The following is a 56,114-nucleotide window of genomic DNA, read 5'->3' as shown; positions in this document are numbered from 1 at the left end:
GCAGACTGCACCCTTGTAATGCTGCCAACATCAGCCCTAGCGCAATTATTTTTTTCATGTCCATCGCTCCCCGGAACCGTCATCCCGTCATGGGTTGAGGCCGTTCACCTGAATTTCGGAAACTTCGCCGCTCGCACGGTCGGTCACTTCAATCGTCAGTGCCCCCGAGTCATCAACGACGTTGACGATAAAAGCGTCGGTGGACAGGCTCCCCGTGTTGCCGGTGGAGATGTTGTCCAGCAGTTGCCCCAGCAACCGTGACTGCAATTGACTGGTGAAGCGCTCCAGCGCCGAAGTGCCGGCCACCGCCGTGCGGCTTTTCAGGTCCGGATCGTCGTGGTCGTTTTGCGCCTGGGCATTGTTGAGCAGCCAGGTGCCGTTGAGCGGGTTGCCGCCGAACGACGGATTGACCGGTGTGTAGACCAGTTCGGTGGCCTGGACAGCCGCGGCGCTGGCAAGCCCGATCAACAACCCCGAGATCCAGAATCCGCTGCGCCGTGAGAACGTTGTCGTGTTCATAGTTCGTCCTTCTCAAGGTCGGTGGTGTCCTGCAACAAGGCTTCCAGCTTGCGCCGGACGACCTCCAGTCGAACCGAATCGGCGGCCGCGTAGGCCTCGTCCTTCAGTTCCACGATGTTCGGCGGCAGGAAGCGCCGATACACCAGGCGTTGTTGATATTCGACGGTCACAAGGCTCCCCCAGCGCGCGTCGGGACGCTCGCGCACCACCAGGTTGAAATCCATGCGGCTGGTGTCGCGCAGGCGCTCGCTGAACGAGTAGTAAAAGTCGTGGCCGATGTGCGAGATCGTGTCGTCGACGATGAAGCCCATCATTTCGTCTTCCTCGCCGGCGCTGGCGAAAGACGCCACGACCGCGAGGATCAACGCGCACCACCCTTGCCGGCTCATGGCTGCAACGCCTGCGGCAGCGCTGACTGGCCTTTGGCCGGGCCGTTGGTGCCATCGAGGAAGGCTTTCTCGGCCACGAACTGCCAGTCCGAATACCGCTGCATACCTTCAAAGTCCGACCATTGCGCCGGGAAGTCCGCCTGCTTCAACGGCACCTCGGTAGACGGGCTGTTGATGCCGGTGATGCGTCCGTCGAAACCCCGTTGCAGCGCCCATTCGCCGCCACCGATCGGGTCCGGATAGAGCTGGCGCAGATGGTGCCGAGCTTGCGGAAAACGTTCGTCCTGCAGCAGGTCGGCCAGTTCTTTCGGGTACTGCGCCAGCCCCGGCGAACTGCGGTAGTAGCTGCGCAGCGCCTGGGCATACTGGGTACCGACCCACAGCAGTTGCTTCTCGCGGTCGCGGCGCGACACGGTCGACCACAACTCGCCGGCACTGGCCAGGCCCATGCCCATGATCACGATCAGGAACAGCACGCCCAGGTAGGTGAACCCACCCTGCTCCGCGTGCTTACCACTCGGAATACTGGCTGCCATCACGCGCCCTCCCGGTCGCTCCGCTCTTGATATCGGCAACGCCGCCCGCCACACCGTCCGGGGGCGCGATCAGCACCCATTGGTCATTGCGTTCGGTGATCGGGTCTACCGGCGCGTTGCGCAGGTAACGCATTTCCACCAGTTGTTCGATGGAGTCGGGATAGCGCCCGGTGTCGCCGTAGTAGTGATCCAGCGCCTCGCGCATGGCCGACAGGCTCTGGTGCAACGTGGTCTCTTTCGAGGCCTCAAGGCTGTTGAAGTAGCGCGGCAGGGCGATGGTCATCAGGGTCGCGATGATCGCCATCACCACCATCAGCTCGAGCAAGGTAAACCCCTTTTCCCGGCGCATGAGAATCACCACTCGCGGTACGCGATGCCGTTGAGGCCACGGCCCCTGGCGAGGGAGTAGACGTCGAACACGTCCTCGCCATCGCGCGGGTTCTGGGCCGAACTGTTGTAGGCCCGCAGGCCCCAACCGCCGTTGTCGTCACGTTTGGCCGGCACCAGCGGATCCCGCGGTATCCGGCGCAGAAAGTAGAACTTCGCACCCTTGGCACTGCGCACGTCGCGCACGCCTTCGACCAGCACTTTCAGGTTCGGCGGATAGCCGCTGCTGTTCAGGGATTTCTCGATGTAGCCGGCATCGAAGGCACGCTTGTAGGCGTCGATGCCATCGCGAATCTGATACAGCGCGGTGCGCAGTTCCTGCTCCTTGCCACGCCGTACCAGGGTCTCGGTCAGCGGCGCGGCCATGCCGGCCAGCAGGCCGATCAGGGCCAGCGTCACCACGACTTCGATCAAGGTAAAACCGCGCTGGGAGGCGTTCATGATCAAGGCTTCTCGACAGTGACACGGGTGGTGGCCACGGCCGCGTCACCGACTGCACGAGGCTGCGCGGCAGGCGCCGGCATCGAGTAGCTTTGCGAACGGTCCGGCGCCTGGATGTGCATGCTGGTTTCAGTGCCGGTGGAAAACTCCATGTCCGACGGGCTCTGGTACGGCAGGTTGCGCACGATCCGTGGCGTGATCGAGAGCACCAGTTCCGATTTGCCGATGGTGTCCTTGTTGCTGCCGAACAGCCGGCCCAGACCCGGAATGTCGCCGAGGCCCGGAATCTTGTTGCCGGTGGCGCCGTGGTCGTTGCGCATCAGGCCGGCGAGGATCTGGGTCTCACCGTCATGCAGGCGCAGCGAGGTCTGGGCGTTGCGGGTGTCGACCTGCACCGGAATCGTCCCCTGGCGGGTCGGCTCCAGTGGCGTGGCGTTACTCACTTCCAGCGCGACCTTGATCGCCACTTCGTTGTTCAGGTGCACGGTCGGCTGCACTTCGAGCTTCAGACCGACGTCGAGGTAAGTCACGCTTTCCGTGATCACCGGACCTTGAGTGGAAGGCACCGACGTGGCGCTGATGATCGGCACTCGCTGACCGATGTGGATGCGCGCCTGTTCGCGGTTGCTGACGCGGATCACCGGGCTGGCCAGGGTGTTGATGTCGTTGTCCTGGGCATTGATCTTGGCCTGTGGCGACGGCGAGATGGAAATCCGGCTGGAGTTGATGCCTTTGAGTTGATCGAGAATGGTCACCGCCGAACCGTCGCTGTTGACCACACCGAAGGTGTTTGGCCATTGCAGGCCGAGGTCGAGAATGCGCTGGGTAGCGACTTCCATCACCTCCACTTCCAGCACCACTTCCGGATTGGACTGGTCTTGCGATTGCAGCAGTTTCTCGGCCATGCGCACGGCGTCTTCGGTGTCGCGCATGGTCAGGGTGTTCAGGCGTTCGTCGACGAACACGTCGCGGGTCTTGAGCATGGTCTTGATCATGTTCAGCGCAGTGTTGGCGTCGATGCTGGTCAGGTAGAAGGTGCGCATCACCAGCTCCTGGTAATCCTTCAGCTTCTGCGGCGAGTCCGGGTAGATCAGCAAGGTGTTTTCATTCACCACTTTCTGGTGCAGCTGGTTCTGTTGCAGCAGCAGTTGCACGGCGTCTTCGATGCGCACGTCACGCACGAAGATCGTGGCTTTCATGTCCGGGCGCAGGTCCTTGTCGAAGATGAAATTGAGGCCGGCGACCTGCGACAGCACTTCGAAAATGGTCTTGAGGTTGGCGTCGCGAAACTCCAGAGTCACCGGGCGATCGAGCCGGGTGCGCAGTTGCGGGTACTGGATCACGTTGCGGCTCTGCACCAGACGGATGTTGCCTTGCAGTTCCAGCGCGCCGTCGTTTTTCGGGTCAAGTTCGAGGATCTGTTTGACCTGGCGGTCGGCGCCGTAGATGTCGCCACGGCGCAGGTCGCCACGGGCCAGTTCGAGTTTCTCGTCCATGCTGCGCAGGTAGTCGAGCTGACGCAGGGCATCCTGGGCGCGGCGGTTGTTCGGCTCGATGGTCAGCACCCGGCTATAGGCGGTGCGGGCCGAAGCGAAATCGCGACGGGCGCGGTCGGTGTCACCGGAGGTCAGCAGCGCGGTGATCGCCTTGGCGCGGCCGCTGTTGAGCAGCAGGTGCAGCTCGGTGTCGCGCGGATTTTCCCGCAAGCCTTCCTCGATCCGGGCCAGGCCCGCCTCGTACTGCCCCTGATCGATCAGGTCGGCGGCTTCCTTGTTGGCGACCTGCGCGGAACTGCACGCGGCCAGCCCGGCACACAGGCCGAGGCTCATCAGCAAACGGGATCTGTTCATTGCGTACTCCCCACAGACAAGGTCTGCGACAAATGCAAAGGCAGGTAGACCAGGCTCAGTTCCACATCGGAAATCGCCGCAATCTTCCAGGTGTCGTCGATCACATCCCCGCTGCGCACGACGTAAATTTTCTCGCCGTCCTGCAAGAACACCTGCAGGTCGCTGCGGTCATGCAGCCTGCCGACGAACTGAAACGGCACCGGTGGCAGGCTCGGGGCTTGCACCACCGGGGTCGGGTTGATCGCTTGTTCGGTGACCGTCGCCAGGATCGGCGCGGCCTTCCAGGATTTGCTCGCAAACAGGTCGCCGGCCGGGCTCAGGTCCTTGATCGGCGCCGCATTGGCCTTGGCACTGCTGGCGGGCAAGGCGCCACGGGCGGTGGCTTTTGCCGGGCTGGCCACGGCGACTTCGATCGAATCCGCCTCGTCGCTCGGCGAGAAATAGTCCGGCAACCAGGCCAGCGCCGCCGCCACGCCGAAGAACGCCACCCAGCCGCTTATGCGTTTGCTGTCCATCACGACCTCGACAGGTAGAGGGTCATACGGATCCGGCCGCTGAGGTCGGTGTCGGCAATCTTCTTGCGTTGAAACTCGACGTCTTCCACCACCACTGCCGGCAATTGGCCGAGCAAGGCGTGCAGGAAGCGGCGCAGTTGCGGGTAGCTGCCGCGCACCGGCAACAGGATCTGGTAGCGCGCCAGATGGGTCTTGGGATCGACGCCGAGGGCGTATTCGCCGCGCGCCAGGGTGATGTGCTCCTGCGCAGCCAACGCATAGATGCGGTCGATGGCGACAGTGGCTTGCGGCTGGGCCGGCAGCTTGTTGCGAAAATCATCGAGCTGACGCTGCGGCACCACCGGCGGCGCGATGCTGCCGTCCTCGACCCTGGCCAGGTATTCGGTGGCTTCCTGGGTTTGCTGGCTGAGCTGTTGCAGCGACTGCCAGCCCGGCAGCAAACCGCCGAGTGCCCAGGCAATCGTGACCAGCAGCAGCGCCAGACCGGCCAAGCCCGGAACGCCGAGGCCTTGCAGGTATTCGTGAACGATCAGTCTAGGGATTCGCATCGCCCATCTCCCAGGTCGCCGACAGGTTGAATTGCACCGGTTGCTCCGGCGATTTGACGACGATTTCGTGGCTCAGCAGCGACACGTCGGACAGCTCGTCACTGGCCTCCAGCCGTTTGTGGAAATCCAGCATCGCTTGCAGATCCCGCGCTTCGGCGCTGATCCGTACCTGGCCCTTGCGAGCATCCGGGGTCAGGGTCAGCAAGGCGATGTCGTCGCGCGGCATGGCTTCGAGCATGGCGAACAGGCGTTCCCAGGGGCGGCGCAGTTGCTGCGAGACCTTGCGCATTTCGGCGAGGTTTTGCGCCTGCTCGCGGGTTTCCGCCGGGCTCAGCGTTGTCTTGCTGCCGCTGTCGCCAGTGAGCTGGCGCTGGGTGTGCTGCAAGTGACCTTGCTGTTGTTCGGCCTGATCGCCGAGGTGCTGCTGCACGCTGAAGCACACCAGCGCGAGGATCACGCCACCGCCGAGCAGGCTCCAGCCCAACGGGCCGGAACGCGGACGAGGCTGGAAGTCGAGGTTCAAGGCGCGCATGTCAGGCCACCGCCCGGGACATGACGTACAAGGCGTCATGCACGGTCATCGAGTTGTCTTCGAGGGTGCGCAGGTGCACTCCCGCCACCTCCGGTTGCGCATCAAGGCGCGCCGGGGCGTGCAGATAAACGTTGAAGGCGCGTTCGCTGGTGGAGGCTTGCAGTTGCCGCTCGCGACCGATCAAGGCGCTGAGCGCCGCGTCGCTGTCGCTGCCGCCCACCGAACGCACCGACGACCAGCGCCCTTCCCTTGCCAGCAGCAACACGCTGCGTTGCGGTTCGGCAACGATGAACAGGAAGTCGCCGGCGTCGAGGCTTTTGTCGAAACGGTTGAACGCGGTCATCAGGTACGGCTGCACCGAACGCAGGCGCAGGCCGCGCTCCGTGACCAGTGTGCGCAGGCGTTCCAGCAAATCCTGCGGCAAGGCGCTGGCGATCCGGTCATGCCCGGCGGGCTCGGCCGACAGCACCAGGCTCCACGGTTGGGTCGGGGCGCCGAACAGGTCCTCGAAGCACAGTTGGGCGAAACCGCGCAGTTCGTCAGGACTGCTGATCTGCTCGCTCCAGGGCACCAGGCAGAAACGGCTGAAGTGACCGGAGATGACCACGCTCAGCTCGGCACCGGCGCGGGTGTGTTCGCCAAGCAGACGGTCGAGGGTGTCCAGCGCCACCGCGTAGCTCTGGAAGCCTTCGTCGATGTAGCCGACGCTGCCCAGCCACAGGGTATCGTTGCCCCGGCGCTGGCCGAGGCCGACACCGCTGGCGCCGAGCACGGCGATAAAGTGATCACGCGATAAAAGTGACACGATTGATCTCCTCCAGCGTGGTCCGACCGTGCTCCACCAGCTCCAGCGCCGATTCGCGCAACAGGCGCAAACCACGGGCGCAGGCCAGGGCTTTGATCTGGGTGATGGGTTGGCGCTCGACGATCATTTGCCGCAGTTCGTCGTCCAGGTGCAGCAGTTCGGCAATCGCCGTGCGTCCGCGATAGCCGCTGCCCCGGCAGTGGCCGCAGCCCTTGCCGTGGACGAAGTGGTAGTGATCGACTTTCAGTGGGTCGAGGCCCGAGGCGCGCAGTTCTTCATCGCTCGGGTTGACCGGCGTGCTGCAGCTGCTGCACACCAGCCGGATCAGGCGCTGGGCGAGGATCGCGTTGAGCGCCGAGACCAGGCTGTAAGGGTCGATTTCCATCTGGGTGAAGCGGCCGATCACGTCGAACACGTTGTTGGCGTGGATGGTGGTGAATACGAGGTGACCGGTGAGCGCCGATTGCACGGCGATCTGCGCGGTGTCCGGGTCGCGGATCTCGCCGACCATGATCTTGTCCGGGTCGTGGCGCAGGATCGAACGCAGGCCCCGGGCGAAGGTCAGGCCTTTTTTCTCGTTGACCGGGATTTGCAGCACGCCCGGCAGCTGATATTCCACCGGGTCTTCGATGGTGATGATCTTGTCCACGCCGTGGTTGATCTCGGTGATCATCGCGTACAGCGTGGTGGTCTTGCCGCTGCCGGTGGGGCCGGTCACCAGCACCATGCCATAGGGTTCGGCGGCGAGGCGACGCAACTGGCGCAGGGTTTCGTCTTCAAAGCCCAGTGCTTGCAGTTGCACGCCGCAGACCTTGTCGGCCAGGTCCTGTTTGTCCAGCACCCGCAGCACCGCGTCTTCGCCGAAGATGCTCGGCATGATCGACACCCGGAAGTCGATCTGCCGGCCGCTGATGCCGATCTTGAAGCGACCGTCCTGGGGCACGCGTTTTTCGCCGATGTCCAGTTCGGCCATGACCTTCACCCGCGAAATCACCTGCTCGGCGAACTCGCTGCCCTGGATCTTGCCGATGTTGTTCAGCACGCCGTCGATCCGGTACTTGATCACCAGGCCCTGGCCGGTGGTGCCGAGGTGGATGTCGCTGGCGTGCATTTTCAGCGCGTCGTACAGGGTCGAGTTGACCAGTTTCACCACCACGCTCGAATCTTCGCTGATGCTGGTCAGGGACAGGCTTTGCAGGGTGTCGGTCTCGCTGCCGGCATCGGCCTGGGCGTTGAGCGACTCCACCGCGTGGAAGCTTTCTTCGTGGCGGGCCAGATAGGCCTTCAGGTCATCGGCGTGCACCAGGTACAACGGCGCGCCGTGCAGGCATTCGTCGATCCAGGCCAGGCGCGCGGTGTCGAAGGGGTCGGCGAACACGCCGATGACTTCGTCGTTGTGGCGCAGCAGGATGAATTCGCGCTTGAGGCATTGCGCGAGGGTGACCCGGTCGAACACCGGCGCCGCCAGAAACAGCGTGTCGGTGTCGAGCACCGGGTAATGCAGGGTGGCGCCGAGGCTGGCAATGAACGGCATCGGCGCCAGCTCACAGAGCACGGCCAGCGCATCGAGCACCCGCTCCCCGGAAGTGCTGGCCCGTGCCCGGGCCTGGGCCAGTTGCTCACTGGAAAAGCGCGGCGGGGTCTGTGCCTCCTGGGGAGGGGTGACCGACAGCGGTTCGACGACAACGGACAGACGATCCATGGCTTGCTCTCCAACACCCGGGGCTTGAGGCCCTGACGGCGCGGGAGGCGAGTTCGGCGAGTGCCGGAACGTCTATCGCGCCATTACTCCCCGGTGAGCATTTGATCGTCGTCCGGTGCCATGGCCTCCGACCGGTTTCGTCGGCGGTCCGCCAGCACCCAACTGCCATCGTACAACTGCAACGGGAAGCTCTCGGTCCTGCTCTGGCGTCGTTCGACGAAGCCTTCGGATGGGCTCGCACCGGGTTTCGCTTCGCGCTGGATCCCCAGAAGGTCGCAGACAGCTCGGGCCAGTTCCGCCAAAGGAAACGGTTTGAACAGGATGTGACTGACCCCCAGTTGCCGCGCCCGCTCACAGACTTCAGCGGTCGGGTGACCCGTTATCAGCACGAAATGACACGTCCTGTTCTGGCGGACCGCGTCGAGCACCTCGAACCCTTCCATATCGGGCAAGCGGTAATCGAACACCAGCACGTCGGGAGCGAAAGTCTCGGCCAGGCCGATTCCCTCTGCGCCGTCATGTGCAATCCGGACGTCCAGCCCTTGCGCCGACAGATAATCCTGAAGGTTCTGTGCAAGCAGCTGTTCGTCTTCGACAACCAGTACTTTGTTAACCAAGGTGGACTCCTTGAAACCCGCAAGTCCGAAAACTGAACCTGCTGGAGTGCGCCTCACAGGAGGTAACGCACACTTCATGCCAGGCTGAGTGCCGGTATTTTCTTGTCTTCATGTCCTTGAATTGAATGGAAATGCCCGCTCGTCCCGGTACCCCGTTCCCCAGAAACGGGGAAGCACCTGAATGGGCATCGAAGCCATTCCCCACTATTGGGGGGGAACCTTCAGTCGTCGTCAATTCGTTCGATCCTGTTCTGCGCCCGCAACTGCGCGAGCACCTGACGACGAGCCTGGGTCTGTTGCTGTCGGGCGAGGTACGCCCTGACTGTTTCCAGCCCTTGCTCCTCTGGGACATCGGCCGCCTCCTTGTGGTTCTCGACAAAAATCAAATGCCAGCCGAACGGCGTACGCACCGCTTCGCTGACTTCACCAGGCTTGAGGGCAAACGCCGCCGCTTCGAAGGCCGGCACCATTTGCCCACGGGCGAAATACCCCAGGTCCCCGCCCTGGCTGGCGGTGACATCTTGCGAACCCGATTGGGCGACGCTAGCAAAGGTTTGCCCCCCTGCGATAGTCGCACGCAACTCCTCCAAGCGTAGCCGCGCTGCTTCAACCGTGGCGGCATCGGCATCGCCGGCGACCTTGATCAGAATGTGCCGGGCCTGCACCTGCTCCGGCGCGCCCATTTCAGCGCGGTGTTGCTCGAAAAACGCCCGCACCGTTTGCTCGTCCGGGGCCTGGACCTGGGTCAGTTCGGCAAACATCCGCTGCGCCGCCAATTCGCGGTGGGTGTACTCGGTGAATGAAGCCTCGTCGAAACCGGCGTCCTGCAAACGCTGGAGGAATTTATCGGTGCCGCCAATGGCGGTGCGGGTCCGTTCGACCTGTTCGCGCACCGTTTGCTCATCGATCGTTACCCCGCGCTTGCGCGATTCCTGCCAGAGCAATTCCTTGTCGATCAGCGTATCCAGTGCGGCCTGACGCAGTTGTTTATAGGCCGTGGGGTTGCGGATGCTCGCCACGGCGCGCCCCTGATCCTCCAGGTACTCGGCGAAATAGCGTTCCAGGCGAAACTCGGAAATCGCCTCGCCATTGACCCGGGCGGCCACCGGTTCATTGTTCGCCAGCGCCACCGACAACCAGCCTGTCAGCAGCCAACACAGGGTTTTGAGCTTCATGATCAGGGCCTCCGGTCATGGCGTGGCAAGAATCGGTTTGTAGGGAGCGACCAGATAAAAACGCTGGTCAGGCAAATCAATGGTCACCACATGCGCCCCGCTCAGGCCCAATCGTCGCCCGGGGCCGAAGCTCAGGCGCGGGGTCAGGCCGGTGTCGAAGTCGTGCAGGCCTTCGAGGGCCGCCACCAGTTTTTCGCGGCTGGCGTCGCGACCGGCCTGCTTCATGCCTTCGCTGAACAACTGCATCGAGGCGTAGGCGCCGACTTGCAGCACCGCATGCTGGGCGCCGAGACCTTGATGCTCGCGCAACAGCGTCAGCGCCATGCGCCCGGCCTGGGTCCAGTCGCTGGGCACGAACGGATACGCCAGAAACACCCGCCGGGAAAACCCTTCCGGCATTTGCAGCAGATCCCCCCCCACTTGGCTGGACGCCGCAAACAGGTACGGCACCTGCCCGGCATTCTGCAATCCGGCTGCCAGCCGGCTGAAACCAACGCCGCTGCCCAGGTAGAACACCGAGCGTGAGCCCAGCGGCAAGCTGTCCGCCGCCGGGTCGTAGGCCTGTACTTGGACCTTTTGCCAACCATGCTCCTGCAGATAGCGGCCAAGGGTCTGCGCCGCCAGCGCCTGGGCCGGGTCATCGGGATAGGCAATCAGCGTCGGCCCTTGCAGCACCCGCAGACTGGCGGTGGCGTAGTCGGCCAGCGCGATCAGTTGCTCGCGCAGGCCCGGCAAGGGTTCGAAAATCTGCGGGCTGGCCTGTACCGGGCCGAGCAGCGACAGGGCCCCGATCAGCGGCACGCCCGACTGCTCCAGACGCGGCGCCAGTTCGCTGTCCAGTGCCGGGGCCAGCGGTGCGATCAGGGCGAAGACTTGCTCTTCCTCGATCAGCCGTTGCAGGGCCTGTTCGGCGCTGGCGCGATCCGGGCCGGGGTCGGCCACGGTCAAGCGCAACTGCCGGCCGTGAATGCCACCGGCCTGATTGATCCGCGCCACACTGCCGTTGAGCACCGCCGCGATGGTGGCGCCCTCCTCGGCCAACGGCCCCTGGCTGGGCAGCAAGGTGCCCAGGTGCAAGGTCTGGTCATCGAGCCCCGGATCGCGGTCATCGGCCAGGCGTTTGAGGTACGCGGTGAGGTTGCGCTGATCCTTCATCGACAGCAGGAAGCGCGGCATGCTCGGGTCGAGGCGATTGTTGCCGGGATCGCGGCCCTGCTGGATGACCCGCGCCAGGCTGCTGTCGGTGTAGGCCGGGTAGTTGCGGCCGTTGACCTGTTGCTGACCGTGAGTGCTGGTCAGCCGCGACCAGTTGAGCTCCGGCGGACGCACCCCGCCTTCGGGCCGGCCAAGGCCGTCGGCGCCGTGGCAGTTGGCGCACGGCAGGCTGGTGGCCGGCAGCAACACATCCGCCGCGCCGACCCGCGCCATGATCGGCTCGCCGCTGGCGGACAGGCCTTCGCGGTACAGGCGCCTGCCAGCGCTTTCTTCATCGGTCAGCGGCAACGCGGCCGCGCCAAGGCTGACGCCAGCGAGCAGGATCAGGGTGAGGACGCGGCCAAGGTTCATGGCGCGGACTCAGCGGCCGGCCACGGGCATTGTCAGCAGCTGCAAGCGCTGGGCAATGGCGGCGGCCGGGGCGTCGGGACGGATTTTGCTCCAGCGTTTGTTGGCCACGTCGCCGACGATCAACTGGGTCGAGTGCTGCTCGGGCGTCGGCACGATCTGGCCGATGCGGCCCAGCACCAGATCCATCTGCGCCTTGTCGCCGGTAAGGAAAAGCCAGTGAGGGTCATCGGCGCCCTGCTTCAAGGTGTAAGCCTTGAGCACCGCCGGCGTGTCGCGCAGCGGATCACTGGTAAGGGAAATGAAGGTGATGCCGTCGGCCTTGTCGCCCAGCAGCTCACGGACTTCCTTAAGCTTGCGGGTGATCAGCGGGCAGGCGTCATTGCAGCTGGTGAAGATCACGTTGAGCAGCACCACGCGGTTGTGCAGTGCATCGCTGTAGAAACGCTGGACGTCGCCGTTCTGATCCAGCAGCGGCGTGTCGGTGAACCAGGTTTTCGCGTCGTGGGTGCCTTTCGCCGGCGCCGCAGCAGCGCTGGCCGTTGCCGGTGCGGCCTGGGCATGATCTTCATGGGCCCACGCCATCGCGCTGAAAATCCAGAAACACACCGTCAGGGTGATCCAGTCCAGGGTTCTCATGGTTGTTGCTCCATGGCAATCGCGGTGTGTTTGGCGTGGGTGCGCAGGCCGCTGAGTTTCTCGACTTCCTTGGCCAGCATTGCCGGGTCGGTGAAGCCGTAGTAGCGCGTCCAGTGGCGACTGTTGCCGTCACCGACGAGGATCAGCGGCTGATGATTCTTGAAGTCGCCGCTGAAACTGCCGAGGCCCTTGAGGGTGGCGGTGATCGATTGCGGTGAACCGGTGAGCCAGCTCCAGCCGGGGCCTTTCTGGAAGGTGTGGGCGTAATCCTGCAGACGTTTGGGGTCGTCGCGCTGCGGGTCGATGCTGATCGACACCAGCTGCACTTCGGTGCCGACCCTGGCTCCGAGCTGTTTCTGCACCTTGCCCATGATCGACGAAACCACCGGACAGACCGTGGTGCAACTGGTGTAGATGAAGCTCATGACGACGATCTTGTTGTGCACCAGATCCTGCTCCAGGTGCACGGTCTTGCCGTTCTGGTCGAGCAGCGGCACGTTGGCGAACTTAACCTGGGCGTGCTCCTGGCTGTTGGTGGCCGGTGGGGTGTGCCCGGCATGCTCGTCCGCCGAGTGAGCGCTGGCCTGCTGAATGCCGACGGCCAACAGGCACAGGGTCAGCAGGCCACGGGATGCAAATCGGTTCATGGTCGTTTCCTCGTCACTGGGTCTGGCCGGGCAGCACCCGGACACTGGCAAAGGTCTTGTCGTCGAAAGCGGCGCCCAGCGAGGCCGCGCGCACATGCAGGTACCAGGCGCCGCTGCGGTCGAGGGTCACCGGCGCTTCGTACACGCCGTCGGCGACTTCCAGCGCGGCCACTTCACGGGGCCGGGAAGTCGGCGCGAGGAAGTAGCGCAACTGCACGTCTTTCACGCCGCTGCGCTGGATCTTCTGTTTGCCCTGGACGATGCGAAAGCGCACCACGTACGGGTCGTTGAGGGCCACGGCAGTCTTGTCCAGCAGGAACTCGACTTTCGCCGCGCCCAGGTGTTTTTCAGGCGCGCCGTCGGACGCCACCTGGGCGGTGAAGCAATGAATGATGTTCGGCTGGTTGAGCAGGAACGCCACGTCGAAACGCCCCGCCGCCGGCAGTTTCACCCGTGCGCTGTAGAGGCCCGGCGAGACCTCGCGCAGGCTGCGGTCGATCACCAGCGCGGCGCGTGCGATCTGCCCCCGGTTGGGGTAACCGGACATCGGCGCGTTCATGCCTTCGGCGTAGAAATAGGTGGTGTTGTCCACCGGGTTGACCACGAACACCGCGTTGTCATCGCGTGAAACGGCAAGGCTCGATGCCAGCGGCAGATCCCCGGCCAGCCGTGGCGGCTGCGGCCCGGCTTCAAAACCCTGGGTAATCGGCTGGCGCCCTTCGCCCAGCGAAGACAGGTTGATCATGGTGACTTTCGGCGAGGCCAGCCCGCGCACGTAGGCGTAAGCCTGAGTGAACACCACTTGATAGGGTTCGGCTGAAACCTCCAGGTCATGGATCGCCGAATCGTTGGCCGCGTCGATCACCGTGGCGCGGTTTTCCACCGTGTTCAGCACCACGCCAAAACGACCGTCGGCGCTGAAGCCCATCGGGCCGAGGCCCTGTTGCAGCTTGATCACTCGGCGTACGGCGCGGCTGTTGCTGTCGATCACGGTGACAGTGCCGTCCTTGCCATCGGCCACGTACACCGCGCCGGACAGCGGCGAGTACGCCACCGACAACGGGCTGGAACCGGTCTTGACCTGTTGCAGCAGGCTCAGGCTGGCGATGTCGATCACGCTGAGGGTGCCGTCGTCGCGGTTGCTGACGAAGGCGAAACGGCTGTCCTTGCTGAAACTGATTTCGTGGTGGCCGCGACCGGTCGCCAGGTGCTTCAGCGGTTTGAGGCTCTGGGTGTCGATCACCGTGACCCCGGACTCTTCAACCTTGCTCGCGTTGTTGCCGACCCACAGCAGGCGCTCGTCCGGTTGCAGGGCGACCCGCACCGGTTGGCTGCCGGTAGCCACCGAGTCGATGACCTTGAATTGCTCGCTGTCGATCACCGCCACTTCCCCCGCCGTCGGCATCGACACGAAGACCTTTTTGTTGTCCTTGGGCGTGACCCAGTCCATCGGCGACTGCTTGAGTTCGATCCGCGCCAGCGTGCTGGTGATGCCGCCGACCGAGACTGACGGATCGACCACCGAAACGCTGGCATCGCGGTTCATCACCAGCAGGAAATAGCTGTTGAGGTCGAGCAGCGGCCGCGCGCCGATGCTGGATTTGAGGAACGTGCCGACCCGCGACTTGCAGCTCTGGTCGCGGCCCTGGGCCTGATCGGCGGCCAGGGTTTGCGGATCGATCCAGGCCCCCGGCGCCACACCGGACAACGGCTGGCCTGACGCGCCGTCGGTGACCCGGAACTGCACGTCAGCGAACTCGCCCTCGCGCAACTGGCCGTCGCTGGCCAGCGGCTTCAGGTTGAAGGTGATCGACACGCCGTCGCGGGTCAGCACCTGCCCGGCATCGGTCTGCGCCAGGGCAATCTCGCTCAGCGTGAGCAGCGCGCCGGCCATCGCCAGCAGGCAGACGCCGATGATGTTGATGATCCTGTTCATACATCCCTCCCCTACACACCTTTCCCCACCTGTGGGAGCGGGTTCACCGGCTCCCACAGGTCGCGCATTGGCACCTACTGAGCAGGCGGCGCCGGCTCCGGCTCATTGGTCACCCGCAGCAATCCCCACAGTCCCGAGGTGTTGCCATAGGCGCCGTAATCGCGGAACAGGTAGTCACCCGGTATCGCGTTGCTACCCCCGGCGCTCGGGATCATGAAGCTGAAGTGCGCTGCCGGCAGGATGCTCTCGTGAGCGCCGATGTACATCGACATCGGGTTGTAGCCGAAGCGCACCGAACCCACGCCCGGCGTGCCCATCGGGTAGCCGCCGGTGTCGCTCTTCTCGGCCTGGAACGGGTTGAGCGACCAGACGTGCCCGTCGAGCTGGAACGTCGTGCCGCGACTGCCGCCGCTCGGCATCAGGATGTGCGTACGCAACGGTTGACCGGGTTTGGCATACAGCACCGGCGTCTGCGGATCGCCGCCCACCAGCGCATTGCTGTAGGCCATGTGCGCATGGGTCATGTCGCCGTAACCCGCGCCATCGGCATGGCCAAACGGCGCATCCGGGGCGAGGCCGAAGCGATACCACAAAGGTTCAGTCTTGTAGTTGATGGCCATGCTCGAGTTGTCCTGCGGATCGGTCGGCACACCGAAGCCCTCGGCAGCGATGCCTTCGACCGGCCGGCCATTGGCCCAGCGAGTATTCAGCGCCTTGTGCCAGACCATCGCGAAGTCACGGTAAGTCGTCTGCCCCGGTGCGGTGACCGTGGCGTTGACCTTGCGCGCATCCTCGACCCAGGTCGCGCCGATCGGCAGGATGCTCATCGCACCACCCAGGCCTTTTTGTGGTTGCTTGATCACATCCGCCGGGGTGATGTTCAGGCCACCGAACTCCACGGCCGTGGCGTTGATGTTGTCGACACTGCGCCCCAGTTGGGTGACCGGTTTGCCTTCACGCTCCAGGTGCCCGGCGTAGTACTGATAGGTACGGGTCGGGTAGGCACCGCTGCTGCCAACCCGTGGCGGCACGGTCTGGATCGGGTTGGCGCCGACGTTGGCACCGTCGGATTTGGTGATGTCGTAGGCCAGCAGTTGGGCGTGCAGCCCCACGTGGCTGGACGGCCGCATCAGGTTGTTGCTGAAGGTGGTCGAGCCCAGGCCACTGTTGCGGTCGCGCTTGACGATGCCTTGCATCACCGCGGTCTGGGTCAGGTCCGGCATCACGCTCGGCAGACGGTTTTCCAGGGTGATATTGATGCAGTCCCCGGCCGCTGCGCGCAGCACCAGCGGTTCGACCGGAATGCCGGGTTTGAGCTTGCCGCTGACCGGATCGAGGTCGGATTTGCGCACGTACAGGATCGCCGTCGGATCATGCAGCGGCCCACTCTGACCACCAATGGTGATGGTCTCGCCGTCCTCCGGATCAGTGACCGTGACCTGCGGGATGCTCACCGTGCGCGAGTTCAGCACCAGGGTGCCGCCCGCCGGATTCAGCGGCCCGCCGACATGCTGCCCCAGCCCGGCAGAATCGCCGATGCTCAAGCCCAGCGAATTGCCGAGGATGTCGTTGGCCAGCGCCGCGACCACTTCATAGTTGCGCTGCACCGTCGGCCGTGTGCCGATGCCGTTAGGGTTGGCGCCATAGCGTGGGCAACTGCCCTCGAACGCGACCGTGTTGCGCATGCCGGCCGGGCTCGGATTGTTGGGGATCGCAAACAGATCATTGCGCTTGGCCGTGTAGTTACGCATCACGCCCCAGATCCCGCTCCAGTAGCCTTCAATCGAAGCGTCCATCGAGTACAGATAGTCGCCTGTGGTGGCGGCAGAGCTGGAGAGCATCGACACCGGTGCAATGAAGCCCATCTGTTCGGAGATGCCGATCATCTGCGAGGCGCGCCAGCCGGAGTTGGAGCTGTTGCCGAAACCGGAACCGCTCTGCAGCCATTTCACGCCATGCAGGGTGACGTTGTGCTCCTCTTCGTGGCCGCCGGCATGCACCCGCAGGCGCACGTTGTCGCCGGTGTAGGTACGCAGCATCGGGGTGAACGGGTCGCCCGGCTCGCTGCCGCCCTTGTTGATGTGCGGCGGGAACAGGGTGGTGCCGCCGGTCGGGCCAGTGGCGGCCGTCACCAGGTTCGGCGCCAGGTTCATCGCCGGAATCGCCCGGTCGGTACGGCTTTGCATGGCGTAGGCCAGATCGCCGCCGAGGCCGTCAGCCTGCATGCCGCGCTTGCCGTCCGGGCCGACCTTGTTCGGATCGTAGACCCGCAGGGCCAGCGGCTCGTTACGATAGTTGACGACGAACATGCCCGGGTCATCCACGGAAATCGCTTGCGGGCAAGGCCGGCTCGGGCAGCCCGGCACCTGACCACCCTGCACTTCCACGATGCCTTCGAGCAGGTTGCCGGCGCTGTTGCGCACTGGCGGGTTGATCGCGTAGCGGAAGCTGTCGGCCGTGGCCGGGAACGCTTGCGGATTCGGCACACCGTTGGGGCCGGCGCCCACGTACACACCGGCTTCGTAGGCATGCTGGAAGTCGCTGTATTCGAGGAAGAACTCACGGAAGCTGTCGTTCTTGCCGTCGCCGTCGAGGTCGCCGGTGTTGATCACCGCCTGCCATGAAGTCGGCCCGCCGTCCTGCCGCGCGCCGCTGTACAGAGGCTCGCCGGTTTCGGCGTGGAACCAGGTGGAACCGGCCGGTTCCGCCAGCACCGTGGCGTACAGGCCGATCTGCTGATGGGTCGATGGGCCGAGGTGGTCGTGGGTGAAGATGGTGCCCAGCCCCCGATCCACGCCCTTGGCATTGACCACCGGGTCGACGAACCAGCGCTGCATGGCCGTGCGCGCGCCCATCCAGTCACTGCGTCCGAATTGGCCGAAGAACGGATGTGCCTTGGCTTTCGGGCACGCCTGGGTGCCGTCGCGCGGGTCGGTGCCCTCGCACTGGTTGAATTCGCGGATCGCATGAATGCGTTCCTGAACGGCACCGGGCGAGAGCACGCCGTCCTCATAGTTCCAGCCGTTGGAGGAACCGTCGGCGGAGGTCAGATCCCACTTCGGCAGGTGAATGTGCTGGCCGATCACGTCGGTCGGGGTGCGCACCTGATAGTCGTCCATCTCGTAGGTGGCAGGCACCAGGTTGGTTTGCTGGTATTGCACGCAGTCGAAGGTGTTCATGCGCATCACCAGCGGCTCTGGCGGCCGCTGCTTGGTGATCACTGGCCAGGCGTCTTCCCACAGCGCCAGAATGCGGGCTTGCGGGAAGTGGTAGCCGACTTTGTTGTACACCGCGTCGAACTGGATGTTGGCGGCCTTGTAGATCCGCGGCCGGTCGGCGGTGAAGGTCGAGGCGCCGACGAAGGACATGCCGTCCAGCCGATCGCCGCTGGCAAATTCACCGGTGCCGGCGCTGCTGGTCAGGCGTTTTTGCCGGTCGTCCATGCACGGTTCGTAGTAAGGCGCGCCGGCCATCGGCAAGGCGCCGTTGGTGCGGAAGGCCTTGGCCACGATCTGATTGCCGGGCAGCAAGGCGAAGCTTGGGTGATCCTTCTTCGCGTGGAACGCCATCGCGGCCTGTTCCACTTCGGTGCCCTCTTCCGGCAGGTAAATCGGTTTGGCGCGGGTGACTTGCTTGGAGAAGTCCAGCGAGGTGGTCACAGTGTACGCCTCACCGCCGGCCGACACCCCGTCGAGGGCGTGCCGCTGCAAGCCGCCATCCCAGCCGCCGGACTGATTCGGCTCGAGGTTGGCCCACAACGCTTTGCCGCTGGCTTTCAACGATTGCGCAGTGGCGGCGTCGAGCATGTCCAGCGGTGGGGTTGGCGGACGCTGACCCACCGAACTTTCCATGCCGCCGATCCAGAATGGATAGCCAGGGTTTTTCAGGCTGCCGTCGGCGTTGCGGTTGGCTTCGCTGCGATCAACCAGTGCCAGGGAACCAATGGCCTGCGATCCACTGTTACCGCCGTGGTGTTCGCCGTCGTCATCGCCCTCTTCTTCGTCATCGTCGTCATCGTGGCCGGCGACCAGGGCTTCACCGATTTTCGGCACCACCACCACTTTGCCCGGCATCGGGGCCATGGCTTTGCCGGGCAGCGGCACAACGGCAGGAATCGGCGTGCCGGCGATGATCTCGCCATCCGGCAGCGCGCGGGCACCGGCGGCCGGTTTACCGCTGCGCAGGGCGTAAGGTTCGCTGTGATAACCATCGGCGCCCTGTTGCGAGACTTCCAGCCGGGTGCCTTCTTCGAACACATCGTGCACCCGCCACATGGACCACATGCCCTGGGCGAAATGCGGGTAGAAGTGGCAGTGATAGATCGCATCGCCGGCCACCCGGTTGCGGTTGCCGGAACCGCCGTTGGCGATTTCGTAGGTATAGCCGGCGCCCGGACCGATGCCTTGGGCATCGACGTAATCGGAGTTGTCGTCGTTGGGGTTGAACAGCCACTGATGGCCGTGCAGGTGGAAGATGTGCTGCTCATGGCCGTTGTGGGTGTTGCGGAATTTGACGAAGTCACCGATGTAGCTGTGGTTGACGTTCGACGGCTCCGACGGATACAGGGCCATGGTGGCCTTGACGCCGACCTGATCGGCGCTTGGGGTCTGGCCAGGGGCGATGTTCTCGAGCCCGGTGTTGGCCGGCACGTCCACCAGCATCGCCACGTCACCGACGGTGTGCGAGCTGAGGAAGAATTCTTCGTAGGCACACGACAGGCAATCGTGCATCGGGCCCACGCCGAGGCGGTTGGCGACCACTTCAGCGCCCATGCCGCCGGAACCGTAGTTGATCATGAACGAGTCGCGGGTCGGCTCCAGCACATGGGCCATGACCGGGTCGGCCCAGTAGGCGGGGAATGCCTGGGTAGCGGCGGTTTCGTCCTGGAACTGCGAGGCGAAATCGCGAAACGGCTCGAGGCGGTTGGGGATCGCCGGGTTGCGTTTGCCCATCGATTCCAGCGGATAGGTGCTGGGCGCAAAACTGCCATCGGCATTACTGCCCATGACGATCGCATCGCTTTCGCTGGAGATGATTTCGTTGCCGTCGACCATGCTGATGATCGGCGTGCCTGCCTTGCCTTCACTCAACCACGGTTCGCGCTGCGGGTAGCGGGCCTGGTAATCGACGATGGGGTGGCCGGCCGGTGTGCGGCCGGTGGTGGCCAGACGCATTTCTTCTTCAGTGAGGGTGTTGCGATAGGTGCGTCCTGATTTCGGCACCACCACGACCTGGCCGAACAGGCCATTGGCAGTATTGCCGGCCGCGCCCTCCCCACCGAATGTCGCGCCACGGCTGCTGACGGCAAACGCCCCTTCGCGCTCGGCGTACAGGACATACGAACGGCTCGCCCCCGGTGGCACCAGGGTGTTGGCGTTGCGCCCGGTGTAGGAGGAAATGTCGTCGATGCTGTTCACCGCTTGCAGGCCGTTGACCTGAAAACCGACGTGGCGGTCGGCGACCTGCTCGTCGACTTTGAAAGCATCGGCGCCGTTGGCGTTCTCGGTGCCCTCCTCACCTTCAGGTGCTTCGAAATGCTTGTTCGGGTTGGCCTGGTAATCGAGCAGGTTCTGCAGGTTGATCGTCAGGCAATCACCGGCGGCCACCCGCAGCACCAACGGCCGCGGGCGCTTGTCCGGCCGCAGCGACACCTTGCCCGGCACCGCGCTGCCACCATTGGCCAGCGAAACCTCATGCTCATCCACCACATCGCGGCGCAGGGCGTACATCATGCCGTTGGCATTCTGCGCACCGAGGCGGTTGAACATCAGCGGTTGATCGAAGGCGACCACATTGGCCACCAGATTGCGCTCACAGCGCACAGTGGCGCTGGCCAGTTCGACACTGAGCATCGAGGCCAGCAACAGCAGCCAGTTCAAAAGGGGCGGTGCGTGGTGAATGCCAACCATGATCGGAAACCTCGCAGTGGGTGCTCACAGGGAACGATTCTCGATAAACCCCTTGGAGCAATCCGCATGCCACAAAAAATATCTTTACAACTCAATCGGTTACACAGGTCACTTGAGAATCCGGGGGGTATTCCCCACCCGATTCCCCACTTTCCGGGCCCCTCGGGTTTGCCCCGAAAGTGGGGAAAACCCGAGGGGCCTACAACGGCGCGTCCACCGCCAGCCCCTGCAGGCGCCGGTACTGACGCAAAACGCTCGGCACGTAACGCTGGGTTTCGGCGAACGGCGGGATCACCCGGCCCCGGCTGAGCACCGCGTCCGGCCCGGCGTTGTAGGCCGCCACGGCCAGGGCGATGTCGTTGTCGAACAGGTTCATCAGGCGCTTGAGGTATTTGGCCCCGCCCTGAATGTTGGCCTTGGGGTCGTAGACGTCGGTCACGCCCATGTCCCGCGCGGTGCCGGGCATCAGTTGCATCAGTCCGCCGGCGCCCTTGGGCGAGGTGGCGCCGGGGTTGTAGTTGGATTCGGACTTGATCACCGCATGCAGCAAGGCTTCGGGCAGTTGATTGGCGGTAGCGGCAGCTGACACCAGCTCGGCATAGGGCTGGTTGGCGATCAATTGCGGTTGCCGGTCAAGGCTGACCAGTGGCGCATCGGACTCGCGAATCACCCGCTCGTAAGTGCGTCCGGGACGGTGGACGTTGGACAGCACATAGCTGCCCTTGGCGTCGACGGATACGAAGACATCGGCTTGTGCGACGCCACTCAGCATCAAGCAGCCGAGCAGTCCTGCAGTGAATGAATGGATCATTGGGCCTCCCCTGACAGGCCCCGAAAAATTGGGGGAAATGCCCCACTGACCCGTCGTCATCCAGCCGTACGCAAGCACTGTGCCGACTCTGGAAAAGCCCGTAATACAAGGGTTCCAGCCCGACAGCCGAATTTATCGGGGGCTGAGCATGGCAATTGCATAAGCCCTTTCGGCGACACGACTGCCATTCACGGGAGGTCATCATGAAGCTGCATGTTCGTCCGCGTGCCCAGCGCGGTTTCACCCTGCTCGAATTGCTCGTGGTGCTGGTGGTGCTCGGCCTGTTGGCCGGGATCGTCGCGCCCAAATATTTCGCCCAGCTGGGGCGCTCCGAAGTGAAGGTCGCCAAGGCGCAGATCGAAGGCCTGAGCAAGGCGCTGGATCTGTACCGGCTGGAGGTCGGCCACTACCCGTCCACCGAACAGGGCTTGCAGGCGCTGGTGACCGCACCGAGCGACGAAGCCAAATGGACCGGCCCGTACTTGCAGAAAAAACTGCCGCAGGATCCGTGGGGGCGTAACTACACCTACCGCTATCCCGGCGAAAACAGCGAGTACGACCTGCTCTCGATGGGCAAGGACGGCCAGCCCGGTGGTGAAGGCGAAAACGCCGAAGTCACCAACTGGCAATAAGCGGAGCTCACGGCATGCGATTTCAACTCAAAGCAGTGGGCAAGGCCGGGGTGGTGTCGCTGAGCGTCGAGGCGCCCGGCCAGAGTGAAGCGCGGCGCATCGCCGAGGATCAGGGCTTGCGCGTGGTCAGCCTGCACGTTGAGCGCCACTGGCGTTCGTTGCGCCTGAGCAAGCGTGAAACCTTCAATCTGGTGCTGTTCAGCCAGGAGCTGACCACCCTGCTCAACGCCGGCCTGCCGCTGATCGATGCGCTGGAAAGCCTGGCCGAAAAAGAAACCGCCCCCGCCGCCCGCAAAACCCTGAGCGAGCTGGTGCGGCTGCTGTACGAAGGCAAGTCCTTCTCCCAGGCGTTGGGCCAGTTGTCGGCGGTTTTCCCGCCGTTGTACGTGGCGCTGGTACAGTCCAGCGAGAAGACCGGCGCGGTCGGCGATGCGCTGGGCCGTTACGTGAGCTATCGCCAGCGCATGGACGAGGTGCGGCAGAAGATCGTCAGCGCTTCGATCTACCCGCTGTTGTTGCTGGTGGTCGGCGGTGGCGTGGTGCTGTTTCTGATGGGCTACGTGGTGCCGCGCTTCAGCCTGGTGTTCGAAGGGCTGGGCTCGAACCTGCCGTGGCTGTCGCAGATCCTGATGAGCAGCGGCATGTTTCTGCACGCGCATCAGGGCGAGTTTTTCGGCCTGTTGGCGACGATTGTCATCGCCCTCGCCGTGCTGCAGAAACAACCGGCGTTTCGCCGTGGGCTGGATCGGCTGGTGGAGAAACTGCCTGCCGTGCACCAGCGGATTTTCATGTATGAGCTGGCGCGGTTTTACCGGTCACTGGGGATTCTGCTGCAAGGCGGGATTCCACTGGTGACGGCCATGGGTATGGTGCGCGGCCTGCTCACCGTGGCCTCGCGAGCGCGGCTGGACCAGGCCTGCGAGCGGGTGCGCGAGGGGCAGTCGCTGTCCACTGCCCTTGAGCTCAACCATCTGGTGACGCCCGTGTCCCTGCGCCTGCTGCGCGCCGGTGAACAGTCCGGCAACCTGGGGCAAATGATGGAACGCAGCGCCGATTTCTACGACGAGGAAATCAGCCGCTGGATCGAGTGGTTCGTGCGGTTGTTCGAACCGCTGCTCATGACCTTCATCGGCCTGTTGATCGGGGTGATCGTGATCCTGATGTACATCCCGATCTTCGAACTGGCTTCCAGTATCCACTGACCTCGGGAACGGGTCGGATCCCACGCAACAACGCAATTCCACGTTCCCAACCCAGACAACAAAGACGGAGAACGATATGCACATTCAAAAGCTCGTGCTCGCCATGGCCATCGGCGCAGTCCTGTCCGCGTCTACCGTATTGATTCCGGACAGCCTGTCCGGGGTGTCGAGTGTTCAGGCCAAGGAAGGTGGAAGTGGGGGTGGCGGAGGCAGCGGCGGAGGTGGAGGCGGAGGTGGACACGGCGGTGGCGGTGGCGGTAACGGCGGGGGTGGCAGCGGAGGCGGTGGCGGCGGCAATGGAGGCGGTGGCGGCGGTGGCAATGGGGGTGGTCACGGCGGCAGCGGCAGTGGTGGCAATGGAGGTGGTCACGGCGGCAGTGGCAGTGGTGGCAACAGTGGCCACAGCGGCAGTGACCACGGATCAGGCCATTCCGGCAACACGGCGTCATCGGGCCGTAGCGGCACGCATTCAGAGCCCGGCGACGATCATGGTGTGCATCGGTCCGGAGAGGTCGGCGATGACCACGGTGTGCATCGGTCCGGAGAGGTCGGCGATGACCACGGTGTGCATCGCGCCGGTGAAATGGGTGATGACCACGGTGTACACCGCGCTGGCGAAATCGGTGATAACCGTGGCGTACACGTTGGCGGCGAGCCTGGCGATGACAAGCGCGCCAACTAAATCACTTTGAAACGCCCTACCCCTGTGGGAGCGGGCTTGCCCGCTCCCACAGGGTTTTGTAGCGCCTACAAAACGCCTTTTGTCTGATCCAGCCGCTCCCGCAAAAACTCGATCAACGCCTGCACCGGTCGCGACGCCTGACGATGCTGCGGATACACCGCCGACAGTGTCAGCGGCTCCGGTCGGAACTCATCCAGCACCGGCACCAGCCGCCCGTCTTTCAGCGCCGCACCGACAATGAACGTCGGCAGATAGGTAATCCCCATCCCCGCCACCGCCGCATCCCGCAGCAACTCACCGTTGTTAACGCGCATCCGCCCGGTGACATTGACCAGCAGCGGCTTGCCCTGCCCCGCATTGAACCGCCACTGCACCGAACGCCCGTGGCCGTAAGGCAGGCAGTCGTGGCCGAGCAGGTCTTCCGGTTTGACCGGCGTACCGCGTTCGGCCAGGTACGCAGGACTGGCGCAGTACACCCGCTCGATTGACGCGATGCGTCGGGCGATCAGGGTCGAGTCTTCCAGCACGCCGATGCGCAGCGCCAGGTCGTAACCTTCGCCCAGCAGATCCACCGACCGGTCGCTCAGGTCCACCTCCACCGTGACCTCGCGATAGCGCTGCAGAAACGGCGGCAGCAAGCAGCCCAGATGGGCCAGCGCAAACGACAGCGGCGCACTCACGCGAATCGCCCCGCGCGGCTCGGCAGTCTGCCCGGCGATGCCCTGCTCCACCGATTCGACTTCACCGAGCAGGCGCAGCGCCGATTCGTAATAGCTCTGGCCCAGTGGTGTCACGTCCAGGCGCCGGGTCGATCGATTGAGCAATCGCACGCCGAGGCGCTCCTCCAGCTGCATCAGGCGACGGCTGACGAACTGCTTGGACAGGCCCAACTGATCGGCCGCCGCCGTGAAGCTGCCGGAGTCCATCACCTGGCAAAAAATACGCATGTCTTCGAACGGGTTCATTGTCACTCTCTGGTTGACAGTTAAACGCTTTATAGCCGCTTTTTCACTTTCCGGCACCTGATTAATCTGTGCTCACGGTGTTGCTGAGGCCTGAAGCCCAGCGCCACAGCAGCCCGATCCCAAGGCATTCAAAAACTCAAACGACTTAAAAAGGATTTGCCCATGAACATCAAGAAAACCCTCGCCGCGTCCCTCCTCGCCCTGTCCATCGGCAATGCATTCGCCGCCGAAGGCACTGGCGTTGAACACACCACCCAGGCCTTCCTCGACGCTCTCGCCGCCGGCGGTGGCAAGCCGCTGGAGCAACTGAGCCCGAAAGACGCCCGTGCGGTGCTGACCGGCGCCCAGGCTTCGGTGAAGGTTGACCTGTCCGGTGTCGAAGTCAGCGACAAGGCGATCAAGGTCGATGGCCAGACGATCAACCTGAAAGTGGTGCGCCCGGCCAAGGTCAAAGGCGAGTTGCCGGTGTTCATGTTCTTCCACGGTGGCGGCTGGGTACTGGGGGACTTCCCGACGCACCAGCGCTTGATTCGTGATCTGGTGGTGGGCTCTGGCGCGGTCGCGGTGTACGTCGATTACACGCCGTCGCCGGAAGCGCAGTACCCGACCGCGATCAACCAGGCTTACGCCGCGACGAAATGGGTAGCGGAACACGGCAAGCAAATTGGCGTCGACGGCAAGCGTCTGGCGGTGGCCGGCAACAGCGTCGGCGGCAACATGGCGGCGGTCGTGGCGTTGATGGCCAAGGAACAGAAAACCCCGGCCCTGCGCTTCCAGTTGCTGATGTGGCCGGTGACCAACGCCGGCTTCGATAACGGCTCGTACCAGCAATTCGCCGAGGGCCACTTCCTGACCAAGGGCATGATGCAGTGGTTCTGGGACAACTACACCACCAACCCGGCCGAGCGTGCGCAGATCCATGCCTCGCCGCTCAACGCCAGCGCCGAACAGCTCAAGGGCCTGCCCGCCGCACTGGTGCAGACCGCCGAGTTCGACGTGCTGCGTGACGAAGGCGAAGGCTACGCCCGCCACCTCGACGCGGCCGGTGTAGCGGTGACCTCGGTGCGTTACAACGGGATGATTCATGACTTCGGCCTGCTCAACCCGCTCAACGGGATTGCTGAAGTCAAAGCCGCCGTGCGCCAGGCCGCAGCGGAACTCAAGACCCATCTGAACTGAGTGCAACCCCTCGCCACACCTTCGGGTGTGGCGTTTTCTTTTGTGCCCGCCGGAGTTCATCCCATGAGCTTTTTTTCCGCCCACCTGCTGTCCTGGAGCGCCCTGCTGCTGGCGCTGGACGCCCTGCTCTGGCATCTCGCGCCGTTCAAACACCGCGCCCTGAGGGTCGGAGTGCGGCTGGTGCTGTTTCTGGCATTCAGCGCGCTGGCCATCAACGCCGGCGTCAGCCCGTTGCAAGCGCCGCTGTTTGCCGATGACCCGGTGGCGCAGCTCGGGGCGACGGCGCTGGGGATTCTCTGGTGGCTGTACGCCGCGCGGGTGCTGACCGAAGTCATCGGCCTGATCCTGATGCGCCGCATCGGCCACAGCGGCCGCCTGTTGCAGGACGTCATCGGTGCGCTGGTGTTTCTGGCGGCCATCGTCGCGGCAGCCGGTTATGTGCTGGATCTGCCGGTCAAAGGCCTGCTCGCGACCTCCGGGGTGGTGGCGATCGTCATTGGTCTGGCGCTGCAAAGCACCTTGGCCGACGTGTTTTCCGGCATCGTGCTCAACACCACCAAGCCGTATCAGGTGGATGATCTGGTGGTCATCGACGGCGTCGAAGGCAAGGTGCTCGACATCAACTGGCGCGCCACGCACCTGCTGTCCAGCAGCGGCACTCTGGCCGTGGTGCCGAACTCGGTGGCGGCCAAGGCCAAGATCGTCAACCTCAGCCGGCCGAACAACCTGCACGGCGTGTCGATCAGCATCAAGGTGCCGAACCACATCCGCCCACGCCGGGTGCTCAACGCCCTCGACCGCACGCTGCAAGGCAGCAGCAGCCTGTTGCTGACGCCTGCGCCGAAAGCGGTGCTGAAAGAGGCCGGCGAAAAAATGTCCGAATACGTGGCCAGCGGTTTCATCGCCGAGCTGGGCAAGAAAAGCGAGGTGCGCAATCAACTGTTTGACCTCGCCCATCGTCATCTCGAAGCGGCCGGTATTTCGCGGCACCCGGACGGTGTGATTGAACCGTCGACCCGCGCCCGCGCCTTGCTCGATGAGGTGAAGATCTTCCGCTCGCTGAGCCATGAAGAACGCGATCGCCTCGCCGAATCGATGGTCGCGCAGCAGTACAGCGCCGGGCAGGTGGTGCTCAATCTGGAGGAAGTCCCGGACAGCCTGTTCGTGATCGCCACCGGCGTGGTCAGCGCCAGCGTGCCGGACGGCAATGGTTTCACCGAGGCCGGGCGCATGGGGCCGAGCGAGGTCATGGGGGAACAGAGCATCCTCGCGGACACGCCTTCGCAAGCGACGTTTACCGCGCTGACGTCTTCGATCATTTATCGCCTCGACAAGAACCTGACTCGCCAGTGCATGGAACAGCGCAGTGAAGTGGGTCGGGCGTTGAACAAGTTGCAGGCAGTGCGGCAGCAGAACAGTCGGTTGGCGTTGATGACCAAACCGGCACCGGTGAAAAAAGGTGGATTTCTGGGCTGGTTGCAAAAGCGCTGAGCCCTTTTCTGAAGGCAAAAAGAGGCCCGCCATTTTGGCGGGCCTCTTCGTTACAAGCTTACTTGGCAGTGAACTTGGTGTAGCTGTTGATCAGGTTACGGTAGTTAGGCAGACGCTGCGACAGCAGATTCGCCAGGCCTTCCATGTCGTTGCGCCAGTCACCCTGCAGCTCGCAGGCCACAGCGAACCAGTTCAGCAGGTGTGCACCAGCCGCCGACATGCGCGCCCACGCCGCCTGTTGCACGGTGGTGTTGAAGGTGCCGGAAGCGTCGGTGACCACGAACACTTCGAAGCCTTCGGCGATGGCCGACAGGGTCGGGAACGCCACGCACACGTCCGTCACCACACCGGCGATGATCAGTTGCTTGCGGCCGGTGGCCTTGATGGCCTTGACGAAGTCTTCGTTGTCCCAGGCGTTGATCTGGCCAGGGCGGGCAATGAACGGCGCGTCCGGGAATTGCTCTTTCAGCTCAGGCACGATCGGGCCGTTCGGGCCGGAATCGAAGCTGGTGGTGAGGATGGTCGGCAGGTTGAAGAACTTGGCGATGTCGCCCAGTGCCAGCACGTTGTTCTTGAACTCGTTCGGCGAGAAATCCTGTACCAGCGAGATCAGACCGGTCTGGTGGTCGACCAACAGCACAACGGCATCGTCTTTGTTCAAGCGTTTGTAAGGAACGTTGCTCATGTGAAACTCCTCGATGGATGGATGTTGCGGGGAGCGCCGCTCACGCAGAGCGGCGCTTTTTCAAAAGGATCAGAACGCGAAGCAGGAGCAACCGAACGCGCCCCAGAAACCGGCAAAATCGCTGACCGGCGCATTCGACATCCGCGCTTTTTCATGGCTGTGGGTATGCACCGCGCACGGGCCGCTGCACTGGTGCACCTGGGCCTGCAAGGGCGAATTCGGGCGCCAGTGGCCCGGAACCTTGACCACCGGCGACCAGTCCGGCAGCACCGGCAGCGAACGTGGGCCGAGGTCTTCGAAGTCGCCAGCGGCGTAAACGATCTTGCCGCCAACCACGGTCATGACCGACTCGATCCACTTGATCGCTTCTTCTTCGACGCTGAAGAAGTCCGCGCTCAGCGCTGCCAGGTCCGCCAGTTGCCCGACCTTGATCTGGCCTTTCTTGCCCTGCTCGGACGAGAACCAGGCGCTGCCATGGGTGAACAGCTCCAGCGCGGTGCTGCGCGGCAGTCCTTCTTCGTACAGCGCCAGACCGCCCACGGTGCGGCCGCTGACCATCCAGTACAGCGAAGTCCACGGGTTATAGCTGGAAACACGGGTGGCATCGGTGCCGGCGCCGACCGGTACGCCTTCGGCGAGCATGCGCTTGATCGGTGGCGTGGCTTCGGCGGCTTGTTTGCCGTAACGGTCAACGAAGTATTCGCCCTGGAACGCCATGCGATCCTGAATCGCGATGCCACCGCCCAGCGCCCTCACCCGCTCGATGTTCTGCGGGGTGATGGTTTCGGCGTGGTCGAAGAACCACGGCAGACCATTGAACGGAATGTCGCGGTTGACCTTCTCGAACACGTCGAGCATGCGGCTGATCGATTCGTCGTAGGTGGCGTGCAGACGGAACGGCCAGCGCTGCTCGACCAGGTGGCGCACCACCGGCTCCAGCTCCTGTTCCATGGTCTGCGGCAGGTCCGGGCGCGGTTCGAGGAAGTCTTCGAAGTCCGCTGCCGAGAACACCAGCATTTCCCCGGCGCCGTTGTGGCGCAGGAAGTCATCGCCCTGATGCAACTTGACGCTGCCGGTCCAGTTCTGGAAATCGGTCAGTTCTTCTTTCGGTTTCTGGGTGAACAGGTTGTAGGCGATGCGCACGGTCAACTGGTCGTCTTTGGCCAGTTGTTCGATCACTTGATAGTCGTCCGGGTAGTTCTGGAAACCGCCGCCGGCATCGATGGCGCTGGTCAGGCCGAGGCGATTGAGTTCGCGCATGAACTGGCGGGTCGAGTTGACCTGATATTCCAGCGGCAGTTTCGGCCCCTTGGCCAGCGTCGAGTACAGAATCATCGCGTTCGGCCGCGCCACCAGCATGCCGGTCGGGTTGCCGTTGGCATCGCGCACGATCTCACCGCCCGGCGGGTTCGGCGTGTCGCGGGTGTAGCCGGCCACACGCAATGCCGCGCGGTTGAGCAGCGCGCGGTCATACAGGTGCAGGATGAACACCGGGGTGTCCGGCGCGGCCTGGTTGATTTCTTCGAGGGTCGGCATGCGTTTTTCGGCGAACTGGAATTCGTTCCAGCCACCGACCACGCGCACCCATTGCGGGGTCGGCGTGCGGTCGGCCTGATCCTTGAGCATGCGCAGCGCATCGGCCAGCGACGGCACACCTTCCCAGCGCAGTTCGAGGTTGTAGTTCAAGCCGCCCCGGATCAGGTGCAAGTGCGAGTCGTTGAGGCCGGGAATCACACAGCGGCCCTTGAGGTCGACCACTTGAGTGCCGGCGCCCTTGAGGGCCATTGCTTGGGCATCGTTACCGACGGCGACGAAGCGCCCGTCCTTGATTGCCACGGCGCTGGCGAGGGGTTTTTCGCGGTCTACCGTATGAAATTGGCCATTGAACAGAATCAGATCGGCGTTCATCGCAGTTCCTTCGAGATAAGTGAAACGAAGCCCGGACCCAGCGCTTCAGCGCGGTGGGTTGGCGTTGGATTCGAGGTGTTTGTGTGACTGACCGGCTTCCAGCCACGGCGCAAACAGACGGGTCACGGGCGGCATGAACACGTAGACCACCGATAGCACGATGGTCAGGGTGATCAGGAACGTGGCGACCACGTAGTTGGACAGGAACGCATTGAGTTGCAGCAGCGGCCCCCAGATCAGCGGTACCAGCAAGGTGTGCGGCAGGATCACCAGCAGCGTCACCACGGCCTGCTTCCAGCGCGGTGGCGGTGAGCCGGCCTCGGCCAGCGGCGTGAACCAGAATTCGTTGGCCGCATTGACCTCGGTCTGGTCGCCGTCGGCGAGCATCGGCGCGGCTTCGTCGATCAGCGCCTGACGCTGCGGCGAATCGAGCCAGCGCTGCATCGCGTCGGTCGAGCAATAACGCAGCACGCAGGTGAACAGCGCGAGCCCGCCCTGCTGGCTGCGCATCACATCCACACCCAAGTGCCCTTCTTCGCGCCCCGCCACGCTGACGATATTGCGCAGCCAGGCTTCGTAAGGCGCTTCAAAACCGGCCTTGACCCGGTGCTTGATGATCAGCGTCACGGTTTCTTCGGGTCCCGGTTTATTCAGGGTCTGGGCATCAGGCATAACGGAGCACTCCGGGCAAACGAACATTGAGCGCCAGCCGTCCGGGCCCGGCGATCAGAACAGTGGTAAACAGGATCAACAGCAACCAGCCGAACTGTCCCTCGGCCACACTCCATTGCGGATGCACGAGCAGCAGCGCCACCAGCAGCACAAAAAGAATAGGCAAGCACGCCAGACGCGCCAGCACCCCGGCGACGATCAGTAGTGGGCAGAGGACTTCGGCGAAGATCGCCAGCATCAAAGTGAGGTGGGCACCGAGGTGGAACGGGTCTTCGATTTGTTGCAGCTGCGCGGTGAAGTCCAGCAGCTTGGGCAAGCCGTGGACGAACAGCAGAAACAGTCCGCCGGCGACCCGCAGGAACAGCAGGCCGAGGTTTTGCGCCTGGTCATTGCGTTGTGCAGCGTTCATGAGTCCACCCTTGATCAATCATTGCAGGGAATAGTGCAATGATTGATCGAGGGGAAATTGGATGAGTGTGCTCTTTTCAAGCGAGACCGCTAGGAAGGAACCGAGGTGATGGCTCTCATGCGTTTGGAACTGCCCCAAAACCAATAAGCCCCTCCCAGCGCCGTGCCACTCCACTGCCGGAATGCCATGCCCAGCGACTGTATCTGAGTCCATCGCTCACACAGTGGATCGGGATAGATCCGATTATCGAAGACATCACGAGGCCAATTGGTCAAATAACTAATCTGCAGATACTCGACGTGGGAATCGACATTGCCACCTACCCTGATCACCCAGTCCCTCGCCTCATCGGGTGTCAACAACCCTTCGTTCGTAATCGTTTCATAAACGTTGGATACCCGAACGGTATAGGAAAGACTGCTGCCGGCAGCATCTGTCACGGTGATGGTTGTCGTACCGTTCCTGCTGGCAATCACTTTCCCGTTGACATCAACTGTGGCGATATTCTGATTCGCCGATCGGTAAACGTAGGGCGGCACGCCACCGATGGCAGCACGGGTCGCACTACTCTCGTTCTGGGGGATGTAGTGCCAGCCCTTGTTATTGAAGAACGAATATTTATCAAGGCTCAGGGGGGACAGATCGATCGTCAGCGGATTGCTGTTGCCCACGGTCAGCACCCAGTTGGAGGTTGACGGCAAACTGGCATTTGGGCGCAGCCCCATGATGTGCACCCCGGCAGCCGGGTCGTGCACCCGTTGAAGGAATCGGCCACTGGGATTGAAGACGCTGCCGGGCGAACTCACGATGGTAGTGGAGCCATTGAAAGTGTCAGTGATCTCCAAAGGTTCTCCGGCTTGCCCCATCGCGCCCAATTCAAAGCCTGCGGCGGGAGCGTTACCTGGATTCGGGATATCGGTGCCGCCCAAAGTCGTGCAATAGATAAAAGAAGGCGCCTGAGTCTGAGTGGCAAGTACGCCACCGGACATTGAACCGGGATCCGCCAGTGGGAGCACTGGTATGGAGGCATTTGACAGGCCTGCAGTGACGCTGGGCGCTGGAACAACGACCTCGGCGGCGTCCATGGTGTCCGACAATGCGTTCGCGCCGTTGATGACGGCGGGCAGCAGGTAGAAACCCATGCCATAGTCCTGGCTTGCGTTCAGGTCAGCCATGAAAAAATTGCCGGTGGGGTTATTGTAAACCTCACCTGGCGTAGCGCCGGTCCAGATGTTTGGGGTTGTGGCAGGCAAATTGAACCATGGCTGTTTGTAGCAACGTTGTATGACTGCACGCAACGTGGGCGTCAGGCCGCTGTTTCCTACCTGGGTCTGGTGAGCCTGGTATTTGGCGTAGGTAAATGGGTATCCGGTGTGATAGAGCCACAAGCCCCAGACATTGCTGATCAGGACAATGTATTGGACTTGCGCGCCCTGAGCGTCGGTGACCGTGATGGTGGCTGAACCATTGCTCATCCCCGTCACCTTACCGTATGCATCCACCTCGGCAATATTGCTGTTGGACCGATAGGTATAGGGAGGCTGACCACCGGATGCCACTCGTACTTCGGTATTTCCAATGGCGTCGACGCCATTGAGCCCCTCAAGGACGTAACTCCTGACCATGAGACCCTCCAGGCGCATGGCCTTCTGATCGATGGTCAGCGGTGCAGTGGCACCCACGTTCAATTGCCACTCGGAGGTCGTTGCCGAAGCCTGGGTTTCGCGCAGCTCGAAGCGATGCGGCCCCGGGTCCAGATCCGTGATCAGTTGAATGAACGCGCCACTGACGTTGTACGTTCCACTCGCAACCGGTGGAAGCGCGCCGTTATGAATGATCACGAACGTGGCGCCGGGCGTGCCACTGCCGCCGAACAGGATATCGCTGGAGTTCGTCGTGCCGGGATTGGAGATGGGAGTACCACCGGGACTGGTCGTACAGAAGGTGAATTGCATCGCAGATGCTCCTTTCGGATTCAGTTAACAGCGACAGTGCCTGCACCATCGAACGTCAATCGAGAGAATGTCGCTACTGTCAACTTTGACAGTAGCGGCGAGTGATCAACGGGGTAATTGGCCCCCTTGATCAATCATTGCAGACAAGGGTGCAACGATTGACCGAGGAGAAATCGAATGGGCGTGCTCTGCTTGAGGGCCCCGTCGATCGTTATCACGTCGAGGTGTTGCACCGTCCGCGTGGGCATGCCTGCCCACGATTCAACAGGAGCATCTGCAGCACGCAGATCTCCTGTGAGAGCGAGCAAGTGACGAGGTGCCCGGCATTGGAGTGATCAATCCACTCCACCTGGAAACAACTCTTTCGGGATTCGTTTGACATCCTCATCTGCAAGTGACGAAACAGCCTGCGCCTGGGCATCGGACGCGCCTGGCACCAGATCAATGACCGATACGATGTGGCTATCCAGGCACGTGACGTAGGCATTTTGATCATCAGGACTGATTTCCAGCGACATAGGGCCCACCGGCAGCTGCGTTGTTGCGATGACCTGACTCGAAAGGGCATCAATTGTGATGACCTTGCTTTCCTGATCCCGGTAACAGCAGTAGACCCGAGTGCCAGAATGATTGACTGCAAGCCCTCGCGTGCCGGTTCCGGTATTCAAAGTCCAGATCGTTGAACCGGTCGATGTATCAAACTTCACCAATATGCGCTGCGCGTCAGCAGTACCCGCAGCGTACACATGATTACCGTCCGGGCTCACCGCCAACCCATAGACGGGAAAACCAGTGTGGATCTGCTTGAGGACAACCAGCGTACGCGCGTCCACGACTGCAACGGCGTTGGAAGAATAAGCAACGTACACCCGATTGCCATCCAGGCTTGTGGCAAGCTGCCTTGGGAGTTGACCGACGGGAATGTTAGAAAACAAGAAACTCTGACTATCGACCACAGCAAGTGCATGGAGGGAGTAATTGCTGATAAAAACCTTGGAGCCCTCTCTGGAAGGAACAATCCAGGTGCCGTGTATCGGAAGTGTCGCAATGACTTTCGAAGTAGTGAGATCAACAACCAGCGTATCTGAATTATTCAGGACAAAAGCACGCGTTCCATTTTGCGTAAGCGCCATACCCCACGAGTTTATTAATTGCGGAATATTTATCGGCGCCAGCAACGTAGACGTGTCGGTGTCGATTACCTGCAATTTCCCGCCCACCGGAACGTACCCTCGGGAACCCTCTTCATTGAGTGTCAGTCCCCAAGGGGAAGGCCCGACCAGAATCGAACCAATCGGCCTGCGGTTCCCGATTCGCAACGCCCAGTCTGACGTAGGCAGTGCACTGGCGTGTTCGCGCAACTCGAATAAATGAGCCCCGAGCGGCAGGTTTTGCAATTGTTCTACGAACGCCCCGCTGCGATTGAAATTTCCGTGAGCCAGAACATTACTGTTTTCAACAATCTCATAAGAAGCGCCCGGCGAACCTTTGCCGACAAGTTCAATGCCTTTGGACTGCGTGGTTCCACCATACGGAATCGGGGTTCCGCCAGGAAACGTAGTGCAGCTGATGAATGATGCCAAGGTCATGGTCCACGCTCCATTGCAAGTTGAGCCCGGACTGCTTCAGTGCAGGAGGCTTGCTTAATGGAACGCCCATCGATTTGAACCGCGCTACTGTCAACTTTGACAGTCTCGACGATTGGTCACAGTGATGCTTTCGACCCTGTCCGACTGGCGAACTCGTTTTCCTGCACGAATAAAAACGCCCCGTAGACCGTTTTCTCATCACCGGATCAGACAACCGGAATATCCAGCGACACCGACATGAACTGACTGATCCGCGACCGCAGCCATTTCTCCGCCGGATCGTTGTCATGCACCCCGCTCCACGCCATCGACAGTTGCGCCGCATCAATCGGAAACGGCGGATCTTCAGCCCGCAACGCACACCCTTCGACCAAGGCACATGCCGCATAATCCGGCACGGTCGCGATCATCTCGGTGCCCGCCAGCAGCGCGCGCAAGCCGCTGAACTGCGGCACACCGAGCACCACCCGGCGGCTGCGGCCGACCTTGGCCAGATCCACATCGATGTTGCCGCTCAGATCACCCGAGAACGACACCATCGCGTGAGGTCGCTCGCAGTATTCGTCGAGAGTCAGCGGACCTGGACGGTTATCGCCACGCAAGACCTTGCAGGGAATATCGCGCAGTTTCTTGCGCTTGGCGTTGGCCGGCAGATCGGTGGTGTAACTCACGCCGACGGAGATTTCCCCGGAAGCCAGCAATGTCGGCATCAGCAGGTAATTGGCGCGACGTACCACCACGACAATCCCCGGCGCCTCTTCCTGCAACTGGCGCAGCAGCGGCGGGAACAGACCGAATTCGGCATCGTCCGACAAGCCGATGCGAAACACGTCGCAACTGGTGGCCGGATCGAACTCCTTGGCCCGGCTGACTGCGCCGGAAATCACGTCCATCGCCGGTTGCAGTTCCCGCAGAATCGCCAGCGCCCGCGCCGTCGGTTCCATGCCCCGGCCATTGCGCAGCAACAGCGGATCGTCGAACAGATCGCGCAAACGGCCCAGCGCCGCGCTCACCGCCGGCTGGCCCATGAACAGTTTTTCGGCGACGCGGGTCAGGTTCTTTTCGAACATCAGCGCTTCGAAAATCACCAGCAGGTTCATGTCGACGCGACGCAGATCGTTACGGTTCATGGGGCACGTTTTCCTTGTTTGAGCCTGACGTGAAAGGGTGGCACTTTACTCGATCAGCGGCACGTTGGCCGCGCGTTTGTACGGGCCGTATTCGACCGGCACCCACTGGAAGTGCTTGTCGACCGCCGTGATGTGGCCGATCCCAGGGAACGGCAAGTGCGCAGCCGTGACCCAGGTCTTGCTGGCCGCCGCTGCGCTGAACACGGCGTTACGGCTCTTGATCGCTTGCTGACCGTTGACGTCGAAGCGGATCGACACCTCCGGATGCTCGAACTGCACCGCCAGGTTGTGCACCAGGTCTCCCATGAACACGATGCTCTGGTTCTGCGAAGTGAAACGGTAGGTGGTACTGCCCGGCGTGTGCCCGGCTTCCAGCGTGGCTTCGACCACTCCCGGCAACGGCGACTGACCCTCTGCGAACGTCTTGAAGCGCCCGGCCGCCACGTAAGGCGCAGTGGACTCCTGGGCGATCTTGAAGAATTCCCGGGCACCGGCTGGCGCCTTCGCCTCGGCCTGCGGATCGAGCCAGTAATCGGCTTCAGCCTTGGCGGCGTAGACCGTGGCATTGGCAAAGATCGGCCGTTGCTGGCCATCGACCAGCCCACAGACGTGATCCAGGTGCAGGTGCGTCAGCAGAATCGCGTCGACCTGCTCAGGCTTGTAACCCGCTGCCTGCATGTTCGCCGAGAGCTGGCCGGCGGTGGCGCCGATGCACTGGCCCGCGCCGGTATCCACAAGAATCAGTTGTTTGCCGGTGTTGACCAGGAACGCATTGAACGCAGTCTGCACGCCCGGCGTTTCAATCGAGCGACGGGCCAACAGCGCGCGAATCTGGCTCTGACTCATGCCCTGCAACAGCTTCGGCGACAAATCGTTGTAGCCATCGAACAGCGCCGTCACCTCGTAGTCGCCCAGCGCCAATCGGAAATAACCCGGCGCCTGGGTGCCGACCTGCGGTGCCTGCGCCATGGCGCTGGACATTGCACCGACCAACGCCATGCCGATAACGCCGTTGAACAAACCTTTCATCTGTATCCCCTCGCCCGCGCCCGATTCTGCGGCCCTTATGGCCCGCCCCCCAATCGTCGTCATCCTGCCCGGTTCCTGTCATGGGGACTTGCAGCGGTGTGCTGAGTTGGCGCCGACGGTGGAATTAACAACGTTTAACTCGTCAGCTCTCGCCCTTCGCCAAACAATGAATCCCTCTGCGCAGCGTTGTTTTTTTGACCTGAGGGAAAGCGCTGACCGTGCGTTCCCCCCCGACACGGACCTAGGCCATGGCTCACTCACAGCAAACCGTCGCCCTCGCCCCTGCCAGCGAACCCCGCAAGACCAGCACCGGCGGCCTCAGCCCACAACGGGAACGCCTGGTGAAACAGCTGATCCTCGAACGCCTCGGCGACAGCCTTGAAGTCACCGAACTGGCCAACGCCTGCTCACTGTCACGCAGTCATTTTTCCCGGGCGTTCAAATGCAGTACCGGGTATTCGCCGCAAGACTGGATCCGCACCCAGCGCATTGCCCGAGCCAAGCTGTTGATCCAGCACACCAATCACAGCCTCACGCAGATCAGCCTGGAATGCGGCTTCTGCGATCAGGCGCACTTCTGCCACATCTTCACCCGCAGCGAAGGGATCAATCCGTTTGCGTGGCGTTGTCAGGTCATGAAAAACCGCTGAGGCAGTTTCATCCTCCAGCCATCCGCTGAGCCAGTCGCGCCACCCGCTCGCCCAAATGCGTGGCGGTCAACTGGTCTTCCAGCGGCGGTGCCTGCTCGGGCGGTTGCTCGACACAGGATTGGGACATGGCGCCGAGGGAGCTGCCGAGGCGATTCAACTGGCCGTCGAAAACACCAGCGCGCGCGCGCGCCGGCAACAGATCGAGCCCGACCCAGATCATCGAATGCTGAGCGGCGAACACGGCCATTTGCAGCAAGGTATTGAGCTTGTCGCCACACAGGCTGCCGGAATTGGTGAAGCCCGCCGCGAGTTTGTCGCGCCATGGCCGGGCGAGGTAGAACGAGGCCGTGGCCTCCATGAATTGCTTGAACGCCGCCGAGGCGCTGCCCATGTAGGTCGGCGCGCCGAAGATGATGGCGTCGGCGCGGTGCAGGTCGTTCCAGTGGGCGTCCACCTCCTCCACCGCCAGCAACAGGCAGGTGCTGCCCACGTGGCGCTCCACACCTTGGGCCACCGCCTGGGCAATGACGCGGGTGTGCCCGTAGCCACTGTGATAGACCACCACCACCTTGCTCATTGCAGCGTCCTCCGGACGTATGCATTCCGTTGACTCGGAGTTTTGGCTCTGGAGCCGGCGCGGACGAGTTAATCGTTGTTAATTTTTTCCGACTGTCGGGCAAACCGCCACGGGTTCTGGCCCTTGAATACAGTGGTGACGGTACTGAATGCCGAGCGATGCAAGGGCCTGGGCGTGGCGCGCAAGTTGCGCTGGCGACAAATCCTGAGGAATATGTCCGGATACTGCGGATCAGACGGCTTGCCTGCCCCTCAAGCCGCTCTGCGCCCTGCCCGTCACGAACGCTTCACCCCGACGGATCAGGACCCTAAAAAACGTTGCAGGAGTGAGCGGTTGAGTCTTTCCCCGAATCAGGCCATCGGTTTCGGCCCCTATCGGATCCACCCCGGCCAGCGGCTGGTGCTTGAAGGCGACCAGCCTTTGCGCCTGGGCCGGCGCGCCATGGACATTCTACTGATCCTGCTGGCCAACGCCGGCGAGGTCGTGAGCAAGCAGCAATTGATCGCCGGGGTCTGGCCGGACAGCGTGGTGGAAGACATCAATCTGCGGGTGCACATGGCCGCCCTGCGCAAGGCCCTCGGCGATGGTCAGGCCGGTCAGCGCTACATCGTCACGGTGGCGCAGCGTGGTTACAGTTTCGTCGCGCCGGTCGTGCTGCAATCCATCGAACAACGCCCCGCCGCCACCCACCTCGGCCGACATAACCTGCCATTGCGGCGCACGCGGATGATCGGTCGCCAGTCGGTGGTCGACAGCCTGATGACGCAACTGCCGCGCCAGCGCTGCATCACCCTGGTCGGCCCCGGCGGCATCGGCAAGACCACCGTGGCCCTGCGGGTCGCCGAACAATTGATCGGCCGCTATCGCGACGGTATTCGGCTGCTGGATCTGGCACCGCTCAACGATCCGGGTTCGATCTGCTCGCACCTGGCCACCCTGCTGGATCTTTCGCTGCATGACAGCGAGCCGATGGCCTGTCTGATCAACAGCCTGCACGAGCGGCAGATGCTGCTGGTGATCGATAACTGCGAGCACTTGATCGACGCCGTGGCATTGCTCAGCGAATGTATCCTGCGTGGCGCGCCGCAGGTGCACATTCTGGCCACCAGCCGCGAAAGCCTGCGCGCCGAGGGCGAGTATGTGCAGCGTCTGGAGTCCCTCGATTGCCCACCACCGATTGCGGTGCTGGACCGCGATCAGGCGATGGGATTTTCGGCGCTGCAACTGTTCGTCGAACGGGCGATGGCAGCTCATGAACACTTTGAGCCAGGCAATGCTGACCTGCCCTCGATCATTGAAATCTGTCGGCGGCTGGATGGCATCCCGCTGGCACTGGAACTGGCGGCCGCGCAAGTGGCAGGCCTTGGACTGGAAGGTTTGCTGAAGCAGCTTCAAGGACATTTGCCGACGGGCAATCAGACTCGCCTTGGCCGGCATGAAACCTTGCGCGCAACACTGGACTGGAGCTTCAACCTGCTCAACGCCTGCGAACAGACCGGTCTGCGCCGACTGGGTGTGTTCCGTGGCGCATTCACGCTGGAATCTGCGGCAGCGGTTATCGTCGGCCAGCACATCGAGCCCAACGAAGTCTTCGCCTCGATCACGCAACTGGTCGCCAAGTCGCTGCTCAACGTCGAGATCGGCGATGAAGAGGTGTTCTATCACCTGCTCGACACTACCCGCCGCTATGCACTGGAAAAACTCGACCAGGCCGCCGAACTCGGTGAAACCCGCGAACGCCATGCCGAACGCAGCCTGGCGCTGATGCATCAGGCCCAGGCCGATTGGGAAAACACGCCGACCGAAGTCTGGATCGAGCGCTACGCCCGCGGCCTCGAAGACTTGCGCGCGGCGCTTGAGTGGACGCTGAATGACGAAGGCTCGCGCGCGCTCGGCGTCAGCCTGACGGCGACCTCGGCACCGTTGTGGCAGGAACTGTCCCTGCTCAAGGAGTACGGCGTGCATGTGCGCCGGGCACTGGCGTTGCTGGCGTCATCCGACGAGCCTTGCCCGCGACTGGAAATCGCCTTGAAACTGGCCCTCGGCAGCGCCTGCTACCACACCTGGGGCGGCACGCCGGAAACCATCGAAGCCTTCGTCAGCGCTCGCCAGCTGGCGCAACGGCACGACGACAGGGCCGGCCAGTTGCGCGCCGTGTCGGGGCACATGGCGGTCAACCTCAGTTGCGGGCATTACCAAATGGCGCTGGAGCAGAGCGAGCAATTCGAGAGCCTGGGTGTACACGGCGATGCGCAGTTGTCCCTGAGTACCCACCGCTTGCGAGTACTCGCGCTGCATTACGCCGGCGACCAGCATCAGGCACGGATCCATGCCGAAGAAGTCCTTCAGCGCATGGCTCACAGCGGCCACCTCAATCGCTTCACTCACGGTTTCGGCGTGCAATACGACCAGAGCGTTGCCTCGCTGACCGTCCTCGCCCGGGTGTTGTGGTTGCAAGGTTTTCCCGAGCAAGCCTGGCGTACCGCGCGACAGGCGCTGGATATAGCGGTGCAGATCAACCACGGCACCTCGATCTGCTACACCCTGGCACTCGCGTCATGCCTGATCGCCCATTACAACGGCGACGTCCAGAATGCCCGCGCGCTGCTGCAACTGTTGCTTGAACAGGCGCAGAAGCACTCGGTGCTGCTGTTCTATACATGGGCACGGCACTATGCGCAGGTGATCGACGCCGACAAAGCCTCCGCCATCCCGCCTGCCGACAGCGGTCTGGTCAGGGAAATCATGGTCACGCTGGATCCGGGGTTCGTTGATGATGTTTTGCTGGAGCGCGCACAAAGTGGCGCGGCCGGATGGAGTTCCGCGGAAATTCTGCGGGCCCGGGCCGAGTGTTTGCTCGCGTCTGAGTCGCCCTGCCATGACACGGCCGAACGCGCCCTGCAGCAGTCCCTTGAGATTGCGCGGACTCAAGGCGCTTTGGCCTGGGAACTGCGCAGTGCGACGTCGCTGGCTCGGTTGTGGCAGCGCCAGTCGCGTTATCGCCAGGCACTCGAATTGCTGACACCGATCTACCAGCGCTTCACCGAAGGTCATGCCACCCCGGACTTGCGCAAGGTGCGTTTATTGCTCGACGAACTGCGAGATCAGTCGGCCGCTTGAGGCTGGCCCTGTACGGCCCAGGTAACGCGCGTGCCGACGCTCGACATCAGTGAGTTCGCCGCCCTGCTCCAGCTGTTCGCGGGCATAGCGGCGCGTAATGTTGAGCATTCGATAGCGCAGCGTTCCGCTGGATCGGTCCGTTGTCAGTAACGATTTGACCGCCAACTGCTCAACGACTGCCACCAGGGTCGAGGGTGGCAGTTGCACGCAACTGATCACACCGATGGCGGCGTCGAGGGTGAATGCCATCTTGAATACCGACAAGCGTTGCAGCACGCGTTGTTCCTGCTCGCTCAAGCGCTGGTAGCTCCAGTCCAGCGCGGCCTTCATCGACTGATGGCGTGGCACGGCGGTGCGCCGCCCATGACTCAAGACTTGCAACCCGTTGTGCAGTTGCGCCTGCAAGCCGACCAGCGCCAGCGCATCGATCTGCGCTGCCGCCAGTTCGATCGCCAGCGGCAGACCGTCGAGCCGCCGACAGATATCGCGCACCGTTTCCAGATCCTGCTCACGCAGACAGAAACCGTGTTGACGCGCGCGGGCGCGACTGACAAACAGCTGCACCGCCGAATAGCCCATGACTTCGTCGACACTGTTGAGCGCCGAGGTTTTGGGCAGGGTCAGGGGCGGCAGTGGCTGGAGGACTTCCAGACCGAGGTTCAACGGTTCGCGGCTGGTGGCAAGAATGGACAGACGCGGCGCTGCGTCGAGCAGCGTTTGCAGCAGCCCCCGGCAGGCTTGATGCAGGTGTTCGCAATTGTCCAGCACCAGCAAGGCGTGGCGCGCGGCCAATGTGGGGAAATCAGTGTCGAGGGTTTTGAGCAGGTGATCGAGGAGCGGGATGTCTTCGCCGACCAGCGACAGATCCACCTGCCACACGCCGTCACGAAAATGTTGCAGCAGCAGTTCCGCTGCGCGCAGGGCCACGGTGCTCTTGCCGACACCGGCGGGCCCCGTCACCGTCAGGAGCCGAGACAGAGGAAGTTGCCGCACCAGACCGCCGACCAGTGAATCGCGCCCGGTGACCGGCGTCAGTCGTGCAGGCAAATTGTGTTGGGGGGCTTGCAGGTTTTCGAATACCACCTGGGCGACGCTGTCGCCCTGCACCGGCGCCACGAAGCTGTACCCGCACTGCGGCACATTGACGATGTAGCGCTGACCGTTTTCGCCGTCGCCGAGGGCCCGGCGCAATGCGGCAATGTGCACCCGCAGGTTGATGTCCTCGACCACCGACGTCGGCCACACCAGCGCGATCAACTGCTCTTTGCTGACGACCTGGCCGGCACGTTCGACCAGCACTTGCAGAATGTCCAACGCACGACCGCCCATGCGCAATTGCCGATCCCCTTCGAGGATCAGCCGCTGGCGCAAATGGAAGGCGTACGGCCCGAAACGCAGGACCGACGCCGCGTTCAATTCGTTGAGGCTGGTCATGTCCGTTATCTTCGCAGGCCTCGATGACGGTACAACCACCACGCGGGGTCCAGCACGGACATCCGGATGCCCGGAACGGACAGAACCGCTCTAGCTGAACTGTTCGCGATACTGCGTGGGGGTCAGCCCGAGTTTTTCGCCGAACAGAAACCGCATGTGCCGCACGCTGCCGAAACCGCTTTTGTAGGCCACGGTCTTGAGCGGCAGATCGCTGGTTTCCAGCAGGTTGCGCGCGCAATCAATGCGCGCACTTTGCAAAAATTCCATGGGCGTCATGTTGACCTCGCGAGCGAAAACCCGGGCAAAATGCCGTGCACTCATGTTCGCAAGCCCTGCCATGCGCTCCACGGTAAACGCTTCTTCAAGATGCTCCAGCACATGGTTCTGCACCCGGGTAATCGGCGTTTCCTGGGGCGCGACCGCTGCCATCAACGGGCTGAACTGCGCCTGCCCGCCCTGACGCTTCATGACCACCAGCAGCACCTTGGCCACGTCCTGGGCAATCTTTTTGCCATGATCGCGGGCCACCACCGCCAACGCCATATCGATACCGGCCGTGACGCCTCCGGAGGTGATCAGGTTGCGATCTTCGATAAAAATCTGATCGGTCGCGACGTTTGCCTTCGGAAAGCCCTTGATCAAACGTTCGGTGTAATTCCAGTGGGTAGTCACACGATAGCCGTCGAGCAAACCGGCGTGCCCCAGCACGAAGGCGCCGGTACAGATCGAGCCGTATTGCCCGGCACGCGCCACCGCGCCTCGCAGCCAGGCGAGCAACGGCGGATGTTTTTCGTTGTAGGCGCCAGGGCCGCCCGGCACCAGCAGCAAGTCGTAGCGCTCATCGGCTTCGTCGATATGCCGATCGGTGTGCACAAGGACGCCATTGGATGCACGCACCGGCTCGCGCTCGGTGCCCAAGGTGGTCAGATGATAGTGGTCTTGCGGTTTCAGGTAGCGGTTGGCGACCGAAAAGACTTCCAGCGGCCCGGCCATGTCGAGCAGCAGAAAATCCGGAAACAGCACCATTGCCACGGTCTTCATGGGGGCATCACCAAAATCCATGTGGAATCATAAGTCTGCGCATTATGGCCGGATACGGCGATCCGTTGAAAAAGAATGCGTGAGCCAGCGTACACAACTGTCAACTCAGTAGAGACAGTATTTCAATTTTCATCTACTTATTGCACCGCAGGGTAACCAGTAACCTTCTCTTCACTCGGACGAATCAACGTCCTGAAAGGAGATTTCATCATGCTGACCCTTCGTAAAGCTTCCGACCGTGGTCTGGCCAATCATGGCTGGTTGAAGTCGTTCCACACCTTTTCCTTTGCCAGCTACCGTGACCCGCGTGAACAGGGTTTCTCCGATCTGCTGGTGATCAACGATGACCGCGTCGCCGCCGGCAAAGGCTTCGGCCAGCACCCGCACCGCGACATGGAGATTTTCTCGTATGTGCTCGAAGGTGCGCTGGAACACAAGGACACCCTCGGCACCGGTTCGGTGATCCGCCCCGGCGATGTGCAACTGATGAGCGCCGGCAGCGGTGTGGCCCACAGCGAGTTCAACCACTCGGCGAGCAAGCCTGTGCACTTCCTGCAGATCTGGATCGTGCCGGACGTCAGCGGCGCGAAACCGCGCTACCAGCAAGAGCACTTCAGCGAACAGAAAAAACGCGGTCGCCTGCAACTGATCATTTCGCCCGAAGGCAGCCACGGCTCGCTGAAAGTGCGCCAGGATGCGCGGGTGTATGCCGGGCTGTTCGATGGCGAGGAAAGTGCCACCCTCAAGCTGCCTGCCAACCGTTACGCCTATGTGCACGTTGCTCGCGGCAGCGTTGAACTGAACGGCATGCAGTTGAAGGAAGGCGACGGCGTAAGGGTTCGTGAAGAACAGGCGCTGACCCTGAGCAATGGCCAGGATGCCGAAGTCCTGGTGTTTGACCTGCGGCCTCAGGAGTTGCCGGAAATGCCATGAGGCAAAGGTTTCAGCGCTCACTAAAAACGGCCTTCAGTGAAGGCCGTTTTTCATTGGCAGAACGACTATTCGTTTTCCAGCACAAACGCTTCGACAATGTGCTCGATCACCGCTCTGACCCGCGCGGTGTGGCGCAAATCGGCATGGGTCACCAGCCACACTTCATAAGGCAACGGACGCGTGCGCGCCGGCCACAGCCTGACCAGTCCATCACGTTCGCCCATGTAGACCGGAATTTCTCCTACCCCCAGCCCGGCGGCGATCGAGCGTCGAACCAATAGGCTGGAGCTCAGACCGGCGACGATCCGCCCGCGAGTCATGGGCTCGGACACGAGGGTCAGATCCTTGTTGCCCTGCAGATACGGCTGGTACACCACCAGGTCATGGCCCTCGAACGCACTGCCCGGCGCCGGCACGCCATGCCTGTCGACATAGGCTTGCGAGGCAAACAGCCCCACCGGCCAACGCGCAATGCGTCGGGCGATCAGGTCCGGGTTGTCCGGACGGGTGTTGCGCACGGCGATGTCCGCTTCACGTTTGGCGAGGCTGAGGATCTGCGTGGAAGCGTCCAACTGCACGCGCACGTCCGGATGCTGTTCGTGCAATTGGGCGATGGCCGGAATCAGGAAATCGATGGCCAGCGAATCAGTGGTGCTGACCCGCACGCTACCGGTCAGACGATCGTCCAGCCCCTGAATACGCCGTTCCAGCTCCAGTGCTGAATGCTCCATTTTTTCCACCGACTTGAGCGCCGCTTCGCCGACTGCCGTCAGTGCATAGCCCTCGGAGGTGCGCAGGAACAAGGTCGCGCCCAGCGACTTTTCCAGTGCCGTGATCCGGCGCCCGACCGTCGCCTGATCCACGCCCAGTACGCGCGCGGCGCCGCGCAATGTCGACTCGCGGCAGACCGCAAGAAACACCCGTGCATCATCCCAGTTCATAGCGTTCTCCATTGATGCATAAACGCATCACAACCACGCAAACTCGCTGCATTAACGCAGCAACGATAACCGATATGCTGGGCGCCATAAACCTTTCACAGGATTGCCGTCATGCACACTTCAACTGCTTTGCCCGAGCGTCCGGACGCGAGTGTCTGGCTGGCGATTTTCGCGGGACTCTGCGCCAGCCTGGTCAGCATCGGTCTGGCGCGTTTCGCCTACACGCCGCTGATCCCTTCGCTGATTCAGGCGCAGTGGTTTTCCGCCCATGATGTGGTCTATCTCGGCGCGGCCAACCTGGTCGGTTACCTGATCGGCGCCCTCCTCGGTCGCCCGATGGCACGCCGGCTCACTCAGAAAAACGCTCTGCGCCTGATGATGCTGGCGGTGACCGTGGCGTTTTTTGCCTGTGCGTACCCCGTGTCGGTGAGCTGGTATTTCGGCTGGCGCCTGCTGTCGGGAGTCGCGGGCGGCGCGATCATGGTACTGGTGGCCGCGACCGTACTGCCCCATGTACCGGCCGCACGCAAAGGCCTGGCCAGTGGGGCGATTTTCCTCGGCATCGGTCTGGGCATCGCCGGCTCGGGGACGATTGTTCCGCTGCTGTTGGGGCTGGGGCTGCAGGCGACCTGGTTGGGATTGGGCGCTCTGTCGCTCGCGCTGACGGCATTGAGCTGGTTCGGCTGGCCCTCGGAACTGCCCCACGCAATGACCACCACGGCTCAAGTGGAGCGAGTCGAGCCGACACCGCCTGCTGTTTATCTGCTGTTTGCCCAGTACGCGTTCATGGCCGCCGGGCTGGTGCCGGCCATGGTCTTTCTGGTGGATTACGTCGCCCGAGGGCTGGGCGCCGGGTCGCATGTCGGCGCGCTGATCTGGGTCATGTACGGTCTGGGCGCCATCGTCGGCCCGGTGAGTTATGGCTTCCTCGCCGATCATCTCGGCGCAAGAACCGGCATTCGTCTGGTGCTGGTGGTGCAGGCGATCACCCTGGGTTTGCTGGCGGTTTCGCATTCGTTGCTGGCGTTGGCGCTGCTGGCGGTGATCCTTGGTTCATTTCCGCCGGGCATTGTGCCGCTGGCATTGGCCCGGGTGCATGAGCTGGTGCCGGATCACCATCGCCAACAGGTGGCGTGGAGCCGGGCCACGGTGTCGTTCGCCACGTTTCAGGCGCTGGCCGGGTTCGCCTATTCGGCGCTGTTCAACGCCACGGGCGGACAGCATGTGCTGCTCTTCGTGATTGCCGGCGGTGCCATCTTGATCGCTCTGATACTTGAGTTCGCCCTGAAACTGCTGCCGTCTCCCGCCGCACAACACTGCTGCGCCCATTGACGGGAATCATTGCGCCCTCACAGTGCTCCCATCTCCTGATCATTTGTTTTTAGAGGAATCGAAAATGACGTTGCCCACTGAAATGACCCGGATCGAAATCACCGAACCGGGTGGCCCCGAGGTTCTGCAATCCCGACGCGTCCCGCTGCCGGTCGCCGCCGAAGGCGAAGTACTGATTCGCGTGCACGCCGCCGGCATCAATCGCCCGGACGCCCTGCAACGCGCCGGCAAGTACCCGATGAAACCCGGCATGAACCCGATCCCGGGCCTTGAAGTGGCGGGTGAAGTCGTGGCGGTCGGCAATGGCGTCAGCACATTCGCGGTGGGTGACCGGGTCTGCGCGCTGACCAATGGCGGCGGTTACGCGCAATATTGCGCGGTTCCGGCGGGCCAGGTCCTGCCAATCCCCGAAGGGCTGGACTGGATCCAGGCAGCAGCCATTCCGGAAACCTTTTTCACCGTATGGGCCAACCTGTTCGGCCTTGGCGGCGCCAGCCGTGGTCAGCGCGCGTTGATCCACGGCGGCACGAGCGGCATCGGCACCACCGCGTTGATGCTGTGCCGCGAGTTTGGTATTGAAGCTTTCGCGACCGCCGGCAGCGCCGACAAATGCGCGGCAATCCGTAACCTTGGCGGTGAAGCGATCAACTACCGGGAACAGGAATTCACCACTGTCATCGCCGAGCAAACTGCCGGCCAGGGCGTCAATGTGATCCTCGACATCATGGGCGGGTCGTACCTCAACGGGAACATCAGCGCCCTGGCAATGGATGGGCGATTGGTGATGATCGGCTTCCTCGGCGGCGCGCGGGCCAATGACATTGATCTGCTGGCCATCCTCGGCAAGCGTGCGGTGGTCACCGGCTCCCTCCTGCGCGCTCGCACCTCGTCGGAAAAGGCCGCCATCGCCAGCCAGTTGCGCGAACACGTCTGGCCGGTGCTGGCCGCCGGGCGCTGCCTGCCGATCATCGACCAGGTCTATCCGCTCGCCGACGCTGCCAAGGCTCATGCGCACATGGAAGCGGGTGATCACATCGGCAAGATCGTGCTGAAGATCGACTGAGTCGTTGCAGCTTTTTGTAATCGTTGCAGGCGTGCGGTGGTCGAAAATGTCACGCGCGGGTCAAGGCATCTGGTAAAAAGCGTTCTTTGTCCGCGCCGTGGTGAAACGTTTAATGTTCCTTGCCTTCATGACCCGACTTCGACGCCGCCGTCTGGCATTCGCCTGCATGGCCGCCCTGATCATCGGCGTGCCGGCGAGTTGTGCCGTGCTGGAACACACCGAACGCAAGCTGCTGTTTCGCATCGAACCTGGCACGGCCGGCTGGTATCACGGATTGCCGGGCAGCGTGCAGGAACTCGACCTGCAACCGAAAAGCTTCAAGGCCGGGCAAAACATTCACGCCTGGTGGTGGCCGGCGGAGCGCGCCGATGCACCGGCCATCCTCTATCTGCACGGCGTGCGCTGGAACCTCACCGGGCAGCTGTTTCGTATCGAACAACTGCGCGCGGCAGGTTATTCGGTACTGGCCATCGACTATCGCGGCTTCGGCCAGAGCCGTGGCGACCTGCCGTCGGAGCGCACGGTGTACGAGGATGCGCGGGTGGCGTGGGAACGCTTCCAGCTGTTGCAGCCCGACCCGGACAAGCGCCTGATTTACGGACATTCGCTGGGCGGCGCGGTGGCCATCGACCTGGCTGCCGAACTCGGCCGCGATGCCGCCAGCCATCACACCCCACTGCCTGTTCGCGGGCTGGTCATCGAATCCACATTCACGTCCCTGGCAGATGTCGCGGCGGCGGTGGCCAACACCTCCCTGCCAGTCCGTTGGTTGCTGTCGCAAAAATTCGACTCCATCGACAAGATCGCCGAGATCCACATGCCGTTGCTGGTGGTGCACGGTCTGGCCGACGCCTTCGTGCCGTCACGCTTCAGCGAGCAACTGTTCGCCGCCGCCCGGCAACCGAAACGCCTGCTGCTGGTGCCCGGCGCAACCCACAACAACAGCATGGCGCTGGGTGGGCAGAACTATCGCAAGGCGATCGATGCGCTGATGCAGACCCGGCCTGCCGCTCGTGTGGCGGGCGCTGCAGTGCAGAAGAACCCACGCGATTCCTGACCCACTCCCCGCCGACCATCGGTCACCCCGAAGGGAAATTCTTGCAGCATCGGCTGGCAATCCGGCGTTCTAACGCTTTGCTGGAGGGAGTCAATCCATGACGCTGCTTCGGCACACCCGGCCACGCGGCGTTCCACTGCCTATTCGGGAGCACCACCATGAAAATCAACCCGTACCTGATCTTTAACGGCGACTGCCGCGCTGCCTTCACGTTTTACGAGCAGTGCCTGCAAGGCAAGCTCGAAGCGATTCGGCATGCTGGTGGATCGTTTTGGCGTGTCGTGGATGGTCAATTGCGAAAGTGACAAGTGATGCTGTCAGTTCACCGGACATGAAAAAGCCCGGCCTCTTCAGGTCGGGCTTTGATGTTCAACGCTGGGCCAGCTCATGCCGCACGCACTGTTCGTAGTAGGTCTGCTTGACGGCCGCCGGTTTGAGCCGCGACGCGCTGTCGTAGGTCTGCTCGGTGATGCCCATGGCGGTCATGCGCATCCACGGTTGCTGAAACTTGCGTGCCTGCAAGCGCTTGCGCGCGCCATACAGGGAAATTCCCGACAACTTCGATTGTTGCGCGCCGGCGGCGATGTCCGAGCCCCAGGTGCACGCAAAACGATGGCTCTTGCTCAGTTCCCTGGCCTGGGCCTCTACCGCGAACAGAGCGAGGGAAAGCGTTGCTACGGTGATGACAATCGTCCGCATATAGCCCACCTAACCTTTTGAAAAAAGGCGAGTTTGCCGTGACTTGAAACATTCGGGGGCCAGCAGTTTGCCGCCTGTTACGCCTTGGCGTGAACTTCAACCTTCAAGCGGTCTGCGCCTTCTTCCTGGCACTGGATGGTGATCGGTACAAATCGCTCGATCACCGAAATGTTGCTGTGCAAATGCTCGGTCATCCTGGGCGTGGTAAACGATCCACCTGCGGCCAGCACCATCGGCAACAGCAATTGATCGGCCAGATGCTCCCCGACTGCCGCACCGCTGTGCAACCAATCGGTCGCCTGATCGATCGCGGTGTCCGCCACCTTCTCCGAACGCAGTGGGGCTTGACCGAAAGCGCTGAAAACCTCGGTGACGTGTTCAAACGTGTACTCCAGCAGCAACACGTTGCCCGGGCCACAGGCCGGATCAAGAATGACCGCGTTCAACGCCGCTGACGCCATGTTCAATCGCTGGGCCACCCTTTCGAGCTCGCGGACACCGACACTCGGCGCCAGTCCCGCCGTCAGCGCAAACGCCTGTTGCGAAAGCGGCACGCCGCGCTCACACAAGTGCAATGCTGACAATTGCGAGGGTTGCACCCTGACGTCGATTTCACCGCCACCCGCTGGTACGAAACCGTGGCGCAGCAACGTCAGTTCAACCTTCGCGCCCATGCGTCGCAGCAACGGCAACCAGCTGCGGCTGAGAAAATCGGTCGGTGGCGCCAGCGGATTGTGAGTACCGCCACTGATTCGTACCCGACTGGCTTGCGGTGCCAGTAACAAGGCGGGCAGCAAGGTCTGCAACACCAGGGTGCAACTGCCGGCGGTGCCAATGGCAAAGCGATAATCGCCGCCACGAATCGGCCCCGGCTCGAAGCTCAATGTCTGTGAGCCCAGCTCAGCCCCCTGGATCTTCGCACCGCAAACCTGCGCCGCCGCCATCACGGCGGTCAGGTGCTGGCGCAACAGGCCCGGACGACTGCGCCTGGCCCGAATCCGCTCAATGCGAAATGCCTGGCCCGTCACCATCGACAGACTCAACGCACTGCGCAACACCTGACCGCCGCCGATGGCGCCGTCCAGCTCAATAACGTCCTGTTTCATTTTTTTCCTTATGCGTACAGACCCACGGTTTCCCGCAGGTATTGATCGAGCTGACGCGAATCCTCCCGGGTTCTGGGCAATGTCGGCACCGCACGCTCGAGTTCCGCCTCAATGAATTCATGCAGCGCCGGACGACGCGGACCGTAAGCGCTCTCGTCGGCATTGCGTTTGAGCGCGAGCAGTTCGTCGACCTCATCGAGCAATGCCCGGTCATCGACGGTGCTCAGCAGATCGCTGAACGTCATCGGTGGCCGGCCGCGACCCTGATCAATCCAGCGCACCGCCAGCAGCGGCCGCAGTACATAAAAGTACTTCTTGAACCGCACGCTTTCGCCCTGCAGATAACCACGGAAGTTTTTCTTCGCCATCGACAGGTAGTGATTTCGCGCGGCTGGCGGGCTGTAGAACGCCTCGGCCAATGCCCGCAGCTGCGAAACCGCTGCGCCCTCGCTGCGATAAACCAGCGGCGAGTCGAGCCATTCGAGCAAGGTCGGGTTGGATTTGCGCAACAACCCAAGGGTCTTGCGCAGTTCCCAGCCACTGACATCCAGCTCGTCATCCAGCGGTCGCTCGATCACATCCCTTGGCGCATCGACCTGGACGAACCACTCCGGTTTCTCCACATAAATGAAGCGCACATCGTAATCACTGTCCGGCGAGGCAAAACCCCACGCCCGGCTGCCCGATTCACAGGCATACAACACCGTGACATTGCGTTCGCGCTCTATGCGCGCCAGTTCTTCCAGCACCCGGGCGCGCATGGCGCTGCACAGCGGGTGACGTTCTTCGAGTTTCATGTCCTTTAATCCTTGTTCCGGCGTGCCTTGCGGCACGCGTTATCCCTTGACGCACACCACCTGACGCAGGGTATGCAGCACCTCAACCAGCTCACGCTGGGCGTGCATGACGTTGTCGATGTCCTTGTAGGCCATCGGAATTTCATCGATCACCGCAGCGTCCTTGCGGCATTCAACGTGCGCGGTGGCACGGATCTGGTCTTCGACGGTGAAGGTGTTCTTGGCCTTGGTACGGCTCATGGTCCGACCGGCACCGTGGCTGCAGGAGCAAAACGCTTCTTCGTTGCCCAGACCGCGCACAATGAAACTCTTGGCACCCATCGAACCGGGGATGATTCCCAGCTCGCCCTTTTTCGCCGATACCGCGCCTTTGCGGGTGACCAGGATGTCCTCGCCGAAATGTCGCTCCTTCTGCACGTAGTTGTGATGGCAGTTCACCGCTTCCAGCGCGACGTCGAACGGCTTGCGGATAATTTGCCGTGTGGCCTGAATCACCGCGTGCATCATCAACGCACGGTTCTGTTTGGCGAAATCCTGGGCCCAGCCCACTGCTTCCACGTAATCGTCAAAGTGCCGGCTGCCTTCTTCGAAGTACGCCAGATCACGATCCGGCAGGTTGGCGATGTGCTGCCGCATATCCGCCTGGGCCATCTGGATGAACAAGTTGCCAATGGCGTTGCCGACACCGCGCGAGCCGCTGTGCAACATGAACCAGACCCGGTTGGCCTCATCCAGGCACACTTCGATGAAGTGGTTACCGCTGCCCAGTGTTCCGAGATGTCCACGGTTATTGGTGTTGGCCAGTTTCGGATACTTGTCAGTGATGGCCTTGAACCGTGGATTCAGCGCCGCCCAGGCCTGGTCGGCCTGTTGTGGAATCTCGTCCCAGGCGCCTTTGTCACGACGCGACCGGGTTGAACTGCGGCCATGGGGCACCGCTTGTTCGATGGCACTGCGCAGGCCATGCAGGTTGTCCGGCAGATCAGCCGCCGTCAGCGAGGTTCGTGCGGCAATCATGCCGCACCCGATATCCACGCCGACCGCGGCCGGAATGATCGCGCCGACCGTGGGAATCACGCTGCCGATGGTCGACCCCTTGCCCAGATGGACGTCCGGCATGACCGCCAGGTGCTTGAAGATAAAAGGCATCTTCGCCGTATTCATCAACTGCTCGCGGGCTTCGTTTTCCACCGGGACGCCTTCGGTCCAGAGCTTGATCGGTTTGCCGTTGGCGACTTCCAGCAGTTGGTAAGTGTGTTCTTTCATCATCTCGATTCTTCAGGTAGTTCCACCGGCATTCAGTGCCCGTGACAAATCAGTTCGTTGGGCGGCTCATCGCTTCAGCCCATGTTTTCACTCGCTTCGACCCAGTGCCGGGGTCCGTACCGACCGGCAGTGAACGGCTCGATCACATCAAACACCGCGTCACTGAAGCCGCCGACATTCAAAATGTCATCCGATCCGCCGCCGGGCATGTCTTTCAGGTGGCCCTTTTGACGGGCGTAACGCGCGGCATTCGCCACGAAGCGGCCGTCCAGCTCCGCCACCAGCTTCAACACCTGATCCAACTGACGTTGGGCCGTGCGTAAAAGGTCGGGTTCAAGCAACCGGTGACTGCCAACTGGGCCAGTTGAGGCTTGGGGGTGTAGGCATAAGCCGCGGCTCCGGAAGCATTCAAGGTGTCGCACGCCAGCAGGCTTTTCGATTGCGTATTGAAGAAGTTGAAGTTGGCCATCGTGGCGTCTCGCTGTGTTGTCCTGTTCGTTGTGACAGATAGTGCAGCCGCTGTGCCAGTTTTTGATGACCATGGTGAATTATTTCTATCTATTTGATTTTTAACTTTTTTTGTTTTCTAGCGCACGTTCTCGAATTTTCGTCGCGACAAATAACGCCCTCGAACACTATCATTCGATATCGTCATTTATCTTTCAGGATAACCAATGCCCAGCAAACGCACCGTCGCCATCGGCTTCATCGGCGCCACCCTCGATCGCGTCGGCAAAGGCGCCAATCGCTGGAACCATTGGCGACCTAGCGTGGGCCTGTGTCAGCAACCGGACGTATTGATCCATCGCCTGGAGCTGATACACGGCACGGACGCCCGGGACGCGAGCCTGGCCGGACGCATTCGTGAGGACATTCAGCAAGTCTCGCCGGGCACAGAAGTGCGCCTGCACCCGATGGCGTTGCGCAACCCCTGGGATTTCGAAGAGGTCTACGGCGCACTCCACGACTTCACCTGCGAATACACATTCGATACCGAGCGTGAGGACTATCTGGTACACATCACCACGGGCACCCACGTCGCACAGATTTGCTGGTTCTTGCTGACCGAGGCGCGCTATCTGCCGGCACGCCTGATCCAGACCTCCCCCGCCCGCCGCAAGAGTGAAGACGAGCCGGCCACCGGCACCCACGCCCTGATCGACCTGGATCTGTCGCGCTACGACCGCATTGCCTCACGCTTCACCCACAAACGTCTGGAAGGCCTGGAATTTCTCAAGTCCGGCATCGCCACCCGCAACACCGCGTTCAACCGCTCGATCGAGCAAATCGAACGCGTAGCCGTGCGCTCGAAAGCGCCGATGCTGCTGATCGGCCCAACCGGCGCCGGCAAGTCTTTTCTCGCCCGACGCATCTACGAGCTCAAACGCAGTCGCCATCAAATGCAGGGACGCTTCGTTGAAGTCAACTGCGCCACACTGCGTGGCGACGGGGCAATGTCCGCGCTGTTCGGCCACGTCAAAGGCGCCTTTACCGGCGCGCAAAATGCCCGCGATGGTCTGCTGCGGGCCGCTGACGGCGGCATGTTGTTTCTCGACGAGATCGGCGAACTGGGGGCAGATGAACAAGCAATGCTGCTCAAGGCCATCGAGGAGAAGCGCTTCTTCCCGCTGGGCTCGGACAAGGAGGTCGACAGCGACTTCCTGATCATCGCCGGCACCCACCGCGACCTGCGCAGTCGCGTCGCCGAAGGTCTGTTCCGGGAAGACCTCTACGCACGAATCAACCTCTGGACGTTCGACCTGCCGGGCCTGGCGGGTCGCCGCGAAGACATCGAACCCAACATCGATTTCGAGCTTGAACGTCATGCGCGCGAACACGGCCAACTGGTGCGCTTCAACCTTGAAGCCCGACGGCGCTACCTGAGTTTCGCCAGCTCACGGGAAGCTGCGTGGCTGGGCAATTTTCGCGAACTTTCGGCCTCGATCACGCGCATGGCTACGCTGGCCGACAGCGGGCGAATCGATGAAGCGCAGGTCGAGGAGGAAATTGATCGGCTGCGGTATGCGTGGGGCCTGGCGCAACCGGCCGGGATGACGAATGACTTGCCGGGCGATGCCGAGACGCTGGATCTGTTCGATCGATTGCAATTGAAGGCGGTGCTGGAGGTCTGCAGACAGGCAGACAGCCTGTCGGATGCCGGCAGGCGCCTGTTCGGCGTGTCGCGACAGGCGAAGGCGCAGCCCAACGATGCGGACCGATTGAGGAAGTATCTTGGAAGGTTCGGCATTGACTGGAGCCAGTTGCGCGAGCAGTGAAGCGTCCGTGAACGCATGGATGCCGTCGGAGCCCGTGCTGGTAACTCCCAAGCTTCCACCCGTCAGCTGACCGGCACTTTACCCCGCGTCAGAACTTCCAACGTCTATCCACCTGACGCGGAAGCCCGACGATGAACAGAACCATTGCAGCCCTCATGCTTGGAAGTCTTTTATCCGCTGCTGCCCCTCTCGCGATGGCGGGAAGCACCGTTCCGCCCACCGGCATTCCCGGGGTCAACCAGGGAGGCACCGAGTCCAAGGAGGAAAAGGCCGACAAAAAGGGTGAAGAGGCCTCGGGCTCGAACTCCGGTGCAGAGGCCCATGAAACCGAGAAGGACGCGCAAACGTCCAGTGGGTCAAAGAGCGGGATTGAAGAAAAGAAACCTTGAACGCCTTTACTGCATCAGCCGATATGGCACGCACAAAAGCCGATCCCTCCGATCGGCTTTACGCTGTGACGTTCATCCCGCTTGAGCAGGCCGGGAAGATGAATTTCAGCGCTTGAGCTTGCGCTTGTTGCGGTACTGGTCGATCACCACTGCGACCACGATGATCAGCCCCTTGATGATGTCTTGAATATAGGCATCAACCCCGACAAACGTGAAACCGCTGGCCATCACCCCCAGGATCAGAGCGCCGATCACCGTGCCGGTAATGCGCCCCACCCCGCCCGCCAGACTGGTACCACCGATGACCGCGGCGGCAATCGCATCCAGTTCATAGGACATGCCCATCCCGGCCTGCCCGGTGGCGGCGCGGGCCGAGGCCACTAC

Annotated in this window: 51 protein-coding genes and 2 pseudogenes (2 of these 53 cut by a window edge); 14 read left to right on the top strand and 39 right to left on the bottom strand. The window is 62.5% G+C overall.

What is annotated here, in order from left to right:
- The 20 genes from ACKJSM_RS23990 to ACKJSM_RS23895 form a co-directional block, all read right to left on the bottom strand.
- A protein-coding gene (locus ACKJSM_RS23990) for a CsgG/HfaB family protein (RefSeq protein WP_085607704.1) crosses the window boundary here: on the bottom strand, positions 1-58 show its 5' portion. The gene continues 803 nt to the left of window position 1, outside the view; only the first 58 of its 861 coding nucleotides appear in the window; its start codon is at positions 56-58; the stop codon falls past the left edge of the window.
- Positions 59-87: 29 nt separating this feature from the next.
- Positions 88-519: a curli assembly protein CsgF gene (locus ACKJSM_RS23985; RefSeq protein WP_236182343.1), complete on the bottom strand. Its 432-nt coding sequence runs from the start codon at positions 517-519 to the stop codon at positions 88-90.
- On the bottom strand, positions 516-908 hold the full coding sequence (gene csgE, locus ACKJSM_RS23980; protein WP_236182344.1) for a curli production assembly/transport protein CsgE: 393 nt from the start codon (positions 906-908) through the stop codon (positions 516-518). Before csgE ends, ACKJSM_RS23985 begins: the two co-directional genes overlap by 4 nt.
- Positions 905-1,444, bottom strand: a complete 540-nt coding sequence (locus tag ACKJSM_RS23975; protein WP_236182345.1) for a type II secretion system protein — start codon at positions 1,442-1,444, stop codon at positions 905-907. The genes csgE and ACKJSM_RS23975 overlap by 4 nt, the downstream gene beginning before the upstream one ends.
- Positions 1,419-1,793 (bottom strand): type II secretion system protein, encoded by a 375-nt coding sequence (locus ACKJSM_RS23970; RefSeq protein WP_236182346.1) that lies wholly within the window; start codon positions 1,791-1,793, stop codon positions 1,419-1,421. The genes ACKJSM_RS23975 and ACKJSM_RS23970 overlap by 26 nt, the downstream gene beginning before the upstream one ends.
- Positions 1,794-1,798: 5 nt before the next feature.
- Positions 1,799-2,272 carry a type II secretion system protein gene (locus ACKJSM_RS23965; protein WP_064378909.1) on the bottom strand — a complete coding sequence of 158 codons (474 nt, stop codon included), beginning with the start codon at positions 2,270-2,272 and terminating at the stop codon, positions 1,799-1,801.
- Between the two features lie 2 nt (positions 2,273-2,274).
- On the bottom strand, positions 2,275-4,122 hold the full coding sequence (locus ACKJSM_RS23960; protein WP_236182347.1) for a secretin N-terminal domain-containing protein: 1,848 nt from the start codon (positions 4,120-4,122) through the stop codon (positions 2,275-2,277).
- Complete coding sequence (locus ACKJSM_RS23955) at positions 4,119-4,637, bottom strand: hypothetical protein (RefSeq protein ID WP_410239053.1); 519 nt, start codon at positions 4,635-4,637, stop codon at positions 4,119-4,121. Before ACKJSM_RS23955 ends, ACKJSM_RS23960 begins: the two co-directional genes overlap by 4 nt.
- Positions 4,637-5,185, bottom strand: coding sequence for a GspMb/PilO family protein (locus ACKJSM_RS23950; protein WP_410239052.1), 549 nt, complete (start codon positions 5,183-5,185; stop codon positions 4,637-4,639). The genes ACKJSM_RS23955 and ACKJSM_RS23950 overlap by 1 nt, the downstream gene beginning before the upstream one ends.
- Entirely contained in the window at positions 5,172-5,717 is a 546-nt protein-coding gene (locus tag ACKJSM_RS23945) for a PilN domain-containing protein (RefSeq protein WP_410239051.1), read from the bottom strand. Before ACKJSM_RS23945 ends, ACKJSM_RS23950 begins: the two co-directional genes overlap by 14 nt.
- Before the next feature lies 1 nt (position 5,718).
- A complete protein-coding gene (locus ACKJSM_RS23940; protein ID WP_410239050.1) occupies positions 5,719-6,522 on the bottom strand; it encodes a hypothetical protein in 804 nt (267 codons plus the stop codon).
- The gene (locus ACKJSM_RS23935) at positions 6,503-8,224 is read right to left on the bottom strand and encodes a GspE/PulE family protein (protein WP_236182352.1); all 1,722 of its coding nucleotides are present in this window, start codon (positions 8,222-8,224) and stop codon (positions 6,503-6,505) included. The genes ACKJSM_RS23940 and ACKJSM_RS23935 overlap by 20 nt, the downstream gene beginning before the upstream one ends.
- A gap of 83 nt (positions 8,225-8,307) precedes the next feature.
- Positions 8,308-8,841 carry a response regulator gene (locus ACKJSM_RS23930; RefSeq protein WP_236182353.1) on the bottom strand — a complete coding sequence of 178 codons (534 nt, stop codon included), beginning with the start codon at positions 8,839-8,841 and terminating at the stop codon, positions 8,308-8,310.
- A 221-nt stretch (positions 8,842-9,062) separates the two neighbouring features.
- Complete coding sequence (locus ACKJSM_RS23925; RefSeq protein ID WP_410239049.1) at positions 9,063-10,016, bottom strand: peptidylprolyl isomerase; 954 nt, start codon at positions 10,014-10,016, stop codon at positions 9,063-9,065.
- Positions 10,017-10,031: 15 nt separating this feature from the next.
- Complete coding sequence (locus tag ACKJSM_RS23920; protein ID WP_410239048.1) at positions 10,032-11,582, bottom strand: ABC transporter substrate-binding protein; 1,551 nt, start codon at positions 11,580-11,582, stop codon at positions 10,032-10,034.
- Positions 11,583-11,591: 9 nt separating this feature from the next.
- Positions 11,592-12,218, bottom strand: a complete 627-nt coding sequence (locus tag ACKJSM_RS23915) for an SCO family protein (protein ID WP_236182356.1) — start codon at positions 12,216-12,218, stop codon at positions 11,592-11,594.
- Positions 12,215-12,865 (bottom strand): SCO family protein, encoded by a 651-nt coding sequence (locus ACKJSM_RS23910; protein WP_410239047.1) that lies wholly within the window; start codon positions 12,863-12,865, stop codon positions 12,215-12,217. Before ACKJSM_RS23910 ends, ACKJSM_RS23915 begins: the two co-directional genes overlap by 4 nt.
- A 13-nt stretch (positions 12,866-12,878) precedes the next feature.
- Positions 12,879-14,801 carry a beta-propeller fold lactonase family protein gene (locus ACKJSM_RS23905; protein WP_410239046.1) on the bottom strand — a complete coding sequence of 641 codons (1,923 nt, stop codon included), beginning with the start codon at positions 14,799-14,801 and terminating at the stop codon, positions 12,879-12,881.
- A 74-nt stretch (positions 14,802-14,875) separates the two neighbouring features.
- Positions 14,876-20,710: a manganese-oxidizing multicopper oxidase MnxG gene (gene mnxG / locus ACKJSM_RS23900; RefSeq protein ID WP_410239045.1), complete on the bottom strand. Its 5,835-nt coding sequence runs from the start codon at positions 20,708-20,710 to the stop codon at positions 14,876-14,878.
- A 199-nt stretch (positions 20,711-20,909) separates the two neighbouring features.
- Positions 20,910-21,521: a lytic transglycosylase domain-containing protein gene (locus ACKJSM_RS23895; RefSeq protein WP_236182360.1), complete on the bottom strand. Its 612-nt coding sequence runs from the start codon at positions 21,519-21,521 to the stop codon at positions 20,910-20,912.
- Positions 21,522-21,724: 203 nt separating this feature from the next.
- On the opposite strand from ACKJSM_RS23895, the gene gspG reads away from it, so the two are divergent.
- The 3 genes from gspG (at position 21,725) to ACKJSM_RS23880 (ending at position 24,037) form a co-directional block, all read left to right on the top strand.
- Positions 21,725-22,153, top strand: coding sequence for a type II secretion system major pseudopilin GspG (gene gspG, locus ACKJSM_RS23890; RefSeq protein ID WP_236182361.1), 429 nt, complete (start codon positions 21,725-21,727; stop codon positions 22,151-22,153).
- A 14-nt stretch (positions 22,154-22,167) separates the two neighbouring features.
- Positions 22,168-23,355: a type II secretion system F family protein gene (locus ACKJSM_RS23885; RefSeq protein ID WP_236182362.1), complete on the top strand. Its 1,188-nt coding sequence runs from the start codon at positions 22,168-22,170 to the stop codon at positions 23,353-23,355.
- A gap of 76 nt (positions 23,356-23,431) precedes the next feature.
- Positions 23,432-24,037, top strand: a complete 606-nt coding sequence (locus tag ACKJSM_RS23880) for a hypothetical protein (RefSeq protein ID WP_410239044.1) — start codon at positions 23,432-23,434, stop codon at positions 24,035-24,037.
- A gap of 65 nt (positions 24,038-24,102) precedes the next feature.
- On the opposite strand, the gene ACKJSM_RS23875 is transcribed toward ACKJSM_RS23880, so the two are convergent.
- Positions 24,103-25,002 carry a LysR family transcriptional regulator gene (locus ACKJSM_RS23875; RefSeq protein WP_410239043.1) on the bottom strand — a complete coding sequence of 300 codons (900 nt, stop codon included), beginning with the start codon at positions 25,000-25,002 and terminating at the stop codon, positions 24,103-24,105.
- A gap of 162 nt (positions 25,003-25,164) precedes the next feature.
- On the opposite strand from ACKJSM_RS23875, the gene ACKJSM_RS23870 reads away from it, so the two are divergent.
- Complete coding sequence (locus tag ACKJSM_RS23870; RefSeq protein WP_410239042.1) at positions 25,165-26,181, top strand: alpha/beta hydrolase; 1,017 nt, start codon at positions 25,165-25,167, stop codon at positions 26,179-26,181.
- Between the two features lie 63 nt (positions 26,182-26,244).
- A complete protein-coding gene (locus tag ACKJSM_RS23865) occupies positions 26,245-27,672 on the top strand; it encodes a mechanosensitive ion channel domain-containing protein (protein WP_410239041.1) in 1,428 nt (475 codons plus the stop codon).
- 58 nt (positions 27,673-27,730) lie between these two features.
- Here the strand turns inward: ACKJSM_RS23865 and ycaC are convergent, their stop codons facing one another.
- The 8 genes from ycaC to ACKJSM_RS23825 form a co-directional block, all read right to left on the bottom strand.
- Complete coding sequence (gene ycaC, locus ACKJSM_RS23860; RefSeq protein ID WP_011333417.1) at positions 27,731-28,357, bottom strand: isochorismate family cysteine hydrolase YcaC; 627 nt, start codon at positions 28,355-28,357, stop codon at positions 27,731-27,733.
- Between the two features lie 69 nt (positions 28,358-28,426).
- Positions 28,427-30,265 carry an amidohydrolase gene (locus tag ACKJSM_RS23855; protein WP_410239040.1) on the bottom strand — a complete coding sequence of 613 codons (1,839 nt, stop codon included), beginning with the start codon at positions 30,263-30,265 and terminating at the stop codon, positions 28,427-28,429.
- Between the two features lie 45 nt (positions 30,266-30,310).
- A complete protein-coding gene (locus ACKJSM_RS23850; protein ID WP_236182980.1) occupies positions 30,311-30,937 on the bottom strand; it encodes an antibiotic biosynthesis monooxygenase in 627 nt (208 codons plus the stop codon).
- Positions 30,930-31,346, bottom strand: a complete 417-nt coding sequence (locus ACKJSM_RS23845; protein ID WP_236182981.1) for a DoxX family protein — start codon at positions 31,344-31,346, stop codon at positions 30,930-30,932. The genes ACKJSM_RS23850 and ACKJSM_RS23845 overlap by 8 nt, the downstream gene beginning before the upstream one ends.
- An 89-nt stretch (positions 31,347-31,435) precedes the next feature.
- Positions 31,436-33,301, bottom strand: coding sequence for an Ig-like domain-containing protein (locus ACKJSM_RS23840; RefSeq protein ID WP_410239039.1), 1,866 nt, complete (start codon positions 33,299-33,301; stop codon positions 31,436-31,438).
- A 335-nt stretch (positions 33,302-33,636) separates the two neighbouring features.
- Complete coding sequence (locus tag ACKJSM_RS23835; RefSeq protein ID WP_410239038.1) at positions 33,637-34,890, bottom strand: YncE family protein; 1,254 nt, start codon at positions 34,888-34,890, stop codon at positions 33,637-33,639.
- A 206-nt stretch (positions 34,891-35,096) separates the two neighbouring features.
- Positions 35,097-36,020, bottom strand: a complete 924-nt coding sequence (locus ACKJSM_RS23830) for a LysR family transcriptional regulator (protein WP_410239037.1) — start codon at positions 36,018-36,020, stop codon at positions 35,097-35,099.
- 45 nt (positions 36,021-36,065) lie between these two features.
- Entirely contained in the window at positions 36,066-37,049 is a 984-nt protein-coding gene (locus tag ACKJSM_RS23825) for an MBL fold metallo-hydrolase (RefSeq protein ID WP_410239036.1), read from the bottom strand.
- 248 nt (positions 37,050-37,297) lie between these two features.
- On the opposite strand from ACKJSM_RS23825, the gene ACKJSM_RS23820 reads away from it, so the two are divergent.
- On the top strand, positions 37,298-37,699 hold the full coding sequence (locus ACKJSM_RS23820; RefSeq protein ID WP_410239035.1) for a helix-turn-helix domain-containing protein: 402 nt from the start codon (positions 37,298-37,300) through the stop codon (positions 37,697-37,699).
- A gap of 7 nt (positions 37,700-37,706) precedes the next feature.
- On the opposite strand, the gene ACKJSM_RS23815 is transcribed toward ACKJSM_RS23820, so the two are convergent.
- The gene (locus ACKJSM_RS23815; protein ID WP_410239034.1) at positions 37,707-38,276 is read right to left on the bottom strand and encodes a flavodoxin family protein; all 570 of its coding nucleotides are present in this window, start codon (positions 38,274-38,276) and stop codon (positions 37,707-37,709) included.
- 333 nt (positions 38,277-38,609) lie between these two features.
- Between ACKJSM_RS23815 and ACKJSM_RS23810 the strand changes: the two genes are divergently transcribed.
- Positions 38,610-41,396, top strand: coding sequence for an ATP-binding protein (locus ACKJSM_RS23810; protein ID WP_410239033.1), 2,787 nt, complete (start codon positions 38,610-38,612; stop codon positions 41,394-41,396).
- Here the strand turns inward: ACKJSM_RS23810 and ACKJSM_RS23805 are convergent.
- Together ACKJSM_RS23805 and ACKJSM_RS23800 are read right to left on the bottom strand one after the other, a co-directional pair.
- The gene (locus tag ACKJSM_RS23805) at positions 41,358-42,830 is read right to left on the bottom strand and encodes an ATP-binding protein (RefSeq protein WP_410239032.1); all 1,473 of its coding nucleotides are present in this window, start codon (positions 42,828-42,830) and stop codon (positions 41,358-41,360) included. The two genes, ACKJSM_RS23810 and ACKJSM_RS23805, sit on opposite strands and share 39 nt — an antisense overlap.
- Positions 42,831-42,920: 90 nt before the next feature.
- The gene (locus ACKJSM_RS23800; RefSeq protein WP_410239031.1) at positions 42,921-43,871 is read right to left on the bottom strand and encodes a GlxA family transcriptional regulator; all 951 of its coding nucleotides are present in this window, start codon (positions 43,869-43,871) and stop codon (positions 42,921-42,923) included.
- Positions 43,872-44,081: 210 nt separating this feature from the next.
- Between ACKJSM_RS23800 and ACKJSM_RS23795 the strand changes: the two genes are divergently transcribed.
- The gene (locus tag ACKJSM_RS23795) at positions 44,082-44,804 is read left to right on the top strand and encodes a pirin family protein (RefSeq protein ID WP_236180766.1); all 723 of its coding nucleotides are present in this window, start codon (positions 44,082-44,084) and stop codon (positions 44,802-44,804) included.
- Between the two features lie 65 nt (positions 44,805-44,869).
- On the opposite strand, the gene ACKJSM_RS23790 is transcribed toward ACKJSM_RS23795, so the two are convergent.
- Positions 44,870-45,745 carry a LysR family transcriptional regulator gene (locus ACKJSM_RS23790; RefSeq protein WP_410239030.1) on the bottom strand — a complete coding sequence of 292 codons (876 nt, stop codon included), beginning with the start codon at positions 45,743-45,745 and terminating at the stop codon, positions 44,870-44,872.
- Between the two features lie 111 nt (positions 45,746-45,856).
- Between ACKJSM_RS23790 and ACKJSM_RS23785 the strand changes: the two genes are divergently transcribed.
- The 4 genes and pseudogenes from ACKJSM_RS23785 to ACKJSM_RS23770 form a co-directional block, all read left to right on the top strand.
- Positions 45,857-47,077, top strand: a complete 1,221-nt coding sequence (locus tag ACKJSM_RS23785; RefSeq protein WP_410239029.1) for a YbfB/YjiJ family MFS transporter — start codon at positions 45,857-45,859, stop codon at positions 47,075-47,077.
- Between the two features lie 64 nt (positions 47,078-47,141).
- Positions 47,142-48,140, top strand: coding sequence for an NAD(P)H-quinone oxidoreductase (locus ACKJSM_RS23780; RefSeq protein ID WP_410239028.1), 999 nt, complete (start codon positions 47,142-47,144; stop codon positions 48,138-48,140).
- A gap of 112 nt (positions 48,141-48,252) precedes the next feature.
- Positions 48,253-49,197 (top strand): alpha/beta hydrolase, encoded by a 945-nt coding sequence (locus tag ACKJSM_RS23775; RefSeq protein ID WP_236180753.1) that lies wholly within the window; start codon positions 48,253-48,255, stop codon positions 49,195-49,197.
- Positions 49,198-49,355: 158 nt separating this feature from the next.
- Positions 49,356-49,466 (top strand): annotated as a pseudogene (locus ACKJSM_RS23770) (VOC family protein); the annotation flags it as partial.
- Positions 49,467-49,566: 100 nt separating this feature from the next.
- Here ACKJSM_RS23770 and ACKJSM_RS23765 read toward each other — a convergent pair.
- The 5 genes and pseudogenes from ACKJSM_RS23765 to ACKJSM_RS23745 form a co-directional block, all read right to left on the bottom strand.
- The gene (locus tag ACKJSM_RS23765) at positions 49,567-49,896 is read right to left on the bottom strand and encodes a hypothetical protein (RefSeq protein WP_064378879.1); all 330 of its coding nucleotides are present in this window, start codon (positions 49,894-49,896) and stop codon (positions 49,567-49,569) included.
- 77 nt (positions 49,897-49,973) lie between these two features.
- The gene (rtcA, locus tag ACKJSM_RS23760; protein WP_410239027.1) at positions 49,974-51,002 is read right to left on the bottom strand and encodes an RNA 3'-terminal phosphate cyclase; all 1,029 of its coding nucleotides are present in this window, start codon (positions 51,000-51,002) and stop codon (positions 49,974-49,976) included.
- 8 nt (positions 51,003-51,010) lie between these two features.
- Positions 51,011-51,799, bottom strand: coding sequence for a nucleotidyltransferase domain-containing protein (locus ACKJSM_RS23755; protein WP_410239026.1), 789 nt, complete (start codon positions 51,797-51,799; stop codon positions 51,011-51,013).
- 39 nt (positions 51,800-51,838) lie between these two features.
- Positions 51,839-53,065: an RtcB family protein gene (locus ACKJSM_RS23750; RefSeq protein ID WP_236180744.1), complete on the bottom strand. Its 1,227-nt coding sequence runs from the start codon at positions 53,063-53,065 to the stop codon at positions 51,839-51,841.
- Positions 53,066-53,268: 203 nt separating this feature from the next.
- Positions 53,269-53,534 (bottom strand): annotated as a pseudogene (locus tag ACKJSM_RS23745) (RNA-binding protein); the annotation flags it as partial.
- Positions 53,535-53,739: 205 nt separating this feature from the next.
- On the opposite strand from ACKJSM_RS23745, the gene rtcR reads away from it, so the two are divergent.
- Together rtcR and ACKJSM_RS23735 are read left to right on the top strand one after the other, a co-directional pair.
- Complete coding sequence (gene rtcR / locus ACKJSM_RS23740; protein WP_410239025.1) at positions 53,740-55,341, top strand: RNA repair transcriptional activator RtcR; 1,602 nt, start codon at positions 53,740-53,742, stop codon at positions 55,339-55,341.
- Between the two features lie 131 nt (positions 55,342-55,472).
- Entirely contained in the window at positions 55,473-55,730 is a 258-nt protein-coding gene (locus ACKJSM_RS23735) for a hypothetical protein (RefSeq protein WP_410239024.1), read from the top strand.
- A gap of 105 nt (positions 55,731-55,835) precedes the next feature.
- On the opposite strand, the gene ACKJSM_RS23730 is transcribed toward ACKJSM_RS23735, so the two are convergent.
- Positions 55,836-56,114, bottom strand: partial view of an ABC transporter permease gene (locus ACKJSM_RS23730; protein WP_410239023.1) — the end only. Its footprint extends 744 nt past the window's final position; 279 of the gene's 1,023 nt are visible here — the last part of the coding sequence; the start codon falls outside the window, past its right edge — the gene reads right to left on this strand; the stop codon is at positions 55,836-55,838.

Source organism: Pseudomonas sp. PHC1 (assembly GCF_046487845.1).
GTDB lineage: Bacteria > Pseudomonadota > Gammaproteobacteria > Pseudomonadales > Pseudomonadaceae > Aquipseudomonas > Aquipseudomonas sputi.
The sequence above is the reverse complement of the archived record's forward strand: the minus strand, read 5'-3'. Positions and strand labels throughout refer to the sequence as shown.

What these genes read in the sequence shown, in the direction of transcription:
- ACKJSM_RS23750 (WP_236180744.1), bottom strand. Translation starts at nt 53,065, where the DNA reads ATGAAAGAACACACTTACCAACTGCTGGAAGTCGCCAACGGCAAACCG.
- ycaC (WP_011333417.1), bottom strand. Translation starts at nt 28,357, where the DNA reads ATGAGCAACGTTCCTTACAAACGCTTGAACAAAGACGATGCCGTTGTG.
- ACKJSM_RS23775 (WP_236180753.1), top strand. Translation starts at nt 48,253, where the DNA reads ATGTTCCTTGCCTTCATGACCCGACTTCGACGCCGCCGTCTGGCATTC.
- mnxG (WP_410239045.1), bottom strand. Translation starts at nt 20,710, where the DNA reads ATGGTTGGCATTCACCACGCACCGCCCCTTTTGAACTGGCTGCTGTTG.
- ACKJSM_RS23805 (WP_410239032.1), bottom strand. Translation starts at nt 42,830, where the DNA reads ATGACCAGCCTCAACGAATTGAACGCGGCGTCGGTCCTGCGTTTCGGG.
- ACKJSM_RS23910 (WP_410239047.1), bottom strand. Translation starts at nt 12,865, where the DNA reads ATGAACCGATTTGCATCCCGTGGCCTGCTGACCCTGTGCCTGTTGGCC.
- ACKJSM_RS23950 (WP_410239052.1), bottom strand. Translation starts at nt 5,185, where the DNA reads ATGCGAATCCCTAGACTGATCGTTCACGAATACCTGCAAGGCCTCGGC.
- ACKJSM_RS23875 (WP_410239043.1), bottom strand. Translation starts at nt 25,002, where the DNA reads ATGAACCCGTTCGAAGACATGCGTATTTTTTGCCAGGTGATGGACTCC.
- ACKJSM_RS23880 (WP_410239044.1), top strand. Translation starts at nt 23,432, where the DNA reads ATGCACATTCAAAAGCTCGTGCTCGCCATGGCCATCGGCGCAGTCCTG.
- csgE (WP_236182344.1), bottom strand. Translation starts at nt 908, where the DNA reads ATGAGCCGGCAAGGGTGGTGCGCGTTGATCCTCGCGGTCGTGGCGTCT.
- ACKJSM_RS23905 (WP_410239046.1), bottom strand. Translation starts at nt 14,801, where the DNA reads ATGAACAGGATCATCAACATCATCGGCGTCTGCCTGCTGGCGATGGCC.
- ACKJSM_RS23935 (WP_236182352.1), bottom strand. Translation starts at nt 8,224, where the DNA reads ATGGATCGTCTGTCCGTTGTCGTCGAACCGCTGTCGGTCACCCCTCCC.
- ACKJSM_RS23965 (WP_064378909.1), bottom strand. Translation starts at nt 2,272, where the DNA reads ATGAACGCCTCCCAGCGCGGTTTTACCTTGATCGAAGTCGTGGTGACG.
- ACKJSM_RS23815 (WP_410239034.1), bottom strand. Translation starts at nt 38,276, where the DNA reads ATGAGCAAGGTGGTGGTGGTCTATCACAGTGGCTACGGGCACACCCGC.
- rtcR (WP_410239025.1), top strand. Translation starts at nt 53,740, where the DNA reads ATGCCCAGCAAACGCACCGTCGCCATCGGCTTCATCGGCGCCACCCTC.
- ACKJSM_RS23985 (WP_236182343.1), bottom strand. Translation starts at nt 519, where the DNA reads ATGAACACGACAACGTTCTCACGGCGCAGCGGATTCTGGATCTCGGGG.
- ACKJSM_RS23765 (WP_064378879.1), bottom strand. Translation starts at nt 49,896, where the DNA reads ATGCGGACGATTGTCATCACCGTAGCAACGCTTTCCCTCGCTCTGTTC.
- ACKJSM_RS23780 (WP_410239028.1), top strand. Translation starts at nt 47,142, where the DNA reads ATGACGTTGCCCACTGAAATGACCCGGATCGAAATCACCGAACCGGGT.
- ACKJSM_RS23790 (WP_410239030.1), bottom strand. Translation starts at nt 45,745, where the DNA reads ATGAACTGGGATGATGCACGGGTGTTTCTTGCGGTCTGCCGCGAGTCG.
- ACKJSM_RS23920 (WP_410239048.1), bottom strand. Translation starts at nt 11,582, where the DNA reads ATGAACCTTGGCCGCGTCCTCACCCTGATCCTGCTCGCTGGCGTCAGC.
- ACKJSM_RS23925 (WP_410239049.1), bottom strand. Translation starts at nt 10,016, where the DNA reads ATGAAGCTCAAAACCCTGTGTTGGCTGCTGACAGGCTGGTTGTCGGTG.
- ACKJSM_RS23800 (WP_410239031.1), bottom strand. Translation starts at nt 43,871, where the DNA reads ATGAAGACCGTGGCAATGGTGCTGTTTCCGGATTTTCTGCTGCTCGAC.
- ACKJSM_RS23975 (WP_236182345.1), bottom strand. Translation starts at nt 1,444, where the DNA reads ATGGCAGCCAGTATTCCGAGTGGTAAGCACGCGGAGCAGGGTGGGTTC.
- ACKJSM_RS23915 (WP_236182356.1), bottom strand. Translation starts at nt 12,218, where the DNA reads ATGAGAACCCTGGACTGGATCACCCTGACGGTGTGTTTCTGGATTTTC.
- ACKJSM_RS23825 (WP_410239036.1), bottom strand. Translation starts at nt 37,049, where the DNA reads ATGAAAGGTTTGTTCAACGGCGTTATCGGCATGGCGTTGGTCGGTGCA.
- ACKJSM_RS23850 (WP_236182980.1), bottom strand. Translation starts at nt 30,937, where the DNA reads ATGCCTGATGCCCAGACCCTGAATAAACCGGGACCCGAAGAAACCGTG.
- gspG (WP_236182361.1), top strand. Translation starts at nt 21,725, where the DNA reads ATGAAGCTGCATGTTCGTCCGCGTGCCCAGCGCGGTTTCACCCTGCTC.
- ACKJSM_RS23945 (WP_410239051.1), bottom strand. Translation starts at nt 5,717, where the DNA reads ATGCGCGCCTTGAACCTCGACTTCCAGCCTCGTCCGCGTTCCGGCCCG.
- ACKJSM_RS23840 (WP_410239039.1), bottom strand. Translation starts at nt 33,301, where the DNA reads ATGCAATTCACCTTCTGTACGACCAGTCCCGGTGGTACTCCCATCTCC.
- ACKJSM_RS23830 (WP_410239037.1), bottom strand. Translation starts at nt 36,020, where the DNA reads ATGAACCGTAACGATCTGCGTCGCGTCGACATGAACCTGCTGGTGATT.
- ACKJSM_RS23855 (WP_410239040.1), bottom strand. Translation starts at nt 30,265, where the DNA reads ATGAACGCCGATCTGATTCTGTTCAATGGCCAATTTCATACGGTAGAC.
- ACKJSM_RS23835 (WP_410239038.1), bottom strand. Translation starts at nt 34,890, where the DNA reads ATGACCTTGGCATCATTCATCAGCTGCACTACGTTTCCTGGCGGAACC.
- ACKJSM_RS23865 (WP_410239041.1), top strand. Translation starts at nt 26,245, where the DNA reads ATGAGCTTTTTTTCCGCCCACCTGCTGTCCTGGAGCGCCCTGCTGCTG.
- rtcA (WP_410239027.1), bottom strand. Translation starts at nt 51,002, where the DNA reads ATGAAACAGGACGTTATTGAGCTGGACGGCGCCATCGGCGGCGGTCAG.
- ACKJSM_RS23795 (WP_236180766.1), top strand. Translation starts at nt 44,082, where the DNA reads ATGCTGACCCTTCGTAAAGCTTCCGACCGTGGTCTGGCCAATCATGGC.
- ACKJSM_RS23895 (WP_236182360.1), bottom strand. Translation starts at nt 21,521, where the DNA reads ATGATCCATTCATTCACTGCAGGACTGCTCGGCTGCTTGATGCTGAGT.
- ACKJSM_RS23735 (WP_410239024.1), top strand. Translation starts at nt 55,473, where the DNA reads ATGAACAGAACCATTGCAGCCCTCATGCTTGGAAGTCTTTTATCCGCT.
- ACKJSM_RS23960 (WP_236182347.1), bottom strand. Translation starts at nt 4,122, where the DNA reads ATGAACAGATCCCGTTTGCTGATGAGCCTCGGCCTGTGTGCCGGGCTG.
- ACKJSM_RS23885 (WP_236182362.1), top strand. Translation starts at nt 22,168, where the DNA reads ATGCGATTTCAACTCAAAGCAGTGGGCAAGGCCGGGGTGGTGTCGCTG.
- ACKJSM_RS23970 (WP_236182346.1), bottom strand. Translation starts at nt 1,793, where the DNA reads ATGCGCCGGGAAAAGGGGTTTACCTTGCTCGAGCTGATGGTGGTGATG.
- ACKJSM_RS23785 (WP_410239029.1), top strand. Translation starts at nt 45,857, where the DNA reads ATGCACACTTCAACTGCTTTGCCCGAGCGTCCGGACGCGAGTGTCTGG.
- ACKJSM_RS23755 (WP_410239026.1), bottom strand. Translation starts at nt 51,799, where the DNA reads ATGAAACTCGAAGAACGTCACCCGCTGTGCAGCGCCATGCGCGCCCGG.
- ACKJSM_RS23820 (WP_410239035.1), top strand. Translation starts at nt 37,298, where the DNA reads ATGGCTCACTCACAGCAAACCGTCGCCCTCGCCCCTGCCAGCGAACCC.
- ACKJSM_RS23955 (WP_410239053.1), bottom strand. Translation starts at nt 4,637, where the DNA reads ATGGACAGCAAACGCATAAGCGGCTGGGTGGCGTTCTTCGGCGTGGCG.
- ACKJSM_RS23870 (WP_410239042.1), top strand. Translation starts at nt 25,165, where the DNA reads ATGAACATCAAGAAAACCCTCGCCGCGTCCCTCCTCGCCCTGTCCATC.
- ACKJSM_RS23845 (WP_236182981.1), bottom strand. Translation starts at nt 31,346, where the DNA reads ATGAACGCTGCACAACGCAATGACCAGGCGCAAAACCTCGGCCTGCTG.